This window comes from Pseudoflavonifractor sp. An44 (assembly GCF_002161675.1).
Lineage (GTDB): Bacteria > Bacillota > Clostridia > Oscillospirales > Oscillospiraceae > Enterenecus > Enterenecus faecium.
In genome coordinates, this window is record NZ_NFIH01000005.1 from 57672 (window position 1) to 115342 (window position 57671).

Consider the following 57671-nt stretch of genomic DNA (forward strand, 5'->3'; position numbering starts at 1 on the left):
CTGGTGCGCCAATGAGGACTATTGGACGGTGCACTATGATCTGATGGAGGCCATCAAGCCCGCCTTTGATGCCAACAACATTGAGATGACCTATCCACACCTGAACGTGCACATGATGAAAAACTGAAGGAAACAGCAAAATGGGTCTGTGGAACACCACAGGCCCATTTTCGTCTAGATGGTGGCGGAGGCAGCAGGAGAGGGGGCAGGGGAGGGAGCAGCAGAAGGCGCAGGGGACGGCGTGGCAGACGGGGCCGCCGATGCGGCGGGGAAGTCCAAGGTGCTGACAAAGCTGCCGTCAGCGGCCTGAATGTGTCCCCCAATCAAGGTCCCGTCACACACCAATAGCACTGCCTGCACATCCGACCGCCCGGTGGGATGGTTGGAAACCGGATAGACGTACCGCTGGACCCGCTGGCCGCAGTAGTTCTCCAGGTCAAAGCCCTGCTGACGCTGCAAGGTCTGATAGGAGTCATAACTCTCATCCAGGGTGTCCGGGATGAGCAGTTCTTGGGTGGAAACTGCCTGGTCTCCCACCGTCCAGCCCCGTTGCTGGAGATAGGTGACCCGGGCCGAGTTGTCCTCCATCCCCGACACAGAGGCTGAGGTGGGCACTGCTCCCCCATTGAGACTCAGAACCAGTGCCACCACCAGCACCAGACAGCAGCACAGAACACTGACGCCCCCCGCCATCAGTCGGCGCCGGGGAATGCGAGCCGTGACAATGAGCATGTTGATTCCTCCCGTCTTCATGGACTCATACACAGGATGGATATGTATTTTCCCGGGAAAATATGATACAATTTCTACAACCATACCACACAAGGAAAAGGAGAAGGGATATGGAGCGATTGGACAAGCGGCTGGCATCCACAGGACGGTGGAGCCGGAAGGAGGCAAGGGAGCTCATTCGGGCGGGCCGGGTGCAGGTGCAGGGCCAGGTGTGCCGCAGCATTGACCAGAAGGTGGAGGAGGACGCCCTGGTGGCGGTGGACGGCACTTCCATCGGAGCAGCGGGGCCGGTGTATCTGATGCTGCACAAACCTGCCGGGGTGGTGTCTGCCACGGAGGACCGGGAGGAGAAAACCGTTCTGGACTTGCTCCCAGACCCCTATCCCGCCATGGGGCTGTTTCCCGTGGGGCGGCTGGACAAGGACACGGAGGGGCTGCTGCTCATGACCAACGACGGACCGCTGGCCCATCGTCTGCTCGCTCCCAAGCGCCATGTGGACAAGGTATATTACGTGGAAGTGGACGGAATTCTGGACCAACAGGACGTGGAGGCGGTGTCCCAGGGCATTGTATTGCGGGATGGATACCAGTGCCTGCCGGGAAAACTGGAACTTCTAGAAGGGAATACTTCGGCTTATATCACTATCCGAGAGGGAAAATATCACCAAATTAAGCGGATGATGGCAGCCCGTGGGAAACCGATATCTTATCTAAAACGCATAAGGTTTGGGCCCCTCCAGCTGGACCCGCAACTGGATAAAGGTGGTTGGAGAGCACTAACCCAGGAGGAATTGCAAGAGCTTTTCCGTCAATGAGACGAAAGTTATGGCAATATCACCAAAAAAATTAAAAAAAACTATTGAAGTCGGCGGGACAAACCGATATAATATCATTTGTGAAAATAAACAAGGCAGTGGGAAGAGTCAAACTGCCAGGAAAGGGGATTGCGCAATGTCCAGCCGCATTTTCCAGAGCATCGTTCTCCAGATGAAGGATTGCTCCGACCGAGCCATCGGAGTCATCGACGAGCAGGGCACCGTACTGGCATGTAACGAATTGGCTTACATTGGTGAGAAGTGGGGGAATGTACCCGCACTGTTGGCTGCCGAAGGGGACAACATGGTGGTGAGCAATGGCTTCACCTTTAAGGCCATGTCCGGTTGGAATGGTCAGTTTGACTATGCCGCCTTTGTCCGGGGCGAAGATGAGCAGGCTGCCACCATGTGCGCCATGGCCACCATCGCGCTCAACGGTGCCAAGACCTATTATGAGGAGAAGCACGACAAGGCTACCTTTGTCAAGAACATCCTGTCCGACAACATCCTCCTGGGCGACATCTATGTCCGGGCCAAGGAGCTGCACTTCGTCTCCGAGGTGCCCCGGGTGGTCCTGCTGGTGCGCCAGCTGGGTGTGCCCGACGTGTCCGCCGTGGATGTGATGACCAACCTGTACCCCGACCGTCAGACCGACTTCGTCCTCTCCCTCAGCGAGACCGACGTGGCCCTGGTCAAGCAGCTCAGCGAGCACACCGATGCCCGGGACGTGTACAAGATCGCCCAGAACATCCAGGAGACCCTGCTGCGGGAGCTGGGAATCAAGACCGTTGTGGGTATGGGCACCGTGGTGGGCCATGTCCGGGATCTGGCCCGGTCCTATAAGGAGGCCCAGGTGGCCATCGAGGTGGGCAAGGTGTTTGACACCGAGCGCTCCATCATCAACTATGAGAACCTGGGTATTGGCCGTCTGATCTATCAGCTGCCCACCACTCTGTGTGAGATGTTCCTGCAAGAGGTCTTTAAGAAGAACCCCATTGATGCCCTGGACCAGGAGACCCTGTTCACCATCAACAAGTTCTTCGAGAACAACCTCAACGTCTCCGAGACCGCCCGTAAGCTGTTTGTCCACCGCAACACCTTGGTCTATCGACTGGAAAAGATCAAAAAGCTCACCGGCCTGGACCTGAGAGAGTTTGACGACGCCATCACCTTCAAGGTGGCCCTGATGGTCAAAAAGTATCTGGTTTCCCGGGGAATTGAGTCCTAATTTGTCACCCGTTCAAAGAGCACCTGGTTCCAGGTGCTCTTTTCCTATTTACATATATGGGCATAAATTGTTGACACAGGTCAAAGGGCAGTATATAATGAGAAAAGATATGTGTAACAAATGGTTACAAATAGTTACTACGGAGAGGTCAATTCCATGATACGAATGGTGGACGTTTATAAAGAATATGACAACGGCACAAAAGCCATAAAAGGACTGAATTTACGGATAGATGACGGAGAATTCGCTTTTCTGGTGGGGCCTTCCGGCTCAGGTAAATCCACCATCATCAAGCTTTTGACGGCGGAAGAATTTGCCACCAAGGGACGCGTGATGGTAAATGGTTACAACCTCAGCACCATCAAGCGCCGCCAGATTCCCAAGATGCGCCGCACCCTGGGTGTCATCTTCCAGGACTTCCGACTCATCGACAAAAAGACGGTGTGGGGCAACCTGGAATTTACCATGCGCATCATCGGCGCCACCAACCGGGAGATGAGAAAGCGCATTCCTTACGTACTGGACCTGGTGGGCTTGAGCGACAAGGCAAAAGCCTACCCCAACGAGATGAGCGGCGGCGAGCAGCAGCGTGTGGCCATTGCCCGAGCACTGGTGAACAATCCCCAGATGATCATCGCCGACGAGCCCACCGGCAACCTGGACCCCCAGCGCTCCCTGGAAATCATGACTCTGCTGGAGCGCATCAACTCCATGGGCACCACCATGCTGGTGGTCACCCACGAGCGAGGCCTTGTCAATCATTTCTCCAAGCGTGTGGTGGCCATCCAAAACGGAGAACTCATCAGCGATGAAGAGGGAGGCTACTACAAACTATGAGAAAACGGCGAACCAACCTTGGATATTTTATCAGCGAGGGATTTCACAGCATCTTCTCCCACGGGCTGATGTCCTTTGCCGCTGTGTGCATGATTGTGGCTTGCCTCATTATCATGGGCTCCTTTAGTTTGCTGGCTCTGAACGCCGACCAGGTGATGAGCCAGTTGGAGAGTGAAAACGTCTTTTACGCCTACATCGACGAGAACTATACCGACGAACAGATTACCGAGCTGGAGGCCAAGGTCAAACAGATTGACAACGTGGCCTCGGTGGAGTTTGTCAGCCGGGAACAGGCCAAGGAGGAATACCTGGGAGGCCGCACCGAGGAGATGTTTGTGAACATGCCCGACGAGGTGTTCCGGGACCGCTTGGTCATCCACGTCTATGATCTGGAGAAGTTCTCCCAGACGGTGGATGAGGTGTCCGCCCTGGAAGGGGTGGCAGATCACCGGGCGGAGCAGGACTTGACCGATGCATTTATCACCGTTCGAAATGTGGCCACCGCTGTGGCAGGCATTCTGATCGGCATTTTGGCGGCCATCTCCCTGTTTATCATTGCCAATACGGTACGCCTGGCGGCCTTCGCCCGCCGGGAGGAGATCGCCATCATGAAGATGTGCGGTGCCAGCGACAGCTTCATCCGCTGGCCCTTCGTCATTGAAGGTATGCTGTTGGGCCTGTTTGGAGCCCTGTTGGCCTTCTTTGCCCAGTGGGGCATTTACGCCGGGGTGTACAAAGCGGTGATGACCAGCAGTGCCGCTACCATCGTCATTCCGGTGACCTTCGGGGCGGTTTGGTATTGGGTGCTGGGGGTCTTTGCCCTGGCAGGTGTCCTCATTGGTGTGTGCGGCTCTGGCTTGGCCATCCGCCGCTTCCTGCGTGTGTAAAAGGAGTGTCATGATGAAAAAAACAGGAATCCGAGTCATGGTGTTGCTTCTGGCTGTGGTCATGCTGTTGTCCGTACTTATGCCCGCCATGACCACGTTGGCTGGCGCAGCTGTGACACAGCAAGACATTGACAACTACAAGAGCAGCCTCCAAGATGTCCAGGGTCAGCGGTCTGAGCTGCAAAAGAAGCTGGATGCCCTTCAGGACGACAAGGAGGCCACGCAAGAGAAGCTGGCTCTGCTCCAGGAGCAAATCCTCCTCACCGAGCAGCAGATCGGCGAGAGCCAGAAGCTGCTGGACAGCTATGACCAGCAGATCGAGGACAAAAAGGCCGAGATCACCGAGCTGGAGGAGCAGGAGGACCAGCAGTACGACGAGTTCTACACCCAGACCCGCTGGATGGAAGAGAACGGCGGCGCCTCCTTTATCTCTATCATTTTCCAGGCCTCCAGCTTTTCGGAGTTGCTGGACTACATGATGCTGGTCACCGACATCATGAACTACAACGATAAGATCATCACCCAGCTGGAGCAGACCCAGGCAGATCTGGCCCAGGCCCGGGATGATCTGCAGAGCGCCCGGGATGAGCAGGCAGCTGCCCAGAGCCAGCTGGAGACCGCCAAGGCTGATTTGAACAGCCAGAAGAAAGAGGCGGACGAGTACTATCAGCAGCTGCTGGAGGATGAGAAGAGCTACGACAGCGAGGAAGCTCAACTGGAGGCTGAACAGAAGCAGATCGAGGCAGATTTGGCTGAGGCTGAGGAGAAGTATAAGAAGCAGCTGGAAGAGGCCAAGAAGCCCAAGCCCACCCCCACGCCCGCTCCTCCCAGCAATGGTGGCAACACTGGTGGCGGTAGCAGTACTGGTGGTGGAGGTAACTCCGGTGGCGGCAGCAGCAACCCCGTGGTGGACCCCTCCGGTAACTGGTATTGGCCTTTGCCTGGCTACTATTACATCTCCTCTGTGTTCGGCGGTCGTTATCATCCCATCACTGGTGTGTGGGAGACCCACACCGGCACTGATGTTCCCGCTCCCGGCGGTACCCCCATCCAGTGTGCCAAGGACGGTGTGGTGACCACTGTGGTGCCTGAGAGTGCCGGCAGCAGTTACGGTAACTACTGCATTGTGTACCATGGAGATGGCTATGCCACTCTGTACGCTCATATGCAGAGCACACCCAGCGTCAGTGTGGGTGAGTCTGTGTCCGCCGGTCAGGTGATTGGTTACGTGGGCACCACTGGCAGCTCCACCGGTAACCACCTGCACTTTGAGCTGCGTATCAACGGCCAGCGCGCCAGCGCCCTGGATCTCTATCCCAACCTGAGCTTCAGTGGGCTGTAAAGTATGATTTCTCTGAGGGGGTGCAGACTGGTTCTGCACCCCCTGGTTCTTTTTTGAAATGTGGGTGTATGGTCCCGCATAAGCATAGGCCAAGGAGGTTATCACATGGAGGAACAACAAAAAAAGCGCCGCCGGTTTCCCGGCTGGGCGAAGATCGTCATAGCGGTGGTACTGACTCTGGTGCTGACACTGGGAGCCGTGGCAGGCGCCGCTGTGGTGGTGTTTGGTAAGGATGGCATCGCCCTGATGCAGGGATATCTGCTGGCCAAGTTCTCCTTTGTGGAGACGGATGCAGACCTGTCCAAGGCGGTGGACAGTGCTCTGGACGGCATGGTGGAAGGGCTGGGAGACCGTTGGTCCTACTACCTGGACCCGGAGAGCTACCAGAACACCTTGCAGAGCCGGGCCAACAACTATGTGGGCATCGGCGTCACTGTCAGCTATGACCGGGAGGATGGCCTGTTGGTGCAGGAGGTCACCGAAGAGGGCCCCGCCCAGCAGGCTGGGGTCAAGGCTGGGGATGTCATCACCCATGTGGACGGCACCTCGGTGGCCGGGGACGCCCGCTATGAGGCCACGGATATGATTGCGGGGGAAGAGGGCACCCAGGTGGAGCTGACCCTGTTGGGAGAGGACGGGACCACCCGCACGGTGACCTGTACCCGCCAGACCCTGAAAAGCGACTCGGTGAGCAGCAAGCTGCTGGATAACGGCGTGGGTTATGTGCGCCTGGATAACTTCTACTCCGGGGCGGCCTCTTCCCTGAGCCGAGAGGTGCAGAGCCTCATGGACCAGGGAGCCACCAGCCTGGTGCTGGATGTACGCAGCAATCCCGGTGGCTATGTGGCCGAGCTCATTGCCGCTCTGGACTACCTGCTTCCGGAAGGCCCTGTCTTTACTGAGCGCCCCCGGTGGGGCAAGGAGACGGTGTATGAGTCCGACGCCTCCTGTGTGGACCTGCCCATGGTGGTGATGGTGGATGCCAACAGCTACTCTGCCGCCGAGCTGTTCGCCGCCCAGCTGCGGGAGAGCGTCCAGGCCCCCATTGTGGGCGAGGTGACCTCCGGTAAGGGCTACGCCCAGCTCACCTTCCCCCTGGTCAACGGGGGCGGCTTGGGCCTGTCTGTGTCCGCCTACTGTACCGGCGGCGGTCACTCCCTCATCGGGGAGGGCATCCAGCCGGATGTGGAGCTGGCTCTGGACGACAGCGGCACCGACAACCAGTTGCAAGCTGCCATTGACTTGTTGCTGAAATAAAAAAGGACCATCCACGGAGTTGTCCGTGGATGGTCCTTTTTTATGCTTATTCGTTGCGCAGGAAGATGATGCCCAGGGTGTTGGGGCCACAGTGGCTGGAGATGGTGCATCCGGCGGTGGCCTCGTAGATGTCCTGGAAGCCGTAGCCCACCAGGGCGGCCCGGACCGACTCCACCACCCCCTGGTCACACCGGGTATGTACCAGGAAGATGCGGTCCCGATTGATGCCCGTGGGGTCGGACACCCGTTCTTTCACGTAGTCCAGCAGCACCTTGTCCCAGTTGCCCCGGTACTTCTTGGCCACGCCCATTTTGCCGTCCGAGACCTGGATGCAGGGCTTGAGCTTGAGCAAGTTGGCGCCCAGCGCCGCCACGGCGGAGCAGCGGCCACCCTTGGCCAGGTAGTCCAGCTTGTCCACCACGAAGGTGGTGTCCACCCGAGCGGTGAGGCGCTCCAGATAGGGCAGAATGTCCTCCACCTTTTCTCCCCGGGCGGCGGCCAGAGCGGCCTCCAGTACCACAAAGCCGTGGCCACAGGAGAGGTTGCGGGAGTCCACCACAAACACGTTGTCAAACTCCCCAGCGGCCAGAACCGCATTCTGGTGGCAGGAGGAGAAGTCCTGGCTGATGTTGATGTGGATGACCGCGTCATACTGGGCGGACAGAGGGGCGAAGATCTCGGTGTAATCGGCGATGTTGATGGCGGCTGTGGTGGGCAGGTTGCCTCCGGCGGCCACGTGGTCGAAAATCTGCTCGGGGACGATGTCCACGCCGTCCCGATGCACCACCCCGTCCAGATTCACATAGAGGGGCACGATGGTGATCTGGTATTTCTCCAACAGGGCCTGAGGCAGATCGCAGGTGCTGTCAGCGGTGATTTTGATAGACATAGAGAGTCCTCCATCGTCATAAGTATGGTTCTTGGAATACCCCTGTATTCTATCATCAATCCGGGGTGAAATCAATGGTGCAGTTCCGGGTTTTGGAAGTAGGTGGCGGATGTGGCAGCGGTGGGTCGGCTGATCTGGAGGGAAGAGAAGGGGCGGGGGAGTAGTGACCTGCACTATTATGGGACGCTGCCTGTGCTGACCGTGACGGTGTGCGCCCCACCTTCCATAGGGATGTGGCGGAAGAGGCGGCGGATGCGGCGGGCAGTGCGTGCCCTGTACCAGACGGGGGTGCGCCAGGTGATCTGGCCTCAGAACTGTCCCTGGAGCCTCCAGGAGGCGGGCTTTTCCGGAATTGAGGTGGAGGCCCTGTACCAGGCCCAAGCGGACCAGTTGGCCCTGGGGGCTCTGGCTGAGCTGGGCATTCCCCCAGGAGAGGGGCGGGTGGCCCTGGTGGCCCAGCGCCTCACCATCCCCTTGCAGCGCACCGCGCAGCGGCTGTGCCCACAGGTCAAGGGGCTGCTCATCCAGGTGCCAGGGGAAGGGGAGAACTACGCCCGGTGGCTCCACGGCCAGTACGGCCTCCCGGTGGCCCCAGCTGCGGCGGGGGCGGAGGTGACAGTGGCCTTTTCCCCCGGCGGTCCCCGGTGGGGGCGGTGCCTGGAGGTGTACGGGGATTGCCGCCTGGACTGCCTGCGTCTCACCGCCCCGGGGCTCAACCTGCCGGAGGACATCCAGGAGCCGCTGCTGGCGGTGCTGTGGGAGCGTGGGGAAATCCGGGGGGAGGATTTGGCGGTTACGAGCCTTGACACCCCAGAGGGGCCGTGGTAATATACTGAGGTAAGTAAATATCGCTGGGAACGCATTTGAGTAGCGTGTGTGAAATCCGTCAGAGAGGTCCTGTCAGCGGCTGAAAGCAGGGCTCGGGGGAAGCGTGCGTGAAGTGCAAGCGGGAGCGAGGGGGATGCAGATGCCCTCCGGCTGGGCCACGTCACGGCCTTTGAGTGACAAACGAGAGTGGAACCGCGAGACCATCGCCTCTCATACCCTGGTGGTATGAGAGGCGTTTTTGCTGTATGGCAACGGCATGAGAGGAGGAATCGTCTTGACCCGATTGGGAGAAACGTTACGTGCGTACCAAGCCAGAGACCCGGCGGCCCGCAGCCGCCTGGAGATTTTTTTGCTGTACCCCGGTGTCCATGCGGTGCTCTATCACCGCCTGGCCCATTTCCTCTATGTGCACCACCTGAAATTCCTGGCCCGGTTGGTGTCCCAGTGGAGCCGGTTCTGGACGGGCATTGAGATCCACCCCGGGGCCAAGCTGGGCCGCCGCCTGGTCATCGACCACGGCATGGGCATCGTCATCGGCGAGACCGCCGAGGTGGGAGACGACTGCCTGATCTACCACGGGGTCACTCTGGGCGGTACCGGCAAGGACTGCGGCAAACGCCACCCCACCATTGGCAACAATGTGATGATCTCCTGCGGGGCCAAGGTGTTGGGCCCCTTCCGCGTGGGAGACGGCTCCCGCATTGCCGCCAATGCAGTGGTCCTCACCGAGATTCCCGACCACGCCACCGCCGTGGGTGTCCCTGCCCAGGTGGTGCGGGTCCGCGGGGAAAAGGTCAACTATACCGATACGGTGGACCAGACCAGCGTGAAAAACCCCACTTTGGAAAAGTTGGGAACCCTGGCGGCTCGGGTTGAGCTGCTGGAAAAACAGGTAAACCAGATGAAAAAGGAGAAGTAAACCATGTATCTATACAATTCCGCCACCCGTAAGAAGGACGAATTTCAGACCCATACCCCTGGCCGTGTGGAGATGTATACCTGCGGCCCCACCGTGTACCACTTTGCCCACATCGGCAACCTGCGCTCCTACATCATGGAGGACGTGCTGGAGAAGTACCTGCGCTGGGAGGGGTACGACGTGAACCGGGTGATGAACATCACCGACGTGGGACACCTGGCCTCCGATGCGGACACCGGCGAGGACAAGATGCTCAAGGGCGCCAAGCGGGAGCACAAGACCGTCATGGAGATCGCCCAGTTCTACACCGACGCCTTCTTTGACGACTGCCGCAAGCTGAACATCAAGACCCCCGATGTGGTGCAGCCCGCCACCGGCCTCATTGACGAGTTCATCCACATGGTGGAGACCCTCATGGAGAAGGGGTACGCCTACTTTGCCGGCGGCAACGTATACTTCGACACCTCCAAGCTGGACCACTACTATGTGTTCAACGACCACGACGAGGAGGACCTGGCCGTGGGCGTCCGCGAGGGCGTGGAAGAGGACGTGAACAAGCGCAACAAAAACGACTTTGTGCTCTGGTTTACCAAGTCCAAGTTTGAGGATCAGGCCCTGAAGTGGGACTCCCCCTGGGGCGTGGGCTATCCCGGCTGGCACATTGAGTGCTCTGGCATCTCCGCCAAGTTCAACGGCGAGTACCTGGACCTGCACTGCGGCGGCGTGGACAACGCCTTCCCCCACCACACCAATGAGATTGCCCAGTCCGAGGCCTACTTCGGCCACCCCTGGTGCAAGCAGTGGTTCCACGTGGCCCACCTGAACACCAACTCCGGCAAGATGTCCAAGAGCAAGGGCGAGTTCCTTACCGTCTCCCTGCTGGAGGAGAAGGGCTATGACCCCCTGGCCTACCGCTTCTTCTGCCTCCAGAGCCACTACCGCAAGGGCCTGGTGTTCACCTGGGAGAACCTGGACAACGCCGCCACCGCCTATCAGAAGCTGGTGAAGAAGATTGCCGCCCTCAAGCCCGAGGACGGCGAGGTGGACCAGGCTGTGGTGGAGGAGTACCGCACCAAGTTTAAGACTCAGGTGGGCAACGACCTGAACACCTCCATGGCCGTCACCTGCCTCTACGATGCCTTGAAGGCCAAGACCAATGACGCCACCCGTCTGGCTATTTTGAATGACTTTGACCAGGTGCTCTCCCTCTCCCTGCTGGACAAGGCCGCTGAGCTGCGCAAGAGCCAGCAGGCCCAGGCCCAGAAGGCCGCCTCTGGGGAGTTTACCATCCACGGCGAGGGAGACCCCGCCATTGACGCGCTGGTGAAGGCCCGTGCCGAGGCCAAGAAGGCCAAGAACTTTGCCGAGGCCGACCGCATCCGGGACGAGCTGAAGGCCCAGGGCATTGAGGTCACCGACATGCCCAACGGGGCCAGCTGGAGACGAATTTGAAGCAAGAGGAGGGGCGGGGCGTGAGCCAGACCCAACAAGAATCTCACAACCACCTGGAGGGCACCGTCACCGCCATCCTCTTCCGCAACGAGGAGAACGGCTACACGGTGCTGCGCCTGGACACCCCAAACCGGGGTGAGGTGACGGTGGTGGGCTGTATGCCCGGCGTGGCTCCGGGGGAGACCCTGGAGCTGGAAGGCAGCTGGGGCCGCCATGCCAGCTACGGGGAACAGTTCAAGGCTGAGGCCATCTATCGGCGCATGCCGGTGGGGGAGAAGGCCATCTATGAATACCTGGCTTCCGGGGCGGTGAAGGGCATCCGCATGGGGCTGGCCCGTCAGATTGTGGATAAGTTCGGGGCCCAGGCCCTGGAGATCATTGAGAATGCCCCGGAGGAGTTGGCCCAAATCCGAGGGGTGAGCCTCAAGCGGGCCCGCACCATCAGCGAGGGCTTCCGGGCCCAGATGGGCATGCGGAATCTGGCGGAGTTTCTCACCCAGCACCAGCTGCCCCTGGCCGCCGCCATGCCCCTCTACCAGCGGTTCGGGGACCTGGCGGTGGAGATGGTGCAGAATAACCCTTACCTTCTGGCCGACCGTGGCTTGGATATCCCTTTCTCCAAGGTGGACCAGCTGGCCATTGAGCTGGGCGTGGCGGGGGACGACCCCCAGCGGGTGGAGACCGCCCTCCTCTTTGAGCTGGAGCACAACGCCGACAACGGCCACGTGTTCCTCCCCCAGGACAAGCTGCTGGCTGCCACAGGGGCCCTCATCGGCGTGGAGGGGGAGTGCCTGGACACCGGGCTGGAAGCCCTCATCCAGCGGGGCGAGGTGGTGCGGGAGGGCATCGCCGGGGTCACCGCCTGCTACCTGGCGGGGCTGTACGGGGCGGAGTGCTATGTGGCCATGCGCCTGAGCGAGATGTGTACCATGGAACTCACCCCGCCTCACAACCTGGACCAGCTGCTGGAGGACATTCAGCGCCGCCAGGGCATCACCTACGCCCAGCAGCAGCGGGACGCCGTAGAGCTGGCGGCAAGCCGCCAGGTGATGCTCCTCACCGGCGGTCCGGGTACTGGCAAGACCACTTCTCTGCGGGGGGTGCTGGCCCTCTTTGATCACCTGGGCCTGGAGACTGCCCTGGCCGCTCCGACGGGACGAGCCGCCAAGCGCATGAGCGAGACCTGCGGCCAGGAGGCCTACACCATCCACCGGCTATTGGAGACCAAGATGGACCCCTACACCGGACAGCTGGCCTTTACCAAGAACCAGGACGACCCCCTGGGGGTGGACGCCGTCATTGTGGACGAGACTTCCATGGTGGACATGTCCCTGATGTCCGCCCTGCTGGCCGCCATGCGGGGGGACTGCCGCCTGGTGCTGGTGGGCGACCCGGACCAGCTGCCCTCCGTGGGGCCGGGCAACGTGCTGGACCACCTGCTGCGCAGCCATGTGGTGCCGGGGGTGGCCCTTACCGAGATTTTCCGCCAGGCTCAGGAGAGCGCCATTGTCATGAACGCCCACGGGGTCAACCAGGGGATCATGCCAGACCTGACCAACCACAGCAAGGACTTCTTCTGCATGAAGCGGGGGGACGCGGTACGCACGGTGGACACCATTGTGGAGCTGTGCCAGCGGCGGCTGCCCCAGAACATGGGCATTCCCCCCAGCCAGATTCAGGTGCTGTCCCCCACGAGACGACGGGAGGCGGGTACGGCCGCCCTCAACCGTGCCCTCCAACAGGCCCTCAACCCCGCCCAGGAAGGGAAGGGGGAGCGGGCCTTCGGTCCCTATATTTTCCGAGAGGGGGACCGGGTGATGCAGGTGAAGAACAACTACGACCTGTTCTGGGAGAACCCGGAGACAGGGGAGAAGGACCTGGGAGTATTCAACGGGGACATCGGGGAGATCTTGCAGGTGGACGCCGGGGGCGTCACCGTCTCCTTTGATGGCCGCCTGGTGGCCTATCCCCCAGAGCTGCTGGGCGAGTTGGAGCCCGCCTATGCGGTGACGGTACATAAGTCCCAGGGCAGTGAGTACCGGGCAGTGATTCTGGCCCTCCAGGACGTGCCGTCCACGTTGCTGGCTCGTGGCGTGCTGTACACCGCCATCACCCGGGCCAAGGAGCTGTTCATTCTGGTGGGCAGCCCGGAGCTCTTGGAGAAGATGGTAAAAAACGACCGCCAGACCCGGCGGTATTCCGCTCTGCGTACCCGCCTCATTCAGGGAACACAAGAATAACACAAGGCCCCACGGCGCACGCCGTGGGGCCTTCATTTGTTATTGGATAGTGCAGGTGATGTCTCCGCTAATGGTGCTGATGTTGCACGAACCGCCGGAACTGTCCGAGGGGACCTCTACGTCTCCGCTGACGGTCTGGGTGGAGAAGGTCTTTCCGCTTCGCAGGGAGGCTTCCACGTCGCCACTGGTGGTGTCAATGGTCAACTCCGGAGCATCGCAATCCTTCAGTTCCACATCTCCACTGATGCTGTCAATGGTACATGGGCCAGCGGTTACGACCTGAGAGAGGTGGATATCTCCGCTGGTGGTGTGAATCTTGAGAGCCTGAGGTGTGACGTCGTTCACGGAAATGTTGCCGCTCACGGACTCCAAAGAGAGGGCCTCGGAATTGTGGGCTGTGAACTGGATTTCCCCACTGGTGGTGTGGACATCGGACTGGGTGAAGGAGAAGCTTTCGGGTACTGTCATAGTTCCACTGACGGTTTCCAGTTCCAGATGTTCGTACTGCGTCTGGGGCAGATATAGATTGATCTCCATAGGCTGGAAGGACGCACTTATAAAGTTCGTCCAAATACGGTTATCCTCAAACACGATTTGCAGGGTATCGTCATGTACGGACACCGAACAGGTCATCTCTGGATGGGTGGGATATTCCACCTGGCAGATATCCTCCTGGGATGGGATGAGGTGTACGTCGCAATTTTCGCTATCCACGGAGATGTTGGTAAAAGACTCTGCCACGGTCTGGGTGACGATTCCAATAGAATTATCGTTCTCGCCGTTGGAGGTTACGTCAGCGCTGGGGACGGACTCTCCCATGGGTGAAGTTACGTGGGGAGATGCCAGGGGGTCTATACGGGAAAGGTCAAACTTTGCGGCAGCCAGAGCACCCAAGGATAAAAGAAAGCCTGTGGCAGTGACACCTAAAGCGACCTGAACCACCAATTTTCGAGTGAATTTCATAGAGTAGCCTCCTTTTGCACAAAACGGAACTTGACTGCAAGTAACGCTTTTTTACTCAGGCGGAGCAGCCATGTAGTTACCTTGCCAGAGACCAAAAATAACAGTACAGCAATGCCCGCGCTCATCAGTCCTGTACCGCCGAAAAAGATTTGGGACAGAACATGATTGGGGGGAAAGTAGAACAGAGCGGAGATGATCAGTGCAACCCCACCCAGCGCAGCAGTGAGGTCCACGGCGTACAGAGTGATGATACAGGCCCAGAGGACCGCATAGCAGGCCAAAACCACAAGTGCTCCCGCAAAGAGAAGCGGAACCCAAAGCGGAGAGCCCAGGACCAACAACACAATTTCCCATGCTTTGAGTGGCCGCTTGGGCTTTACTTTGGCATGGACCAACTTAGGAAGCGGTGTCTCAGAGAGAATTTGAGTTACGATATCATGTACACAACCCACATCCGCCACCGCCTCAGACTCTGTCATGCCCTCTTCCATCCGGTCATCGATGATTTCCGAGTAAAAGTCCAGCCAATGCTGCACGTCTGCCTCGGGCAATCCAGCTAAACCCGCACGAAGGGCGGCGAGAAATTCCTTCTTATTCATGCGCATCTCCCTCTCTTGCAATAAATTTGTAGATGGATACGATCTCATCCCACTCGGCTTTGAAATCCTCCAGACGCTGGAGCCCCTGGGGCGTAATGTGGTAGTACTTGCGCAGTCTGCCGTTGTGCTCGGCCTTTCGTACCGTCAGCAGCTGAGCCCCTTCTAAACGTCGTAAAATGGGGTACAGGGTGGACTCGGAGATCTCCACATAGGGCTTCATGTCTTTGATGATCTGATAGCCGTAGGAATCCTCGTTTTTGATGGCCGCCAGCACACACACGTCCAGCAGCCCTCGCTTTAACTGAATATCCATGGAATACCTCCCTTCACGTAATACTATGCCACGTATAGTATTGTGTGTCAAGGGGTATTTAGAAATTGTGCACTATACCGGGAATGATACTTGAATATTAAAAATGATTGTGCTAAACTTACAAGAGAAGACAGGCAGAACATGACTCTCTCATCCTCGCAGCCCCCACAGAAGATGACCCAGCCATGGGCTGGTTGCCGTAGAAAACAGGTCAAAATTTCAACACGAGGAGGATCGGTATGTCAAACAATCACTACACCCTTGGTTCCGACCAGCATCAGGCGTGGATGCGTGAGTATTGGTATGCGCCCAGAGGCATTGGGTTTACAGAACCGGGGATTGTCAGCACAGACAGCGCAGAGTTTAGTGCCTACAACGTGGCCAAGTCCTTCTATCAGAACTATCCCGAGGTGTTCAATTTAAAGTACATTTCGGACAAAGTTGGAATTCCGGCTGCGGAAGTGGGGGAGAGAATCAAGCGGATGTATGACCAGCACGCCATCATGTTCGTGTACAATCCGGCGGTGGCGGTGTATGGCTGGGGCCTGTACTACTGGGTGGTGAAGCTCAAGGACGGCACCGACCCGGCGGTGAAGGCCAAGCTGTCCGAGTGGTTCCAGAACAAGGACGACATCTGCACCGGATACGAGACCAACGGCGACTTCGACTACTTCAACGGAAACCACATGCGGGTGCTGGATAACCTGCTCAGCGACGTCATTGGACCCTGGCGGGACATGCCGGAGGTGGAGTACGTCCACCTGTGTCCCATCCGCCGGGACGTGCGGGAGTCCAACGTGAACATGTGGGACGCCCATGGGGACGGCTACCGCAAGTTCATCTGGGGCCAGGAGCAGGTGGACAAGCTGCTGGAGGTCCAGGACGTCCTGGATAAGACGGACTTTGCCATTATCGACGCCATCAACAACACCGCTTCCGTGGGGGACATGTTCGACTATGACGTGCTGGAGCGGCTCAGCGGCCTGGACGGGGCCCAGATGAAGGCGGACTTTGTGGAGATCTGCGACAAGCGCCGTATCGCTGTGCCCATGATCTACATCAACCACATGCGCTTGGGCCTGTCCATGAAGATGTACCTGGTGCGCATGTTCCAGAATGTGCCCAGCTACCGGAAAGCCCAGCTGGTGGACGAGCTCAGCGACATGCCCGAGTTCAACAACATCTGGGAGTTCTCCGACTCCTTCTATGACGTGATGCTCAGCTCCTTCAACCAGCTTACCGACCCCGAGGCCCTGCGGGCCAAGCTGGAGAGCTATGGAGAAATTGAGGAGGTGAAGGTGGCGGACTCGCCCCGGCAGTTCCGCCGCTGGGTGGCCCGCTTGGACGACCAGAACGGCTATTGGGAGGAGTGCGTCTTCACCGACGACTTTCTCCAGGACCGCACCGCTCAAAGCTGCGTCAAGTGCCAGTTTTCCAATCATGAGGAGGTGAAATGACATGAAGGTAGAGCGCGCCAGAGAATATGTCATTGAGAACCTGCAATATGCCCTGAATCCCCGGTCCATCGCCGTAGTGGGCGCCAGCCGGTACCCCACCAAGGTGGGCTATAAGGTCATTGAGGAGCTGCGCCGCTGGGGCTACAAAGGAGAACTGTACCCCGTCAACCCCAGAAGCAACGTGGTGCATGGCCTGCCTGCCTACCCCACTGTCAAAGACATTCCCTATGATGTGGATTTGGTGTTCGTGGCCGTACCCGCCCACATTGTCAAATCCGTGTTGGAGGACTGCGTGGCCAAAAAGGTGAAGATCGTGGTCATCGCCACCAGCGCCTTTAAGGAGATTGGCCGGGGCGAGCTGCAAAATCAGCTCACCCAGTACTGCCGGGACAACCAGCTGCCCCTCATCGGCCCCAATCTGGTGGGCATGGGCAGCCCCTACCTGAACTTCAACTGCGGCTTCATCCCCTATTTGCCCATCAAGGGCCCTGTGGCTATGATCTCCCAGTCGGGGGCCAATCTGCTGGCCGCCCTGGGCACCTCTCAGAAGGACCACTTCGGCATGAGCTTCTTTGTGGGCCTGGGCAACAAGGCAGACGTGGACTTCTGCGAGTTCGTGGCCTATGCCGGACGGGACCCCAACACCAAGTGTCTGGCCATCTACATCGAGGGCCTGGACAGCCCCGAGGCCTTTGTGGACGCCTGCCAACATGTGGATAAGCCCATTGTCACCATCAAGGTGGGCGGCTCCAAGATCGGCGAGAAGGCGGCTTTTGCCCACACCGCCAGCGAGAACGCCGGGACCACCGATGCCTTCTATGACGAGATCTTTGAGCGGGCGGGGGCCATCCGGGCTACCACCTGGCAGGAGTTCCTGGACGTGTCCCTGGCTCTGGGCATGCAGCCCACCCCCAAGGGAGACCATCTGGTGATGATCACCAACGGCGGCGGCTCCGGCCTGCTCAGCTGTGACCACTTCGAGCGCTGCGGCCTGCCCCTCCATGAGCTGTCTGAGATCTCCCCGGGTCTGGCCGGACGCATCCGGGCCTATATGCCCATGTTTGGCTCGCCCCTGAACCCCGTGGACATCTCGGGCACTGCCTCCCCCATCCAGTACAAGGGCGCCTTTACCCAGGCCATCCGGGACCCCAACGTGCACGGCATTCTGGGCTCCATCTGTCCCACTGCCGTCACCGATGTGCCTGCGGTCACCGATGTGGTCATCCAGATCCACGAGACCTACAAGCACCTGGGCAAGCCCTTCATCATGGAGTGTCAGGGCGGCGAGGAGTGCCAAGAGGCCATCATGAAGCTGCGGGACCACGGCATCCCCGCCTATCCCACGGCAGAGCAGGCAGTCAACGCCATGATTGCGCTGTATAAATACGGCCAAATCAAGAAAAACAAGGCATAATCCCAAGGGTGTGGGGCGGGAAGATTCCCGCCCCACACCGGCAGACTGTCGAAAAACTTCCAAAACATCCCCGCATCTGGTAAAATGGTATCAGATGTGGGGGTGTGCTTTATGGAGCAATGGAGAAAAGATTCACGAAAAGAGGCCGTGGTGACAGATTTGGAAGCATTGGTGCCCCAAGATCACTTGCTTCGGAAAGTGGAAAAGGTCATGGACTATGAGTGGTTGTATGAGAAACTGGATCCATACTATTGCCATGACAACGGGAGACCAGGTATAGACCCCGTCGTGTTAATTAAAATGGCTCTGATTCAGCATTTGTTTGGAATTGCATCGTTGCGCCAGACATACCGGGACATTACCGTAAATCTGGCCTATCGCTGGTTTCTGGGGTATGGACTACTGGAGGAAATTCCCCACTTTTCAACAGTGAGTTATGCCTTTTGCCATAGATTTCCTGAAGACTTAACCATGGAGATTTTTGAGCACATCCTGAATAAAGCTCTTAACAACCGCATGGTAGACCCACGAACTGTGTTTATTGATGGGACTCACATAAAAGCCAGTGCAAATAAGAAGAAATACCAAAAAGAGCAAGTATCCAAGGCTGCCAAGGTATATGCTGAGCAGCTTCGGGAGGAAGTAAATGCCGAACGTGAGAAGTTGGGGAAAAAGCCTATCAACGACGATGACGATCACGATGATGAGGGCACCTCTGGTGGAGGGATGGTTGAAAAGACAGTTTCCACAACCGACCCCGATGCGGGAATGTTCATCAAAGGAGAGCATGAACGGCAGTTTGCATACGAAGCACACACAGCTTGTGATAGGCGAGGGTTTATTCTTGGAGTAGAAGTAACCGCAGGAAATATTCATGACAGCGTAGCTTGGGATGCACTTTACGATGAAATAACAGCTAAATTTGAACATGCGAAGTATGTGGCAATGGACGCAGCATATAAAACCCCTTGGATTGCAAAGAAGATTCTGGAGGATGGGAGAATCCCCATCATGCCCTATACCAGGTATAAAGGAGATAAAGAACGGTACAAGCCTTGGGAGTATGAGTATGATCCTGTAACTGACAGTTTCATTTGCCCTCAAGGTGGTGTGCTGCGACACACCACCACGGACAAGGAAGGAAAACGTACTTACCGTACGACTCCGTCCAAGTGCAAATCTTGCCCATGTAAATTTAAATGCGGAGCCAATGAAAAGGGGCAAAAGGCAATGACCACACATATCTGGCAGGAGTATCTGGATATTGTGGAGGCCATCCGCAAAACCGAAAAGGGCAAGAAAATCTATGCCCAACGAAAAGAAACCATTGAGCGTGTGTTTGCTGATGCAAAGGAGAAGCACGCTATGCGTTATACGCACCACAGAGGTCTAGCCGCCGTTACCAGGTGGGTTAGGCTTAAATATGCTGCCATGAATTTGAAAAAGCTAGCAAAATGGAGTTGGGAGAACTCCATTTTGCGCATCATATTTGCTCTTGTTCCCCAAAATACGACTAGAACCCCTGTTTTCGCTTCATGAAAACAGGGGTTCTTCGACAGTCTGGGGTGTGGGGCGGGAATCTTCCCGCCCCACACCGGGCGGATGGAAATTATTTTGTATTGCCATTTTCCCTCCAATCTGCTATGATACAAAGTCGAGACAGAAGGGAGGGAATGGACATGCTGGTACAGATGAAGGCGAATGAGTGTTTGGTGTGGCCGTTCCATCGTCCTATATGAGACAATTACCTTTTTTGGGTGATTGTCTTTTTTTCTGTGAGAACATGAGAGAAAAGGAGAGAATAACGTGAACAACCATCAAGCGCCCATTCAGGACGCCCGTGTCCTGGGCTGGCCCAAGATGCTGATTTTGGGCTTGCAGCACATGTTCGCCATGTTCGGGGCCACCGTGCTGGTGCCCATGCTGGTGAGCAACTCCTACGGCCTGCCCCTGTCCATTCAGACCACCCTGTTTTTTGCCGGTATCGGCACCCTGTTTTTCCACCTATGTACCAAGCTGAAGGTGCCCGCCTTCCTGGGCTCCTCCTTCGCCTTCCTGGGCGGCTTCCAGGCCGTCAGTGAGCTGACCGCTGGCAAGTACGCCGACATGGCCGCCGCCGAAAAGCTCCAGTACGCCCTGGGCGGTATTGTGGTGGCCGGCCTGCTGTATGTGGTTCTGGCCGGTATCATCAAGCTGGTGGGTGTGCAGAAGGTCATGCGCTTCCTGCCCCCCGTGGTCACCGGCCCCATCATCATCCTCATTGGCCTGAACCTGGCCCCCTCTGCGGTGTCCAACGCCTCCACCTGCTGGTGGCTGGCCATTGTGGCCATGGCCATCATCGTGGTGGCCAACATCTGGGGCAAGGGCATGATTAAGATCATCCCCATCCTCCTGGGTGTGGTGGGCTCCTATATTGTGGCTGTGATCGCCAACTCCTTTGGCGCTACCGCCGTGGACGCCGCCGGCAACGTGGTGCCCCTCATCGACTACTCCGGTGTGGCCTCCTCCCAGCTGGTGGGTCTCCAGCCCTTTGTCATCGCCAAGTTTGATCTGACTTCCATCTTCGTCATGGCCCCCATCGCCATTGCCGCCATGATGGAGCACATCGGCGACATGTCCGCCATCTCTGCCACCGTGGGCAAGAACTTCCTGTCCGACCCCGGCCTGCACCGTACCCTCATCGGTGACGGTATCGCCACCTCTCTGTCCGGCCTGTTTGGCGGCCCCGCCAACACCACCTACGGTGAGAACACCGGCGTGCTGGTGCTCTCCCGGGTCCACGACCCCCGGGTGGTGCGTCTGGCTGCCATTTACGCCGTGGTGCTGTCCTTCAGCCCCGCCTTTGCCGCTGTGGTCAACTCCATCCCCACCGCCATCATCGGCGGCGTGTCCTTCATCCTCTACGGTATGATCTCCGCCATCGGCGTGCGTAACGTGGTGGAGAACCGAGTGGACTTCACCAACTCCCGCAACCTCATCATCGCCGCCGTCATTCTGGTGTGCGGTCTGGGCTTCACCAATGGCATCACCTTCGCCATCGGCGAGGTGCACATCACCCTCACCAACCTGGCGCTGGCCGCCGTTGCGGGCATCGCCCTCAACGCCATCCTCCCCGGCAAGGACTACACCTTCGGTGCCGACGTCACCGAGGGCCGCGCTGGCGACTTTGGCCGTTACTAAGCAGCGTTCCAATCAATTACCCGCGGCGTCCGGCTCACCTGGCCGGACGCCGCTGTATTTTGCAGCAAAAATTTTTCGGGGAAGTCTTGTAAGATTTCCCCCACTCCCCAGTCTTATGGGTGGAAGGAGGTGGTGGCGTGACCGAGTTTGAAGAGATCTACCGGACCTACTTTAATGACGTTTACCGGTATCTGCTGCGCCTGTCCGGGGACCAACATGTGGCGGAGGAGCTCACCAGCCAGACCTTTTTTAAGGCTATGCAGGGCATCCAAACCTTCCGGGGCGACTGCGAGGTGCGGGTGTGGCTGTGTCAGATCGGGAAAAACTGCTACCTGACCTATGTGAAAGGGCAAACCCGTACCCAACCGCTGGACGAGGCCCAGCTGTTGGAACTGCCGGAGGAGGGAGACTCCCCGGAACAGCTGTGTGAGCGGCGGGACCAGGCCATGCGTATCCGCAAGGTACTCCACCAGCTGCCGGAGCCCTACAAAGAGGTGTTTCTGTGGCGGGTGTTTGCCGAGTTGAGCTTCAAGGAGATTGGCCAGATGTTCGGAAAGACCCACAATTGGGCCTGTGTCACCTATCACCGGGCCAAAGCCATGGTCAGACAACGATTGGAGGAGAACGAGACATGAAACAGGAATGCAGCATTGTCCGAGACCTGCTTCCCCTGTATGTGGAGGATATGGTCAGCCCAGAGACGGCGGAGTTTGTGGGGGAGCATTTGAAAAGCTGCGAGACGTGCCAGGCGGAGGTCCAGAGCCTGCGCCAGCCCCCGGACGTAACCCCGCCCGCCCAGGAAGAGCACCCAGAGGCCCCGCTGCGGCGACTCCAACGGAAACTGCTGCTCAAGCGGATACAGTCTGCCCTGTTGGCGGGTGGATTTGTGCTGGTGGTACTCTTGTCCGCCTTTGCCATCCTCTCTGCGCCTCGCTATTTCCCCTACACGGCCCAGTTGTTGGAGGTGACAGAGCAGGCAGACGGCAGCCTCACCATCACCTTTGACCAGGCGGTGACCCAGTGTCAGGTGGAGAACCTGGGCACCCAGGAGCCGGACAACCAGAGCGAGAGCTATTCTGTTCAGGCGTGGACTTCTCCCTGGGACCAGTGGTTTTCCCGTTCCGGGAGCCGCACCCTTACCATTGCCCCCCACACCGACCGCCCGGTGTTGGTGTACTACGCCCAGAACAACGGCCAGGGGGATGTATTGGTGTATGGGGAACACCCGGCTGGAGGGATGGAGACCCTGCCCCGGCTGGTGCTGGGCTACTATCTGGTCCTGGCGGCGGGGGTGTTTGTGGTGCTCCTGGTGGTGTGGTGCGCAGCGAAGAAGAAGCCCAAGGTCCGGCAATGGGTGGGGCGGGCCCTGCTGTTGCCTCCCGCCTATGGGGTGGGACATCTCATTGTGCTGGGCTTTAGAACAGTGTCCTATTGCGCCACCCGGGACTTCATCCTCATTGTAGCCATCGGGGCGCTGGTGTACTGCCTGGTCCTGCTGGCGGCCAGCCTCTACCGCCTGTGGAGGGAGTTGAGACCAAATTGAGGGGAAGTGGGGAATTTCTCATGGTTGACAAAATTCTATCCTTTTAGTATGATAAAGCGTGATATATCTGCGGTCTCGTTCAAAGGGGAGCGTCAGCCGCATCAAAGGAGAGAAAACCATGAAGAAACCGTTCCTCACCCTGGCTCAGGCCAAGGAGATTCGTGAGACCTATCCCACCCCGTTCCACATCTACGACCAGGCGGGGATTGAAGACAATGCCAAGAAGCTGTACCAGGCTTTCTCCTGGAATCCCGGCTTTAAGGAATATTTCGCCGTGAAAGCCACCCCCACCCCCGGCATTTTGAAGCTGCTCCACGCCCAGGGCTGTGGCGTGGACTGCTCCTCCCTCACCGAGCTGATGATGGCAGAGCGCTGTGGATTTACCGGCCATGAGATCATGTTCTCCTCCAACGAGACCCCCGCCGAGGAGTTCCGCTACGCCCACAAGCTGGGGGCCATCATCAACCTGGACGACCTGACCCACGTGGACTTCCTCTATGACACCCTGGGCTGTGTCCCTGAGACCATCTCCTGCCGCTACAATCCCGGCGGCACCTTCACCTTGGGGGAGAGCAAGGAGGGCTTCCAGGTCATGGACAAGCCGGGGGACGCCAAGTACGGCATGACCAAGGAGCAGATGAAGCAGGCGTTCACCCGCCTGAAGGAGCTGGGAGCCAAGAACTTCGGCATCCACGCTTTCCTGGCCTCCAACACCCTGTCCAACGACTACTATCCCGCTCTGGCCCGGGTGCTCTTCGAGCTGGCCGTGGAGCTGCAGCGGGACACCGGGTGCCACATCACCTTCCTCAACCTGTCCGGCGGCGTAGGCGTGCCCTATCGCCCGGAGCAGCCCGCCAACGACATCGCCATCATCGGCGAGGGGGTACGGAAAGCCTACGAGGAGATCTTGGTGGCTGCTGGTATGGGGGATATCTCCCTTTGCACCGAGCTGGGCCGCTTCATGCTGGCCCCCTATGGACACCTGGTCACCACCGCCGTCCACGAAAAGCACATCTACAAGGAGTACATCGGGGTAGACGCCTGCGCTGCCAACCTGATGCGCCCTGCCATCTACGGTGCCTACCATCACATCACCGTGCTGGGCAAGGAGGACGCCCCCTGTGACCACGTCTACGACGTGGTGGGCTCCCTGTGTGAAAACAGCGATAAGTTTGCCATTGACCGCGCTCTGCCCCAGATCGACAAGGGTGACATTCTGGTCATCCACGACACCGGGGCCCACGGCTTTGCCATGGGCTACCAGTACAACGGCAAGCTGCGCTCGGCGGAGCTGCTTTTGAAGCGGGACGGCTCGGTGGAGCTGATGCGCCGGGCGGAGACCCCCGACGACTACTTTGCAACTCTCGTTTGGTAACAAGAAAACTTCCCGTCCGGCACCGCCGGGCGGGAAGTTTTTAGTCTTTGTTCATGCGCTGTAAAATGGCTTGTTCCACCTTGTCCCCGTATCGCATGGCCACGAGAAACACCGCCAGCCCCACCAGACCAATGAGGACCATGGCCCAGGGTGGAATGGAGAGGGCGGAGCCACCCACGCCGCAGGCCACCAGCAGGCCCCAGGGCCGGGCCACCAGGCAGAGGATGAGAAAGCGTTTCAGGCTCAGGTCGGTGAACCCCGCCAGAATGCACAGCAGGTCGTCGGGGAAGAAGGGAAAGAGGAAGGCCAGAAAGAGGAAGACATCTCGCTTGCGCTGGATGACATCCAAATACTTGTCCGACACCTTCTCACTGACAAACTGGTGGACAAACTTGTGGCCCAGCACCCGGGCCAGGAGAAAGACGATGACAGAGCCCAGCACCACCGCCCCCCAGGTGAGGAGAAAGGCGGGCCAGAATCCAAACATCACAGCCCCCACCAGGGCGGTGATGTTGCTGGGGATGGGGGCGACGATCACCGAAATGAGCTGAATGAGAAAGTACATCAGGTGGGACCAGGGAGAGAACTGGGCGATATAGGCCTCCATGGCCGACCTGGAGTGGAGGGTCTGGAAAAAGCCAGTGGCGTACAGGGCGTAGACGCAGCCGCCCAGCAAGGCTATGGTGACAAGCCACAACAGGGCCTGTTTGATACGTGGGTTCACAACTTCCCACCTCCTGGGAAAAGATAGGAATATTGTAGCAGATTGTGTCGGAAATAAAAAGGTGTCAAACCGTTAGGATTTTATCAAGAAAGAGTTAAGATAGGAGAAGAGCCGCCCACACAGGGGCGGCTCTTCTCGGTGTTGTGAGGTCAGTCGATGGCGGTGACCTGATATCCGGCCCCCTCCACGGCGGCCTTGAGGGTGTCAGCGGACACGTCTCCGGTGACGGTGGCGGTGCCGCTGGCCAGATCCACCTGGGCGGACACGCCGGGGATGGCGTTTAGAGCCTGGGTGACGTGGTTGACGCAGTGGGGGCACATCATGCCCTGGATGTGGATGGTTTGAGTCATGGTAGGTTCTTCTCCTTTCAATTCACAGCAGGTGTTCTTGCACACCGCTGGGGTATTCGATTTGGTGGGGCGGAAGCGGCGCAGCCGCAGGGCGTTGGTGACCACGCACACCGAGCTCAGGCTCATGGCGGCAGAGGCCAGCATGGGGGAGAGCTGGAGGTGGAACAGGGGATAGAATACCCCGGCGGCCACAGGGATGCAGATGGCGTTGTAGCAGAAGGCCCAGAACAGGTTTTCCTTGATGTTGCGCAGGGTGGCCCGGGACAGCCGCACGGCGGTGACGGCGTCCAGCAGGTCGCTCTTCATCAGTACCAGGTCGGCGGAGTCCAGGGCAATGTCTGAGCCTGCCCCAATGGCAATGCCCACCTCTGCCCGGGCCAGAGCGGGGGCGTCGTTGATGCCGTCTCCCACCATGGCTACCTGATGGCCATGGGCTTGCAGCTGGGCGATGTGGCCCTCTTTTTCTGTGGGCAGTACCTGGGCGATGACCTGAGACACGCCCACCTCCTGGGCGATGGCCTGAGCGGTGGCAGGGTGGTCTCCGGTGAGCATCACAACCTCCAGTCCCAGCTTGTGCAGTTCCGCCACGGCCTGGGCGCTGGTGGGCTTCACGGTGTCTGCCACCCCAATGACACCTACCAGGGTGGTGCCCTGGGCGAAGTACAGGGGAGTGTGGCCCTTTTCTGTGAGGGCCTGGGTGCGCTGGGCCACGGAAGACAGGTCTACCCCTGCCTCTTCCATCATGGCCTGGTTGCCTGCCAGGAAGGGGAGCCCCTGAAGGGTTCCGGTCACGCCCTTGCCGTGGACGGCCTGGAAGTCCGCCACCTCCTGGAGAGGCAGATTTTGAGCCTGGGTGTGGGCCACAATGGCCTGGCCCAGAGGGTGCTGGGAGGGGTGCTCCAGGCTGGCGGCGATGGTGAGCAACTGCTGTTGGGACAGTTGGCCCACCGGGTACACATCCGTCACCTGGGGCTTGCCCTGGGTGATGGTGCCCGTCTTGTCCAGTACGATGCAGGACACCTTGCCCAGCTGCTCCAGGGCCTGGGCGGACTTGATGAGAATGCCGTTCTGAGCCCCCACTCCGGTGCCCACCATAATGGCCACAGGGGTGGCCAGCCCCAGGGCACAGGGACAGGAGATGACCAGCACCGCCACGGCAGAGGTGAGGGCCTGGGCTACGGTGTGGCCACTCACCAGCCAAACCAGGGCGGTGACCAGGGCAATGCCCATGACCACGGGGACGAAGATACCCGCCACCCGGTCGGCCAGCCGGGAGATGGGGGCCTTGGAGGAGGCGGCCTCCTCCACCAGGGCGATCATCTGGGACAGGGTGGTGTCCTGGCCCACCTGGGTGGCCCGGACGGTGAGCACGCCGGCGCCGTTGAGACAGCCTGACATGACCCGGTCTCCCTCTCCTTTGTCTACTGGGATGGACTCTCCGGTGAGGGGGGACTCGTCTACGCTGGACACCCCAGACACCACCACCCCGTCCACGGGGAGGGAGGAGCCGGGGCGGATGAGGAGCAGGTCCCCCACCTGTACCTCCTGGGTGGGGATGGTCACCTCTTGGCCGTCCCGCAGTACGGTGGCGGTCTTGGGGCTCAAGTCCATGAGTCGGGCGATGGCCTGGCCCGTCTTGCCCTTGGAGCGGGCCTCCAGGAACTTGCCCAGGGTGATGAGGGTGACAATCATGGCCGCCGACTCAAAGTACAAGTCCATGGCGTACCGCTCCACCAGGGCGGTGTCCCCGTGGCCCAGCCCCCAGCCGATGGCGTACAGGGCCACAATGCCGTAGAGCATAGCGGCGGAAGAGCCCACGGCGATGAGGGAGTCCATATTGGGGGCCCGATGCCAGAGGGAGCGGAAGCCATTTATAAAATAGGCCCGGTTGATGATCAGCGGGGGCAGGGTGAGCAAGAAGAGGGTGAGGGCGTATACCATGGCGTTTTGGGTGCCGTGGAAGAAGTGGGGAATGGGCCAGCCCATCATGTGGCCCATGGACAGGTAGAACAGGGGGAGGAGGAAGACCAGGGAGGAGACAAAGCGCACCTTCAAGGACTTCTGGGCATCGGACACGGGAGCGGGAGTGGGGGCGGCTGTTTCCCCCATCACCGTGGCCCCGTACCCGGCCTTGGCCACCGCCTCGCAAATCTGCTGGGAGGTCAGGGGCTCATTGTAAGTTACCGACATGGAGTTGCCCAGCAGGTTCACCTGCACCTCCTGGACGCCTGCCAGACCCTTCACTGCCTTTTCTACATGGGCGGAACAGGCGGCGCAGGTCATGCCGGTGACGAAAAACTTCTGTTTCATGGCGGGGCCTCCTTTACAGCAGCTTGCCCAGGGCGGCCACCAGCTCGTCCACCTTTTGGGCTCGCTCCTGGGGGGTGTCCGCCTGCTCCACACAGTGTTTCAGGTGGGCGGTGAGCACCTCCTTGTTGGCCCGGCGCACCAGGGCATCCACCGCCAACAGCTGTTGGGAGATGTCCATGCAGTAGCGGTCCTCTTCAATCATGGTTAAAATTCCGTCCAATTGTCCTCGGGCGGTTTTCAATAGGCGAGTCACGGTTTTGGCATCGGCCATCATGACGCATCCCTCCTTGTGTTGGAATAACACCCCCCTGGGGGGTAGAGTTATCCTAGCACAAAAGTAGGAGAAAGTCAAGAAAAAACGGCGCCGCATAAGGGGGGACCTTTGCGGCGCCGCGTGGGGTTAGCCTTCCAACTTGCTCTGGGTCTTGGCCATAAACTTCTCTGCGTGGATGATGAAGCGCTCGTGGACGCCGGAGCCGATCTCGCCCCGCTCATCGTAGGCGTGGACCTCGAAGGTGACCTTGCGGCCCTCCACAGCGGTGACCACGCTCTCCGCCCACACCTTCATACCCACGGGGGTGGCGGAGGAGTGGGCGATGTTCAGGTGGGTGCCCACGGAGCTCTCACCGGGAGCCAGGCAGGGGATGAGGGAGTCCGAGGCGGCGTTTTCCATCATGGCCACCATATAGGGGGTGGCAAAGACGGGCACCAGACCGGAGCCCACCGCAGTGGCGGTTTTCTCCGGGGTGACCACGGACTCAAAACGGCCCTTGAGGCCGACTTCAATGGACATGGGGATTCCTCCTTTGTGTTGTCTGGACACAGTGTACCCGAAATTTACTCTCTTGACAAGAGAAAAGAGCGGCGCCAACGGACGCCGCCCAAATCAAGAGCACTTTGCTTGGCTCGGGGCCTCGCAGAGTTCCGTCACCCGCAGGTGACGGAAAAATCTAAATTGCGTCATTTCCACGGACATGTGCCGGGGAAATGACACTTCTCATGTGGGGTGGAATGACTTTTTCGTCAGACATCGAGTTCCACCCCACATGCAAGCCTCCTCCCATAGAAGTCCATGGACTTCTATGGGAAGCTTAAAGGCCCAGCTGAATCCAAAGATCGTTGTACAGATCGCGGGTCTCCTGGGGGAGCACCACGTAGTTCTCGCACTTTTTCAGCACGTCGGCAGAGGGGGCCATGATCTCGTAGAGCTCCGGGTCCAGCTCCTCACCGTAGGTCTCTTTGTAGTACTTGGGGTACTTCTCCAGTGCCTCGGTGTTGGGAGAGGCGTACCAGATATAGTCCATGTTGGACAGAGAGGCGTTGGTGGAGGCCATAAAGTTGATCCACTCCTCCGCTTCAGACACATGCTGAGCATTTTTCAGAATGCACCAGGCGTCCACAAACCAGTTGGCCCCCTCCTCGGGGATGACGTAGGCCAGGTCGGAGTTGTTCTCATACATGGACAGGTAGTCGCCGGCGTAGTAGGTGGCGATGGCGGCGTTGCCCTGCTCCATCTTGTTGAACACCTCGTCCATCACCTTGCCCTGGAAGACGCCCCGGCGGGTGGCATCGGCGATGAGGTCGTACGCCTGACGAATCTCGTCCTCGTTGGTGGTGTTCACCGAGTAGCCCAGGTAGATGAGGGCGTTGCCAAAGGCGTCCCGGGAGTTGTTGATGAGAAGCACGTTGCCACGATTGGCGTCATCGTACAGGGAGGACCAGCTGGTGATCTCGCCGTCCACCATGGTCTTGTTGTAGATGATGCCCAGGGTGCCCCAGGTGTAGGGGACGGTGTACTCGTTGTTGGGGTCAAAGGCCAGGTTCTTGAACTGGTCCCCAATATAGGAATAGTTGGGGATGTTGTCGTAGTTCAGGGGCTGGAGCATGTCCTCCTCAATGAGCTGGGAGATCATATAGTCGGAGGGGCAGATGACGTCGTAGTTGGCGCCGCCGTTTTTCAGCAGGGAATATAGGGACTCGTTGCTCTCAGCGGTCTGGTAGTTGACGGTGATCCCCGTCTCCTCCTGGAACTGGGCGATGAGGTCCTCGTCGATATATTCGCCCCAGTTGCACACGTTGAGCACCCGCTTGCCGGTGTTGGTGGCGGCGGTGTTGTTGTCGGCCTCGGGGTCAATGCGCTCAATGGTACAGGCGGAGAAGCAGAAGCCGCCCACCAGCACACAGGCCAGAGCCGCAATGGCTAGCTTTTTCAAAGGTTCATTCCTCCTCGATGAAAATCAATAGACCCGCTTGGCGGCGGCCTTCTCCGCTCGAATTTCCCGGACGTTGACGATGATCAGCAGCACCAGCACCACCCCGAAGAGAATGGTGGACACGGCGTTGATCTCCGGGGTAACGCCCTTTTTGGTCATGGAGTAGATCTGCATGGCCAGGGTGGAGGTGGAGGAGCCGGCGGTGAAGTAGGAGATGACGAAGTCGTCCACACTCATGGTGAAGGCGATGAGGGCGCCGGAGACAATACCCGGCATGATCTCCGGCAAAATCACCTTAAAGAAGGCCTGGGGCCAGGTGCAGCCCAGGTCCTGGGCGGCATCCACCAGGTTTTTGTCCATCTGCCGCAGCTTGGGGGCCACGGAGAGAATGACATAGGGGATGTTAAAGGTGATATGGGCGATGAGCAGGGTACCAAAGCCCAGGGATAGCTGGTGGAAGGTGACCCGGTACTGAGTGCCGAAGAGGTCGATGATGAGTCGATAGTGGGAGGCCAGGTAGTTCCAGCCGCTGAGGGCGGCCACAAAGAACAGGCACATGGCCACGCCGGTGACGATGTCGGCGTTCATCATGGGGATGTTGTTGATGGTGAGCAGGGGCTCCCGGAACTTCCGGCGCATGGAGTACAGGCCAATGGCGCTGAGGGTGCCCACCACCGTGGCAATGAGGGTGGCCAGCACCGACACCAGCAGGGTGTTGTACACGCTCTTGATAATCAGCTGATTTTGGAACAGCTTGGCATACCACCGCAGGGAGAAGCCCTTCCAGACCACGCTGGAGTCTGCGGCGTTGAAGGAGTAGAAAATGAGCAGCAAAATGGGGGCATAGAGGAAGAAGAATACCACACCGATGAGGATGCGGTTGCCCAGGCTGTTTTTTTTGTTCAGACTCATAGCATCACCGCCTGTTCTTCGCCCTCACCGAAGCGATTCATTATCCACATGCAGGCCACCACAATGACCATCATCACCAGGGCGATGGCCGAGCCCAGGTGTGGGTTGTAGGCGCCGCCCAAGAACTGCTGTTCGATGAGGTCGCCCAGCAGCATCTGAATGCCGCCGCCCAACAGCCGGGAGATGGCGAAGGTGGACACAGAGGGGACAAACACCATGGTCACGCCGGAGAGAATGCCGGGCAGGGACAGGGGCAGGATGACCTTGCGGAACACCGTGGCGGTGTCGGCCCCCAGGTCCTGGGCGGCCTCCAGCAGGGTGTTGTCCATTTTGATGAGGGTGGAATAGATGGGCAGCACCATAAAGGGCAGATAGTTGTACACCATACCCACCACCACAGCGCCCTGGGTGCCAATCATCTTAAAATAGTGAATGTCTGTGCCAAAGAGGTTGTTGATGAGATCAAACAGGCCAATGGCAGCAAAAAACTGGTTGATGAGACCGTTGTTTTCCATGATGGACATCATGGAGTAGGTGCGCAGCAGGAAGTTGACCCACATGGGCAGCATGATGAGGAGCATGGCCACCCGCTGGAAGCTCTTGCCCTCTTTGGCCATGGCATAGGACAGGGGATAGCCAATGAGCAGACACACCAAGGTGGCGATGATGGCCAGCTTGAAGGAGCGGGTGAAAATCACCGTAAAGGTGCCCATGCGGGTGAAGTTCTCCCCGGTAAAGGAGAAGTCGGCGGTGGTGAAGGCGTAAATCACCACCATGATGATGGGGGCCACCACAAAGAAGGCCATCCATCCCACATAGGGGATGGCCAGGAGGGAACGCTTATTCTTCATGCCCGTTCTCCTCCTCCTCGGGCTCATAGTCCGCATCGCCGATCTCTTCGTATTCCTCGGAATAGGAGGAGTAGTCTCCGAACATGCCGGAGTACTCGCTCTTTTTCATCACGTGGATGCAGTCGGGGTCCAGGTGGATGCCGATGACAGAGCCCACGGGGTGGTATTCAGTGGTCTGAATGAGCCACTTAAAGCCATAGAAGTCCACGATGGTGTCGTAGTGGACGCCCTTAAAGGTCACAGAGGTGACGGTGCCTTTGAGCTGGCCCTGGTTCTCCGCCACAATGTCCACGTCCTCGGGGCGGATGACCACGTCCACCGGCTCGTCCTTGTCAAAGCCCTTGTCCAGGCAGCGGAACTTCCGGTTGAAGATCTCCACCACCTCGTCGGCCCGCATGATGCCGTCGATGATGTTGGACTCCCCGATGAAGTCGGCCACAAAGGCGTTTTTGGGCTCGTTGTAGATGTCCTCGGGGGTGCCGATCTGCTGGATGCGGCCGCCGTCCATGACCACCACGGTGTCGCTCATGGCCAGAGCTTCCTCCTGGTCGTGGGTGACGTAGATGAAGGTGATGCCCATCTCCTGCTGGATACGCTTGAGCTCGTTTTGCATGTCCTTGCGCAGGCGCATGTCCAAAGCGCCCAGAGGCTCGTCCAACAGCAGCACCTTGGGCTGGTTGACCAGGGCTCGGGCGATGGCTACCCGCTGCTGCTGACCGCCGGAGAGGGCGGAGATGGAGCGCTTTTCAAAGCCCTTGAGGTTGACGATTTCCAGCATTTCCATCACCCGCTGGTGAATCTCCTTTTCGGGAATCTTCACCTTCTTGGCGGTGGACTTGCCGTTTACCACATTGGTGACGGTTTTGCCCAAGCGCAGGCCAAAGGCCACGTTTTCATACACATTCAGGTGGGGGAACAGGGCGTATTTCTGGAATACGGTATTCACCTCCCGCTTGTGGGGCGGGACATGATTAATCCTCACGCCGTCAAATAAAACATCCCCAGAGGTAGGCGTAAGAAACCCGCCGATGATACGAAGCGTGGTTGTCTTGCCGCACCCACTGGGACCCAGCAGCGTGAGGAACTCTTTATCATTGATATACAGGTTGATGTGGTCCAATACCACGCCATCGTCGTAGGCCATGACGCAGTCTTTCAGGCGGATCAGCTCCTTGGACATGTGTCCTCCCTCATTTCTATGGTTGTTTCTAAAATGTCAGCTCCCTCGATATTTGTCCCGGCCAGTGCCCTCCAGCGGACAGCCCAATTTGGGCCCGGGGTTTCACGGATAGCGAGTTACACTATATTATGTCGATGGAGAAATGTCAATCATGTTTTTGAAAAAAACAGCCCCATTTCCGGTCAAAAAACAGGCCGCCCAAGGGGCGGCCTGTGGGGGTGAATGGCGGAATGTGGAAACTCAATCCTGGGACGACCACTGGGCGGCAAATTTGGGAAAATACTGGGGGACAAAGTCAATGTCCCGCACTGTCCACTCCATGCCGTTGAGATGGGAAAGGCATCCTCCGTCAGTGGTAAACTCAAAGCGCAGCTTGTAGGAGTACAGGGCCTGATAGCTGCGGCCAAACTGGCGGTTGTCCCGCTCCCGGCCATACTTGCCGTCCCCCAGCAGGGGATGACCGGCGGCGGCGAACTGGGCGCGAATCTGGTGGGTGCGCCCGGTGATGAGATCGCATTCCACCAGGGACAGCCCGCCTTCGGTTGCCAGGGTATTATATAAGGTAAGGGCGGTCTTGCCCCCGGGGACCGGGTGGTCGTACACCTTCACCTGGGCCTTGTTCTCATCTTTGAGGATAAAGCCCTTCAGTTCCCCCTTCCGGGGGCGCATCTCTCCCCGGATGACACACAGGTACAGTTTGGTGAGCTCCCGGTCCTTGATCTTCTGGTTCATGATGCGCAGCGCCTCGGCGGTCTTGGCGGCAATGACGATGCCCCCGGTGTTGCGGTCAATGCGGTTGCACAGGGCCGGAGCAAAGGAGTTCTCCCAGTAGGGGGACCACTCCTTCTTCTGATAGAGGTAGGCCTGGATGTGGGTCAGCAGGGTATTCACCCGCTCCTGGTCGTCGGGGTGCACCACCATACCCGGGCGCTTGTTTAAAAGGAGAATGTGCTCGTCCTCATAGACAATGTCCAACTGGGGCTTGAACACGGAGAGGAACGCATTTTCCCGATTTGGGGTTTGAAAAAACTCGTCGTTGATGTATAATTGTAATACGTCCCCCACTTCCAGGCGCACATCCCGCTTGGAGCCCTTGCCGTTGCGCTTGACCCGCTTGAGGCGGATGTACTTCTGGGCCAACGGGGCGGGGAGGAGGGGCACGGTCTTGGCCAGCCAGCGGTCCAACCGCTGCCCGGCGTCATTTTTTCCAATGGTAAATTCCTTCAATCACCATCACTCCTGGACTGTCAAGATACTGCCACCAGTGTACCATGATTTTTGGTGAAAAAAAAGAGAGAAAAAATCAAGAAACCATTTGACAAGTGGGAGACTCTTGAGTATAATACCATTTGTGTCGTTATGCGAGGTGTGCCGATGAAACTGGATTTGAAGCAAATTGCCCGTCAGCCGGGCGCCACCCTTCCGTTTTCCTTCCAGATGGACCTAACTCAGCTGGAGTGGAACGGAGACCACCCTGTATCCCAACCTGTCACTGTGGAAGGCAGAGTGCGGAATATGGCGGGGGTGCTGTTGCTCCAGGCCAGCATGGCAACCACCCTGTCCCTCATTTGCGACCGCTGCGCCCAACCCTTTTCCAAGGAGAAGACGGTGGACTTTGAGTCCATGCTGGCTACCGAATTGGAAGACGAGGAAAATGATGATATCATTTTGCTGGATGGGGAGATGCAGCTGGATCTGGAGGAGTTGCTGGGTGACGTGTTCCTCCTGAATATGGACACGAAGAATCTCTGCTCTCCAGACTGCAAGGGGCTGTGTCCGGGCTGCGGTGCAGACCTGAACCATGAGCCTTGCCGTTGCAAGAAGGAGATTGATCCTCGTCTGTCCAAGCTGGCCCAGCTGTTGGGTCAGGACGGATGATTTGTAATGTTATGTCTGCGGACATTGACCGATAAGGAGGTGTCAAAATGGCCGTCCCTAAGAGTAAAGTATCCAAGCAGCGCAGAAACAAGCGTCGCAGCTCCGTGTGGAAGCTGGAGACTCCCGGTGTCAACACCTGCCCCAAGTGCGGTGCTGTCCGCCTGCCTCACCGCGTCTGCAAGAACTGCATGACCTACAATGGTCGTGAGGTTACTGTGAGCGAGTGATCGCCTGTGATGAAAAAGAGGCTGTTGCAAAGTGCGCTTTGCGACAGCCTCTTTTACGTACTTTTCTGGTGAAAGGGCTGAAAAGCCTGGTTTTGTCAAAATTTGCTTTTCATAGTCTGTAAAGTTTGATATACTGACTGTTAACAATATAAAATAATCTGATCTTTTCGAGTAAGGAGGGATTTTCATGGCGAGACCATTGGTGGCCATTGTGGGCCGCCCCAACGTGGGTAAGTCCATGCTGTTTAATAAGCTGACGGGAAAGCGCCTGTCCATCGTGGAAGACACTCCCGGCGTCACCCGCGACCGCCTCTACGCCCAGGCCGAGTGGCTGGGCCGCACCTTCGATCTGGTGGATACCGGCGGCATTGAGCCCGGCACCGACAACGAGATTCTGTCCTTTATGCGTCTCCAGGCGGAGATTGCCATTGAGTCGGCCACGGTGATCATCTTTGTCTGCGACATCCGCACCGGCATGACCGCCGCCGACCAGGAGGTGGCTGGTATGCTCCAGCGCTCCAAGAAGCCGGTAATTCTGGCGGTGAACAAGATGGACTCCACCGGACCTACCAACCCGGACATCTACGAGTTCTATAACTTAGGGCTAGGTGACCCCTATCCCATTTCCGCCGTCCACGGCCATGGCACCGGCGACCTGCTGGATGCCTGCCTGTCCTACTTCCCCCCCGAGGAGGACGAAGAGGAGGACGACGATGTGGTGAAGGTGGCCATCATCGGCAAGCCCAACGTGGGCAAGTCCTCCCTCACCAACCGGATTCTGGGCCAGGAGCGGGTCATCGTCTCCAACGTGGCGGGCACCACCCGGGATGCCGTGGACAGCTACTTTGAAAATGAGACGGGCAAGTACCTCATCATCGACACCGCCGGTATGCGCAAGAAGTCCAAGGTGGACGACCGCATCGAGAAGTTCTCGGTGCTCCGGGCCACCATGGCCATTGAGCGCAGCGATGTGTGCCTCATTATGATCGACGCCCAGGAGGGTGTCACCGAGCAGGACACCAAGGTGGCAGGCCTGGCTCACGAGGCGGGCAAGGCCTGTATCATCGTGGTCAACAAGTGGGACGCCATCGAGAAGGACGACAAGACCATGAAGCGCATGGAGGAAGAAGTGCGCCGGGATCTGTCCTATATGACCTACGCTCCCATCCTGTTTATCTCCGCCATGACGGGCCAGCGGGTGGACCGCCTGTTCCAGGTCATCCAGAACGTGGTCAACCAGGCCACCATGCGCATCCCCACCGGTGTGCTCAACTCGGTGCTGGCCGATGCCCAGACCCGGGTGCAGCCCCCCACGGACAAGGGCCGCCGCCTGAAGATCTACTATATGACCCAGGTGGGCGTCAAGCCTCCCCACTTCGTCATTTTCTGCAACGATGCCAAGCTGTTCCACTTTTCCTATCAGCGTTATATCGAGAACCAAATTCGTGCCACCTTCGGACTGGTGGGCACTCCGGTGCGCATCACCATCCGGCAAAAGGGTGATAAGGAGGAGTAAGTCGTGCTGAACTATGTGTTGGACTCTGCCCATGTGTCCGGGGGCTGGCTGGCCCTGGCGGCGGTGGGCATTGCAGTGCTGGCCTACTTTTTGGGCTGCTTCAACGGGGCCGTGGTGGTGTCCCGGTACATCCTCCGGGACGACGTGCGCAACCACGGCAGCGGAAACGCAGGTCTGACCAACTTCTACCGCACCTTCGGCGGCCCCTTGACCCTGGTGGTCATCCTCTCGGACGCCGTGAAGGCCGTGGTGGCGGTGCTGTTTGCCATGTGGATTGCGGGCTCCATCTCCCCCGAGCTCATCACCCTGAGCAAGTACTGGGCGGGCCTCTTTTGCCTGCTGGGCCACATGTTCCCGGTGACCTTCCAGTTCCGGGGCGGTAAGGGCATTCTGTCCGGCGGTACCATCGCCCTGATGATGGACTGGCGGGTGGCCCTGGTGGTGTGGGGCGGCTTCCTCATCCTGGCCATTGCCACCCGATACGTGTCCCTGGGCTCCTGCTGGGCCGGACTGTCTTTCCCCTTTGTCACCTGGTTTGTCTACCAGGATGAGCTCATCGCCGTGCTGGCGGTCATCATCGGCGGCCTGATTTTGTGGAAACACCGGGGCAATATGGTGCGCATCGTCCAGGGCACCGAGTCCAAGTTCGCCCTGCACAAGAAAAAGGAAGCGGAGGCGGAAGCGCCTGACCCCTCGGAAGAGATAGGGGAGACGGTGGAGGAGCAGGATGAGCCTGAGACTTCCGCCGATCAGGAGCCTGCCGAGGAAGAACATGCCGACCAGGTGGAAGAGGAGAACTCCGAGCAGGAGGAGGAATCTTCCACACAGGAGGAATCGGCTGAGGAAGTGTCCGACGACCAAGAAGAAAAGAAGCTTCAGGAGGGTGAGGCATGAACATCACCGTGGTAGGCAGCGGCGGCTGGGGAACGGCCCTGGCTCTGGTGCTGCTGGAAAATGGACACCAGGTGTCCATGTGGTGCCGCCGAGCGGAGAAATGCCAAGAGATGCAGGAGAGCCGGGAGAATCCCGTGCTCCCTGGGGTGAAGTTGCCCCAGGAGCTGGAGCTGACCTGTGACCTGAACGTCCTGACCCAAAGCCAGGTGGTGGTCCTGGCCACCCCCTCCTTTGCCGTGCGGGCCACTTCCAAGCAGATTGCCCCCTATCTCCAGGCGGGCACCGTGCTGGTGAGCGTGGCCAAGGGCATTGAAAAAGACAGCTGTCTGCTGCTCCACCAGGTCATTGAGGAGGAAATCCCCAACTGCCCTGTGGTGGTGCTCTCCGGTCCCTCCCATGCCGAAGAGGTGGCCCGTGGGCTGCCCACCGGTGTGGTGGTGGCCTCGGAGAACAAGGAGGCAGCGCTTCTGGCCCAGGACATCTTCATGAACCGCAACATGCGCCTGTACACCTCCCCGGACATTCTGGGGGTGGAGATCGGGGCGGCCCTGAAAAACGTGGTGGCCCTGTGCACCGGCTGCTGTGTGGGCATGGGCTACGGAGACAACACCAAGGCTCTCATCATGACCCGGGCCCTCACCGAGATGGCTCGCCTGGGTGTGGCCATGGGGGCCAACAAGGAGACCTTCGCCGGGCTGTCCGGCCTGGGCGACCTCATTGTCACCTGTACCTCCATGCACTCCCGCAACTGCCGGGCGGGCATTGCCATCGGCAAGGGGACTCCCGTGGCCGAGGCCGTGGGTGGCAAAGACGGCACGGTGGTGGAGGGCTATTATGCCGCCGCCTCCGCCCGCCAACTGGCCCATAAGATGGGCGTGGAAATGCCCATCGCCGAGGGCGCCTATCAGGTGCTCTATGAGGGAAAGGACCCCCATGTAATTCTGGGCCAGCTCATGGTGCGGGAGCGCCGCTCCGAACTGGAGCTGGAAGAGATCTGGCTGTAACGTTTTTGATGCGAGAATGAAACAGAGCCCGGAGAGATGAAACCATCTCTCCGGGCTCTGTTTTGTATCCTCAAAACTTCCTGGATGTGCAGGAGAGGGCAGCTGGGTGGACTTTATGTCCCCGGTGTTTTGCTATGATCACATCGAGAATGTCCCGGTGGTATATACGGGAGACTGGGAGTCTGGCGTGACCTACACCCAGGGCCGGGACAACGAATTCTTTGGAACCTCTCCCGAAGTCGTGGAAGCCTGGGAGCAGCTCAAAGCGGAGATGCTCCAGAGATATCCCCGCTGACAAACTCCCCATACAACGACGAAAGCCCTGTACCATGCGGTACAGGGCTTTGAGTCATGAGTGTATGGAATTACACAGCACGGGTGACCTTGCCGGAACGGAGGCAGCGGGTGCACACATAGACGTGCTTGGGGGTGCCGTCCACCACAGCCTTGACGCGCTTGACGTTGGGCTTCCAGGGACGGTTGGAGCGGCGGTGGGAGTGAGAAACCTGGATGCCGAAGTTCACGCCCTTACCACAAAACTCACATTTGGCCATATCTACAAACCTCCTCGCTGGTTGGAATTACATTCATACGATAACTACGATATCTTACCAGAAACTTAAGAGAAAATCAAGGGGCATTTTTCAAAAAGAAGTATTTTTTTCGTTGGGGCTTTGTGGTAAAATAAAGGAACAAAACGCGAGGAAAGGGCGTGAAATCATGGGAAAAGGGCCTACCATTCGTTTGGGCACCATCATTGACCAGTTTCATCTTGAGGTGCTGTACGGCCCGGAGGGCTACCGGGACCGCCAAATCTCCATCCAGGACGTGAACCGTCCCGGCCTCCAGATGACGGGTTATTTCGACTACTTTGACCGGGAGCGTATGCAGCTGCTGGGCCTGGTGGAGTGGTCTTACTTGCAGGAGCGCACGGCAGAGGAGCGCATGGAGCGCTTTGACCAGCTGTTTTCCTATCACACCCCGGCGGTGATTATCGCCCGGGGCCTGGAGCCGTACCCGGAGTGCATGGGGTCGGCCAAGAAGTACGACCAGGTTCTGCTGCGCACCAAGGAGAATACGGCGGATTTCATGAGCACCCTCATCGCCTACCTGCGGGTGGCGCTGTCTCCCACCATCACCCGCCACGGCGTGCTGGTGGAGGTGTACGGCGAGGGCGTGCTGCTCATGGGCGAGTCCGGCGTGGGCAAGAGCGAGACCGCCATTGAGCTCATCAAGCGGGGCCACCGCCTCATTGCCGACGATGCGGTGGAAATTCGCCGGGGCTTCAACAACCGCCTGGTGGGCACCGCCCCCGAGCTCATTCGCCACTATATGGAGCTGCGAGGCATTGGCGTGGTGGATGTCCGCCGCCTGTTCGGTATGTCCGCCGTCAAGTTCGAGACCAACATCGACATGCTGGTGAAGCTGGAGAACTGGCAGGACGGGGCCATGTATGACCGCCTGGGTGCCGACGAGTTTTTCACAGAGCTGATGGGCGTGCAGCTGCCCACCCTCACCATTCCTGTTAAGCCGGGACGGAATCTGGCGGTCATCTTGGAGGTGGCGGCCATGAATAACCGTAACAAGAAGATGGGCCACAATGCGGCGCTGGAGTTTACCCAGCGCATTGATGCCCACATTGATGGTCAGCTCTCTTCGGACCGATGAGGACACCTGGACACAACGCCTTTCCGGGCGTTGTGTCTGCTTTTCAGGAATTTATATAAGGAGGAAGCGATATGTGTGGAATTGTAGGATATGTGGGGAGGGAGCAGGCGGCGCCCATTTTGTTGGACGGCCTGTCCCGCCTGGAATACCGAGGGTATGACTCCGCCGGAGTGGCGGTATACCATGACGGACAGGTGCGGGTGGCCAAGTCCAAGGGACGTTTGCAGGTACTCTCGGACATGATCCAGGGCGGACGTGCCATTCCGGGCACCATCGGCATCGGTCACACCCGTTGGGCCACCCACGGGGCGCCCTCGGACACCAACTCCCACCCCCATGTCAGCCACAGCGGCAAGATTGCGGTGGTGCACAACGGCATCATCGAAAACTATGCCCAGCTCAAAAGCTTCCTCCAGGCCAAGGGGGTGCCCTTTGTCTCCGAGACGGACAGCGAGGTGGTGGCCCAGCTGGTGGAATACTTCTATGAGGGGGATCTGCTGGCGGCGGTGGGCCGGGTGCTCCACCGCATTGAGGGCGCCTATGCCCTGGGCATCCTGTGCTGCGACCAGCCCGACCAGCTCATCGCCGTGCGCAAGGACAGCCCCCTGATTTTGGGGCTGGGGGAGGAGTCCAACTTCCTGGCCTCTGACGTCACCGCCATTCTCCGCCACACCCGGGACGTCATCTATATGGAGGACGGGGAGGTGGCGGTGCTCACCGCCCAGGGCATCCAGTGCTACAACAGCCTGCTCCAGCCCATCACCAAGGAGGTCGCCCGGGTGGACTGGGAGGTGGACGCCGCCGAAAAGGGCGGCTACGAGCACTTCATGGCCAAGGAGATCATGGAGCAGCCCGAGGCGCTGCGCCGCACCATCTTCCCCCGCATTCAGGACGGGGAGGTGTACCTGGAGGACTTCGCCCTCACCGATGAGGAGATCCGAGACCTCCAAAAGCTGTACATTGTGGCCTGCGGCTCCTCCTACCATGTGGGCATGGTGGGCAAGTACCACCTGGAGCGGCTGCTGCGCAAGCCCGTGGAGGTGGCCCTGGCCTCCGAGTTCCGATACATGGAGCCCATTGTGGATGAGCACACCCTGGTGGTGGTCATCAGCCAGTCCGGCGAGACCCTGGACACCATGGCCGCTCTGCGGGAGGCCAAACGTCTGGGGGCCAAGGTGCTGGCCATCGTCAATGTGGTGGGCTCCTCCATCGCCCGGGAGTCTGATGTGGTGCTGTACACCTGGGCCGGGCCGGAGATCGCCGTGGCCACCACCAAGGCGTATAGTACCCAGCTGGCGGTGCTCAACCTGTTGGGGCTGTACTTTGCCCGGCGACTGGGCACCATTGAGACGGAGGAGTACCGGGACATTTTGGGCCAGATGCTCCTGCTCCCCGCCCAGATGGAGGAGGTGCTGGCCCAGAAAAGCCAGATCCAGTATCTGGCCTCCCAGTACTTCAACCACGAGTCCATCTTCTTCATGGGGCGCAACGTGGACTATGCCCTGGGCCTGGAGGGGTCGCTGAAGCTCAAGGAGATCTCCTACATCCACTCCGAGGCCTACGCCGCCGGAGAGCTGAAGCACGGCACCATCTCCCTGATTGAGGACGGCACCCTGGTGGTGGCGGTGGGCACCTACGGGGCCCTCTTTGACAAAGCGTTGAGCAATGTGGTGGAGGTGAAGAGCCGTGGAGCGGACGTGCTGGCCCTCACCACCGCCAGCCATGCCCAGCGGATGGAGGAAGTGGCCAACGGCATGATGCTCATCCCCGACACCCACCCCATGCTGCTGCCCTCCCTGGGCGTGGTGCCCCTCCAGCTGTTTGCCTACTATGTGGCCCTGCATCGGGGCTGTGATATCGACAAACCCAGAAATCTGGCCAAGTCGGTTACCGTGGAATAAAACTCCGTTCACCCTCGGCCTTATGGCCGGGGGTGAAAATTTGTCTTGCAATTTTCGGGGCAGAGGAGTACACTGACAGACAAACAGGCAGAGTAGGTGCGCACGTGTTATGCTTCCCTTGATGGGGGAGACAGTGCCGGCGGGACGGGGAGTTGTCCGCCGGACGAATAGCACGAGGGGAGATCCCCCCAGGCTTGCAGTGTGCCCACCGCATCCCGCTGCCGCATAGCGGAGCCATTGTCCCTCCTTTGTGCGGCGTTCCCGTTTCCGGGCTGCCCGTGCAAAGGAGGTATTTTTATGGACAAACACCCGCCCCTGACCACAGGGGCACAGGCAGTGGAGTATATCCACTCCTTTTCCTGGCTGGGCAGCCGCCCCGGCCTTTCTCGCACCCGGCAGCTGCTGGCTGCCATGGGCAACCCGGAGCAGAAGCTCCAGTTCATTCACGTTGTGGGCACCAACGGCAAGGGCTCCACGGCGGCCATGCTGGCCTCGGTGCTCACCGCCGCTGGCTATACCACGGGCCTGTACACTTCCCCCTACATCCACCACTTTGAAGAGCGGATGACGGTGAACGGGGAGGAGATCACCGGAGACGAGCTGGCCGCCATCACGTCCTGGGTGGGAGGGCTGGCCGACCAGATGGAGGAGCACCCCACGGAGTTTGAGCTGGTGACCTGTGTGGCCCTGGAGTTCTTCCGCCGTCGGGGCTGTGACATCGTGGTGCTGGAGGCTGGCATGGGTGGCCGCCTGGACTCCACCAACGCCATCCCCGCTCCCCAGGCGGTGGTCATCACCAACATCGGCCTGGACCACACCGCCCAGCTGGGCAATACCGTGGAGGCCATTGCCACTGAGAAGGCGGCAGTCATCAAAGACGGCTGTCCTGTCGTCCTCTATGAGCAGAAAGAGAGCGTTACCCAGGTGGTGCGTGAGACCTGTCAGGCCCATGGGGCCTCCCTCACCATTGCCCGCGCCCAGGATGTGGTCCTGAACCGGGAGAGCCCGGAGGGGCAGTGGTGGAGCTGGAAGGGGCAGTCCCTCTTTGTCCCTCTGCTGGGGGACAACCAGCGCCACAACGGCGCTGTGGTGCTCGCCACCCTGGAGGCCATTTCCGCCAAGTATCCCGTCTCGGCCCAGGCTTTGGCCCAGGGGCTGGAGCGGGTGCGCTGGCCCGGCCGATTTGAAGTCCTGTCCCGTAACCCCTGGTTTGTGGTGGATGGGGGGCACAACCCCCAGTGCGCCGCCACCGTGGCGGACAACCTCACCCGCTATTTCCCGGGAAAAGCCCCGGTGCTCCTCATGGGAGTGCTGGAGGACAAGGACCGGGCGAGGCTGTGCGAGCTGGTGGCCCCGTTGGCCCAGGCCTTTGTCACCATCACGCCCCCCAGCCCTCGGGCGCTGGACGCTGAAACTCTGGCCCACGAACTGACGGCCTACGGAAAGCCGGCCTATGCTGCCGCCTCCATCTCCCAGGGGGTGGAGCAAGCCATGGAGCTGGCGGTCGCGGACGGGCTGGTGTGCGCCCTGGGCTCTCTGTACTCTGTGGGAGAGATTCGCACCTGTGTATTGTCGAAAAAGGGAGATTTGTCATGAATAAAAAGTTTTCGGTTCTGATCTTGGCCCAAGTGGCCGTTTTGCTGGCCATGGAGGTGGTGCTGTCCCGCTTCTTCTCCATCGCCACCCCCATCACCAAGTTTAGCTTTGCCTTTGTGCCCCTGGCGGTTTGCGGCGCCCTGTTTGGTCCGGTCTGGGGCGGCGTCATGGGAGCCTTGGCGGACCTGCTGGGCGCCATCCTCTTTCCCATCGGCCCCTATTTCCCCGGCTACACCTTAAACAATGCCCTCCACGGGGTGGCTCTGGGCATGGCCCTGAAAGAGGGGCGGAGAAAGTGGTGGCAGCTGGCCCTGGCGCTGGTGTTCAACCACGTGGTCATTGGAATCTTCCTGGCGGCCCTGTGGGGACACATGCTCACGGATAACCCCTATTGGGCCGTGGCGGGCGCCCGTGTGGTGCAGGCTGCGGTGATGGCTCCGGTACAGTTTATCATCATCCGGCTCATGCAGCGCCCGGTGGAGCGGTACGCCGACCTGTCCCACAGACGTGGCGTGGCGTAACCTCAAATTTCATAATGGATACCATGTCCGCATACCTTCTTGGATAGGAGGTGTGTGGACATGGCTTTTTTATCCCAAATCAGCGGCGTGCTCTGGGGCGGTCCGCTGTTGGTGGGCTTTCTGGCGGTGGGGCTGTACTACTCCCTGCGCACAGGGTTCTTCCAGATCTTCGGTCTGCCAGTGTGGTGGAAGCACACGGTGGTGGCACTGTTTCAACGGCAAAAGGCGGAGCAGGGGGGCGTCACCCAGCTGCAAGCTCTGTCCACGGCCTTGGCGGCCACCATCGGCACCGGCTCGGTGGCGGGGGTGGCGGCGGCCATCTTCTTCGGCGGTCCGGGGACAGTGTTCTGGATGTGGATGTCCGCCCTGCTGGGGATGATGACCGGGTGCGCAGAGAAAATCCTGGCCATTCAATACCGGGAAAAGGACGAGAAGGGCCAGTGGCGGGGTGGACCCATGACTTACATCCAACTGGGACTGAAACTGCGGTGGCTGGGCTGTGTGTACGCTCTGCTGTGCGTGGCGGAGACTCTGGTGGGGGGCAACCTGGCCCAGGCCAATTCCATCGCCACCGCGCTGGAGCGGTCCGTGGGGCTTTCCCCGAAAGTGGTGGGAGTGGTGCTGGCAGTGGTGGTGTCGGTGGTGCTCATGGGGGGCATCCGCCGGGTGTCCCGGCTCAGCCAGCTACTGGTGCCGGTGATGGCGGTGATCTTCATCGGCGGCGGGGTAGGGGTGATTGCCGTCAACGCCCAGAAGCTCCCCCAGGTGATGGAGCAGATTGTCACCTATGCCTTTGCCCCCAAGGCAGTGGTGGGGGGCTACTCCATAGGCCTTGCCCTGCGCTACGGATTGGCCCGGGGGGTGTTCAGCAACGAGGCGGGGGTGGGCATGTCCGCCATGGCCCACGCCTGCGCCCAGGTGGAGCACCCAGGCAAGCAGGGGATGTGGGGCATCTTCGAGGTGTTCTTTGCCACCCTGGTCATTTGCACGGTGACATCCCTGGTCATCCTTACGTCTGGGGTGTATGACCCGCTGGCGGCCCAGGAGATGATAGCCGCCGGGGAGATTCCCCGGGAAATGCTGGGCAGCAACCTGGCCGCCTCCGCCTTTGCCTCTCTGTGGGGAAAGGCAGGGGAGTGGATGGTGACGGTGAGCCTGACCCTCTTTGCCTTTACCTCCCTGGTGGGGGCGGGCTACTACGGGCATCGGGGGGTGGAGACCCTCACCAAGTCGCCCCTGGTGTTGGGGGTGTACCATGTGGTGTTTCCCCTGTGCGTGGTGGCGGGGGCTGTGGGAGACTTGGCGGCGGTGTGGGAGTTGGTGGACCTGTGTAACGGCCTGTTGGCCATACCCAATCTGGCCACCCTGTTGCTGCTGTCTCCAGTGGTGCTGCGCACCCTAAACGAGTGGCTGAAGAAAAAATAAAAAGAATTTGAAAAAAGGTGTTGACATTGGCGGAGAATCTGGTATAATGACCTTCGTTGACCCGACAGAGGCCACACGGAGTGGTATCGAAGAGGTCATAACGAGCACGATTGGAAATCGTGTGACGGCCAAAAACCGTCCGAGGGTTCGAATCCCTCCCACTCCGCCAAAACCCCGAACGTTTTGCGTTCGGGGTTTTCCTTTTTTCCGACACGGACTACCTCAAAGGTCACTGGGATGGAACGGAACGATGCCCCTGGTGGAAGCAGTCTTTTCTTGGCTGCTTCCACCGTTTCTTTTTGTGGCTCAGAGACCAGCCTGGAGCGGGTCCTGACCCGGAAAATCGTTCTCTATATTTTTGTGTGCAAAACGCACAAAAACGGGAAAATATGGTCAAAATTTAGATGATATGTGTGTATGTTGCCTGAAATGGGCGAGATGTTTAGTCAAAATGACGGAGCAAAAGGGTTGCAAAGCGGTTTAAAATGGGTTACAATACGGTTACAATTTGACAACAAATTGAAACAAGGAGCGATTGAATGAATGTGAAGGTGACCAGCGCAATGCTGGCGACACTCATGGCATGCACATTGATCCAGCCCAGTAAAGCAGTTCAGCCTCAGGTTTCTGAGCCCGCTGTCGTCGAGCAGTTGGGCAGCGCAGATGAACTGATGGCCGTGGTTTCTGCCGAGGCGATCGTGGCCCGGCAGGCCGCAGAGAACATCCAGCACCCCCAGGGCATTGGCCTGTATCTTGACTCCGTCGCACTGTTGAACGTGGGGCGTGAGATGATCGGGGGAGAGTGTTACGTAACCGTGAAATCTTTCCTGGCCGCCGCCCAGCCCCAGGCTGTGGTGGAGCAGGTGGACGGCGGTGTGTCCGTGTCCGCCACCGACCCGGCGACCCAGGAGACTCTGCAGATGTCGGTGTACGACGGCGCCTGTTACGTGGTGGCCAACGACCGCTATCTCTATCTGGACCAGGGTGTGGTGAACCTGAACGGGGATCTGGCGATTCCCGTGGATACCCTGGCTGAGATTCTGAACCTGAAGCTGGTTCGGGACGATGCCACCGGGTACATCCGCCTGTACACCCAGGAGGGCCAGGGCTATATCACCCCTGGCAGTTCCTATTACAACAGCAATGATCTCTATTGGCTCTCCCACATCATCTATTCGGAGAGCGGCAATCAACCTATGGCGGGGAAGATCGCAGTGGGCAACGTGGTGATGAACCGCGTGGCCAGCTACAAGTTCCCCAACACGGTGGAGGGCGTGATTTTCCAGAAGAATCAGTTTAGCCCTGCCTCCAGCGGCTCCATTCACCGCGATCCCAACTGGGAGAGCGTGGTGGCAGCCAAGCTGGTGCTGGACGGAGCGGTGGTGCTGGATAACGCTCTGTTCTTCAACCGGGCAGGCCTGGACTGCTACGCCTCCCGGAACCGTGCCTATGTGGCCACCATTGGCGGCCACTCCTTCTATGCCTAACGAGTGTCCTGTGCCCCCCAATTTGGGGGGCACAAAATTTTTTCAAAAAATCGAAAAAAGGGGGTTGACATTTTTCGTATACGTGCTATACTAAGCAAGGCTCAAGCGAGCGGCGCAAAACAAAGCGCAAGACAAACGAACAAACATAGCGGATTAGTGTAATGGTAGCACACCAGACTCTGACTCTGTTCGTGAGGGTTCGAATCCTTCATCCGCTGCCAAACGGACATGACCTTGGTCATGTCCGTTTTTCTTTTTCTCAGAAAAACCCACCTCTTGCCTGAAACGGGGCAAAGTGATATAATAATTTGCTAATGTGGGTATCCCCGGGATAAACGAGGCCTGGGAGTCATACCTATGAAGAGAAGAGTGAATGCTTTGTAGGGACCGAATGTTCCATGGAGTGATTCCACCGATAAAGGAGAATGGTCATGAAGATTGTGGTATTGGCGGGCGGACTGAGCCCGGAGCGGAATGTCTCGCTGTCCAGCGGCTGCAAGGTGTGCACCGCCCTGCGCCAGCGGGGGCACCAGGTGGCCTTTGTGGATATGTTCCTGGGCACCCACGCCCCGGTGGAGACCCTGTTTGACGCACCTCTGGACGAGGAGCTGACCCGGGTGGGCCGGGTGGCCCCCGACCTGGAGCAGGTGAAGGCCTCTCGCACTGACGGGGGCGCCAGCCAGTTCGGCCCCGGAGTGCTGGAGCTGTGTGCTCAGGCGGACGTGGTGTTCCTGGCCCTCCACGGAGCCTGCGGCGAGGACGGCCGGGTGCAGGCCGCCCTGGACCTCATGGGCATCCCCTACACCGGGGCCAACTACCTGGGCTCCGCCATCGCCATGGATAAGGACCTGACCAAGCGCATCGTAGCCCCTCTGGGGGTGCAGACCCCCAGCTGGGAGCTGGTGGACTACACCGCAGCGGACATCCCCGGCCTGGTGGAGCGTCTGGAAGTGCCCTGCGTGGTCAAGCCCGTGGACTACGGCTCTTCCATCGGCGTGTCCATCCCCCGCACCAAGGAGGAGCTGCAGGCAGCTCTGGAAGAGGGCCTGGAGCTGGGCGGCCGCTGTGTGGTAGAGCAGTATGTGTCCGGCCGGGAAATCCAGGTGGGCATCCTGGAGGGAAAGGCGCTGCCCTCCATTGAGATCATCCCCAAAGAGGGATTCTATGACTATGAGAACAAGTACCAGCCTGGGGCGGCGGACGAGATTTGTCCTGCCCAGATTCCCCAGCTGTGGGAGCAGCGGCTGGCTGAGGCCGCTTTGAAGGTGTTCCACGGGGTGGGCCTGGCGGTGTACTCCCGGGCGGACTTCATTGTCACCGAGGACGGCACCCCCTGGTTCTTGGAGATCAACACCCTGCCCGGCATGACTCCCACCAGTCTGCTGCCCCAGGAGGCGGCGGTGGTGGGCATCGACTACGGCACCTTGTGCGAGCGCATCATTGAGGCATCCTTGCAGGCCCGCAAGGCGGGACACTGAGGAGCAGTAAAGGAGAAGAAAAGATGGAAGCTTTGACATTGGCGCAGCTACTCCAGGCAGTGGGCGGCACCCTCATCGGAGGGGAGGCCGACCTGAATCAGACGGTCACCGAGGTGTGCACCGACAGCCGCAGTGTCCCCCAGGGCTGCCTGTTCCTTCCCCTGGAGGGGGAGCGGTTTGACGGCCACTCCTTCATCAACAGCGCCCTGGAGCAGGGGGCGGTGGGCTGCATCACCGCCCGGGAGCGGGAGAGCTACCTGCCGGGGAAGTTCTACATCAAGGTGCGATCCACCCAGCGGGCCCTGCGGGACCTGGCCCGGTACTATAAGGAGATGTTCCACATCCCCTTTGTGGCGGTGACCGGCTCGGTGGGCAAGACCACCACCAAGGACATGGTGGCGGCGGTGCTGGGGGCCAAGTACAAGGTGCTGAAAACCGAGGGCAACTTCAACAATGACATCGGACTGCCCCTCACCCTGCTGCGCCTGGATCACACCCACCAGATCTGTGTGCTGGAGATGGGCATGGACCACGCCGGGGAGATCGACTACCTCAGTGAGCTGGTGGAGCCAGATGTGGCCCTCATCACCAATGTAGGGGACTCCCACATTGAGAACCTGGGCAGCCGGGAGGCCATCTTTGCCGCCAAGTGTGAAATCTTCAACCATCTCAAGGCGGATGGCACCGCCATTCTCAACGGGGACGATCCCATGCTTTCCACCCTCAAGGGCAAGCTGCCCCAGACCACCTACATGGTGGGTAGCGGGGAGGGGCTGGACTACACCGCTTTTGACATTGACAGCGACGGGGCCAGCCACATCTCCTGCCAGGTGAAGACCCCCCACAGCAAGTTCCAGGCGGATATCCCCGCCCTGGGCACACACATGATCTACCCCACCCTCATGGCCACCGCGGTGGGCGAGCTGTTCGGCATGGAGGCCGACGAGATCACCCGGGGCATCCGGGCGTTCCTCCCCACCAAGATGCGGATGAATGTGGTCAACTGCCCTGGGGACGTGGTGATTTTGAACGACGCCTACAACGCCAATCCCCAGTCCATGCGGGCAGCTGCCGCCGTGCTGGGCGACGCCAAGGACCGCCGCCGTGTGGCCGTGGTGGGGGACATGAAGGAGCTGGGCGCCAATAGCGCCATGTTCCACCAGGCGGTGGGCGGCTACTTCGCCCAGGCCGGAGTGGAGCGACTCATCGCCATTGGTGATCTGGCCAAGCACATGGCCCAGGGAGCCGTCCAGGCGGGCATGAGCCAGGAGCAGGTCTCCTATTTCCATGACCTGGAGGAGGCCAAGGAGGCGCTGAGCCGGGAAATCCGGGCGGGGGTGACCATCTTGGTCAAGGCCTCCCGGTCCATGGCTTTTGAGAAGATTGTAGACTATCTGACGGCCCAGACCCAGAAATAACAACCGGGTTAGAGGCCGGTGGACGAGGAGAACGGAATGATTGATATACAGTTGACCGGCCTGGTCAAAGAATTTGAAGTGGGCAGAAAAATCCTGGACGGGTTCTCCCTCCAGGTGGATACCGGGGAGCGGGTGGGCCTGCTGGGCCGCAACGGCGCCGGCAAGACCACCATCTTCCGCATCATCACCGGCGAGGTGGAGGCGGACGAGGGCACCGTCACCATCGCCCCCGGTAAGCGGGTGGGCCTCATCTCCCAGATTCCCGTCTACCCCGAGGGGTACACGGTGGAGGACGTGCTGGACACCGCCTTTGAACGCCTGCACAACATCGAGCGGGAGCTGGCCGAGCTGGGGATGAAGATGGGGGACCACCCCACCCAGAGCGTCATGGAGCGCTACGACAAGCTCACCGCCGCCTTTGAGGCGGGGGGAGGCTACCACACCAAGACCCAGCTCAACAAGGTGTGCAACGGCCTGGCCATTGACCAGGATATGAGAGGACGGCTTTTTTCCGCCCTGTCCGGTGGCGAGAAGACCCGCATCAATTTGGCCCGTCTCATCTTGGAGGATACGGATATCCTCCTGTTGGACGAGCCCACCAACCACTTGGACCTCAACGCCACCGAGTGGCTGGAGGAGTATCTGGAGCATTTCCCCGGCACCGTCCTGGCCATCTCCCACGACCGATGGTTCCTGGACAAGGTGGTGCGCCGGGTGGTGGAGCTTCAGGACGGCAAAGCGGAGTTGTACTCCGGCAACTACACCTTCTACGTGGAGGAGAAGGAGCGGCGGTACCAGGAGCGGCTGCGCCAGTATGAGAAGGAGCAGGCCAAGATCGCCCAGTTGGAGCAGGCCGCACAGCAGATGCGCCTGTGGGCCTTCCAGGGCAACGACAAGCAGTACAAGCGGGCCATCAACATGGAGCGGCGCATTGAGCGCATGAACACCACCGCCAAGCCCACCCGGGAGAAGAAGATGACCACCCGGTTTGGGGAGCGGGAGTTCCACGGAGACGAGGCCATGGTGGTCACCGGGCTGTCCAAGCACTTCGGAGATCGCACCCTCTTCTCAGATTTGAATCTGGAAGTGGCGGGGGGCGAGCGCATTGCCCTGTTGGGAGACAACGGCACCGGAAAGTCCACCTTCCTGAAAATTCTCATGGAGGAGGAGGCCCCGGACCAGGGCAGTATCTACCTGGGCCCCTCCATCCGGGTGGGGTATCTGCCCCAGATCATCCACTTCGATCACCCGGAGCGCAACCTGGTGGACACCATGCTCTACGCCCAGAACTGCACCACCCAGGAGGCCCGGGACCGTCTGGCCTCCTTCCGGTTCCGGGGGGATGACGTGTTTAAGTCCGTGTCCACCCTGTCCGGCGGCGAGCAGTCCCGGCTGCGGCTGTGCATGCTCATGGACAGCAAAATCAACCTCCTGGTGCTGGACGAGCCCACCAACCACCTGGATATCGACTCCCGGGAGTGGATGGAGGAGGCGGTGGCGGAGTACGGGGGCAACCTGCTCTTTGTCTCCCACGACCGCTATTTTATCGAGAAGTTTGCCACCCGTGTGTGGATGCTGGAAGACGGCAAAATTCAGGACTTCCGGGGCACCTACGGGGAGTTCCGGGCCTGGCGGGAGCGGCAGGCCCAGCTGAAAAATGCCGCCAAGGCCCAAGTACAGCCGGAAAAGCCCAAGGCGGAGGAGAAGCCCCGCCGTTCCGGCGGCACCAAGGAGCTGGAAAAGCAGGTGCGGGCTGCCGAGCGGGCAGTGGAAAAGGCGGAAATCCGCCTGGACGAGCTCACGGGCGAGCTGGAGGCCGCCGCCAGCGACTACCTCAAGGCCCAGGAGCTCTATGAGGAGCGCAGCCGCCTGGAGGATGAGCTAGCCCACCTGTATACCCAGTGGGAGAACCTGGCTGCCCAGCTGGAAGAGGCCAAGGGGTGAGAACATGACGGACAAACTCAGAGGCATTGAGCAGCGGTACGGGGAGATTGAGGCCCGTCTGGCTGCCAACGAGACCTATGAAGACCCGGACCTGGTGTCCCGGCTCAACAAGGAGCAGCGGGAGCTGGAGCCCCTGGTCACCGCCTACCGCAGCTGGTGCAAGGCAGGGGAGGACCTGGCGGGAGCGGAGGAACTGCTCTCCGACCCGGACTTTAAGGACCTGGCCCAGGAGGAAATGGCAAAGGCCCGTGAGGAACTGGAGCGCCTGGAGCAGCTCATCCGAGAACTGTTGTTGCCCCGGGACCCCAACGACGACAAAAATGTCATTGTGGAGATTCGTGCCGGAGTGGGCGGGGAAGAGTCCGCCCTCTTTGCCCACTCTCTTACCCGCATGTACACCATGTACGCGGAAAAGCGGGGCTGGAAGGTGGAGGTCAACAGCGTCAGCGAGACCGAGCTGGGTGGCGTGAAAGATATCTCCCTGACCATCTCCGGGGACGGGGCCTACTCCCGGCTGAAATTTGAGAGTGGGGTGCACCGGGTGCAGCGGGTGCCGGAGACGGAATCCGGCGGCCGAGTGCACACCTCCACCGCCACCGTGGCGGTGCTGCCGGAAATGGAGCAGGTGGACGTGCAGCTCAATCCCGCCGATGTGGAAATGCAGGTCTACCGGGCCTCTGGTGCCGGTGGCCAGCACGTGAACAAGACCTCTTCGGCGGTGCGCCTCATCCACAAGCCCACGGGCACGGTGGTGGAGTGCCAGCAGGAGCGCAGCCAGTTCCAGAACCGGGAGAAGGCCATGCGCATTTTGGCCTCCATGCTCTACGACCAGGAGCAGCAGCGCATTTCGGAGGAATACGGAGACCAGCGGCGCAGCCAGGTGGGCTCGGGTATGCGCAATGAGCGCATCCGCACCTACAACTTCCCCCAGGGGCGGCTCACCGAGCACCGCATCGGGCTGACCATATACAAATTGGACGCTGTCATGGACGGAGATCTGGACGAGATCATCGACGGGCTCATCACCGCCGACCGGGCCCAGCGGCTGAAACAAGGAGAGGGCTAGAGAAATGTATACCCATGTGATTTTTGACTTAGACGGAACCCTCCTCAACACCATTGACGACCTGGCCAACGCCGGAAACTGGGTGTGCACCCAGCGGGGCTGGCCCACCCACACGGTGGAGGCCTACAAGACTAAGGTGGGCAACGGCATCCCCAAGCTGGTGGAGCGGTTTGCCCCCCAAGGCACGTCCCAGCAGGAGCTGGAGGAGGCTCTGGCCCAGTTTATGGACTACTACGGGGCCCACAAAGAGGACCTCACTGCCCCCTACTGGGGGATGGCCCAGGTGCTGGACGCCTTAAAGCAGGCGGGGGTGGGCATCGGCGTGCTCACCAACAAAGCTCACTCTCTGGCTGGAGCGGTGATGGAGCGGTACTACCCCGGGGTGTTCACCCACATCCAGGGGGCACTGCCCGACCAGCCCACCAAGCCCGACCCCACCTTGCTCTATGCCCTCATGGAGCAGATGGGAGCTAAGCCGGACACCACCCTCTTTGTGGGGGACAGCAATGTGGACATCCAGACCGGGAAAAACGGCTCGCTGGACACCTGTGGGGTGCTGTGGGGCTTCCGCAGCCGCTCCGAGCTGGAGCAGGAGGGGGCCCACCACTTGGTGGAGCGGCCCGGACAGCTCCTCTCCCTGGTGCTGGGCCGTCCTGAGACCCAGACCCTGGCCCCCCATGAGGTGGAGGCGGCGGCAAAGCTGCTCGCCCAGGGCCAACTGGTGGCGGTGCCCACCGAGACGGTGTACGGACTGGCCTCGGACGCCTACATCGAGGAATCGGTGCGGGCCAACTACGAGGCCAAGGGCCGCCCGGAGGAGAAGCCCCTGAACGTGCTGGTGGACGGCATGGACATGGTGGAAGGGGTGTGCCGGGACATTCCCACTGAGGCCTATATCTTGGCCAAAGCTTTCTGGCCGGGTCCTCTGACCATGATTTTGTGGGGCAAGGGCACCCTGCCCTCCATCGTTCCCGCCGGAGGTGCAACCCAGGGGGTGCGCTGCCCCGACCACCCGGACACCCTGGGGGTTATCCGGGCTCTGGGCCATCCTCTGGCCTGTCCTTCCGCCAACATCTCCGGCCACCCCAGCCCCAAGAACGCTCAGCAGGTGCTGGAGCAGCTGGACGGCCGCATTGGGGCGGTGCTGGACGGTGGCCCCTGCTCGGTGGGGGTGGAGTCCACCATTGTGAACCTGACCGTAAAACCCTTCCGCATCCTCCGCCAGGGCGGCCTGAGCCGCGAGGCCATTGAGCAGGCCCTGGGATGTGAGGTGGAGGGATGAGCTTCACCATCATTGGCCTCACCGGGCCCACAGGAGCGGGAAAGACCACCGTGCTCCACGTGCTGGAGGGCATGGGGGCGGCGGTGCTGGACGCCGACGCCATCTACCATGACCTCACCGTGTCCAGTCAGCTCATGCGCCAGGAATTGCAAGAGCGGTTCGGCCCGGACATCTACGATGACCAGGGGGTGCTGCTGCGCAAGCAGTTGGGGGCCAGGGTGTTTGGAAATTCCCAGGCTCTGGAAGATTTGAATGCCATCACCCACCGGTATATCCAACTGGAAATCCAGCGCCGTTTGGACCAGGCCCAGGCGGAGGGAAAGCAGGTGGCGGTGGTGGACGCCATAGCCCTCATTGAGAGCGGAGTGGCGGACATCTGCCACATCACCGTGGCGGTGGTGGCCAAGGCGGAGACCCGCATTGGGCGCATCATGGCCCGGGACGGCATCGACGAGGCCTATGCCCGCAAGCGGGTGGAGGCTCAGAAGCCAGCGGAGTTTTTTGAGACCCACTGTCAATACACCTTACACAACGACGGAGACGACCCGGGGCAGCTGGAACAGCAGGCCACGGCGTTGTTTGCCCATATATTGCACAGATAAACATATAGGAGGTTATACCCATGGAAGAGAACAACAAGGGAAAGCTGCTCCGGGAGCAGCTGCTCAACCAGAAGAAGAACGGCTGGGACAAGGTGGACGAGGCCACCGAGCACGCCATTTTTGATTACTGCGAGGGCTACAAGGTCTACCTGGATAAGGGCAAGACCGAGCGCACCTGTGTGGACTACACCGTGGAGCTCATTGAAGCTGCCGGTTTTGTGCCCCTGGAGCGGGGCATGGAGCTGGTTCCCGGCATGAAGGTCTACCGGGTCAACCGGGGCCGCGGCATCAACCTGGCTGTCATCGGCTCTGCCCCCCTGGACCAGGGCGTGTCCATCGTGGCTGCCCACATCGACGCCCCTCGTCTGGACCTGAAGCCCACCCCCCTCTATGAGGACAGCGAGATCGCCTTCCTCAAGACCCACTACTATGGCGGCATCCGCAAGTACCAGTGGGTGACCATTCCCCTGGAGTTGCGGGGCGTGGTGGTGCTCAAGGACGGCTCTGTGGTGAATGTGTCCGTGGGCGGCAATCCCGGCGATCCCCAGTTCACCATCAACGATCTGCTGCCCCACCTGGGCGCGGACCAGTCCAAGAAGCCCCTGGGCGAGGCCATTCCCGCCGAGAGCCTGAACCTGGTGGTGGGCAGCCGCCCCCTGAAGGACGACGAGGGCGACGGCCGGGTGAAGCTGGCGGTGATGCAGATTCTCAACGAGAAGTACGGCATCACCGAGGCCGACTTCATCTCCGCCGAGATCGAGGCGGTCCCCGCCTTCAATGCCACCGACATCGGCTTTGACCGCACCCTGCTGGGCGCTTACGGCCACGACGACCGGGTGTGCGCCTACGCTGGCCTGAAGGCCATGCTGGACCTGGAGGGCACTCCCTGCCGTACCGCCGTGTGCGTGCTGGCTGACAAGGAGGAGATCGGCTCCGAGGGCGTGTCCGGCATGCAGTCCGCCTTCTTCGACACCTTCATGGAGGACCTGTGCGACAGCCAGAACGTGCCTCTGCGGGCCTGCTATGAGAAGTCCTTCTGCCTGTCCTCCGACGTCACCGCCGCCTTCGACCCCAACTTTGCTGAGGTCTATGAGCGCAACAACTCCGCCTTCGTCAACTATGGCGTGGGCCTGAGCAAGTACACCGGTGCCCGCGGCAAGGGCGGCTGCTCCGATGCTGGTGCCGAGGCTGTGGGCTATATCCGCCGTCTGCTGGACGACCGCGGGGTTCTGTGGCAGATGGCCGAGCTGGGCAAGACCGACCAGGGCGGCGGCGGCACCGTGGCCTGCTATATGGCCAACCGCAACATCGACACCCTGGACGCCGGTGTGCCCGTGCTGTCCATGCACTCTCCCTTTGAGACCGTGTCCAAGCTGGACTGCTACATGACCTACGCAGCCTGCCGGGCTCTGTACGAGGGCTAAGAGTTCCGTTCAAAGGGAAAACGGATTCTGATGTTTCGCATCTGCGGGTGCGAACGCTGCGAGGCTTTTTGCCGTTTGCAGGATAAAGCGCCCCATTCCTGGAAATACTATCCGGGAAGGGGGTGCTTTTGCATGAAAAAAGAGGATAACAGCGGGGGAACACAGCCTGCGGAGGAGCAACAGCAGCAACTCACCGAGCTGGGGGCCTCCACGGTGAAGACCGGGTGCGGGACCATTCAGACCCTCACCATCATCGGCCAGATCGAGGGCCATCAAGAGGCCCCGGAAGGGGCCAAGACCACCAAGTATGAGCACGTGCTGCCCCTGCTCACGGCGGTGGAGGAGAGCGACGAGGTGGACGGACTGCTGATCCTGCTCAACACCATGGGGGGTGACATCGAGGCGGGGCTGGCCATAGCCGAGATGATTGCCGGGATGTCTAAGCCCACGGTGTCTCTGGTGCTGGGGGGCGGCCACTCCATCGGGGTGCCTTTGGCGGTGTCCGCCAAGGAGTCCTTCATTGTGCCCTCCGGGGCCATGACCATCCACCCGGTGCGGCTCAACGGTATGGTCATCGGAGTCAGCCAGACCTTCCACTACTTCCAGCGGGTGCAGGAGCGGATTTTGGACTTTGTCACCCACAACAGCTCCATCACCCGGGAGCGACTGGAGAAGTTGATGCTCAACACCCAGGAGATGGCCGCCGACATGGGCAGCATCGTCTACGGCCAGCAGGCGGTGGAGCTGGGGCTCATTGACCACCTGGGCGGGCTGTCCGATGCTATGGCCTGCCTGCGCAAGCGCATGAAGAAATATCGTAAGAAGTGAACATCCCGCTCTGGTTATCCAGAGCGGGATGTTCATTTAGCGCAGGGGAAGACGGCGAACGGGGCCGCCCTGCTTTTTCTTTTGGTAGAGAGAGGGGCCGTAGAGGAAGATCACTGCCAACACGGCGGATATGCTGGCCTGAATGATAAAGGCCATGTCCACGGCCAGATTGGCCGTGGAGGCATCGGGACTGTCGGGATTGTATTTGATGGTCAGGGAGTCCCCGGCCTTGAGATCGTCGCTGGAGCGCTGAGCGGTGCCGGTGTAGGTGGTGTCTCCTGCCTCATATTGGTACTCCACCTCATACACCGTGGTACCATTCACCTGGGAGTCGGTGACCTCCACCACCTGGGCAGTGGCAACCGTCCACTCGGTCTGGTCCCACTGGGTCTGGAAGTTGGAATAGCCGGAGATGAAGATGCCAACGGCGCTGACGGCAAATACGAAGCCCAGAAACAGGATGAAGTTGAAGAGAAAGCCTGAAGACTTCGCCTGCGGCTGGTTGTGTGTTTTCTTTTGTTTCATGTTGATTCACCCCAAAAAGTATCAGGGACAGGGGAGACGCACCGTCCCATGTCCTTTCCTGTAATGATACCCGACCTGGGGGCCTGTGTCAATGAAATCCGAAGTTGTATGTATGTGGATGAAAAATCCACCGCAAAATGACAGAGAACGAAAAGAAAACCTTGCGTTTATTGTAAA

55 protein-coding genes, 2 tRNA genes and 1 riboswitch (1 of these 58 only partly in view) are annotated in these 57671 nt (G+C 59.6%); of the genes, 41 read left to right on the plus strand and 16 right to left on the minus strand.

What is annotated here, in order from left to right:
- Positions 1-127 carry the 3' portion of a mechanosensitive ion channel family protein gene (locus tag B5F98_RS03605; RefSeq protein ID WP_087369647.1) on the plus strand. The gene continues 686 nt to the left of window position 1, outside the view, so the window shows 127 of its 813 coding nt (coding positions 687-813); the start codon falls outside the window, past its left edge; it ends in the stop codon at positions 125-127.
- 47 nt (positions 128-174) lie between these two features.
- Here B5F98_RS03605 and B5F98_RS03610 read toward each other — a convergent pair whose 3' ends face one another.
- Positions 175-732 carry a DUF4830 domain-containing protein gene (locus tag B5F98_RS03610; protein ID WP_158099769.1) on the minus strand — a complete coding sequence of 186 codons (558 nt, stop codon included), beginning with the start codon at positions 730-732 and terminating at the stop codon, positions 175-177.
- Positions 733-842: 110 nt separating this feature from the next.
- Here B5F98_RS03610 and B5F98_RS03615 point away from each other — a divergent pair, with 110 nt between their 5' ends.
- The 6 genes from B5F98_RS03615 to B5F98_RS03640 all read left to right on the plus strand — a co-directional run bounded on the left by B5F98_RS03615 (position 843) and on the right by B5F98_RS03640 (position 7098).
- Entirely contained in the window at positions 843-1547 is a 705-nt protein-coding gene (locus tag B5F98_RS03615; RefSeq protein WP_087369649.1) for a 16S rRNA pseudouridine(516) synthase, read from the plus strand.
- Positions 1548-1683: 136 nt separating this feature from the next.
- On the plus strand, positions 1684-2775 hold the full coding sequence (locus B5F98_RS03620; protein ID WP_087229054.1) for a helix-turn-helix domain-containing protein: 1092 nt from the start codon (positions 1684-1686) through the stop codon (positions 2773-2775).
- A gap of 156 nt (positions 2776-2931) precedes the next feature.
- Complete coding sequence (ftsE, locus tag B5F98_RS03625) at positions 2932-3612, plus strand: cell division ATP-binding protein FtsE (protein WP_087229050.1); 681 nt, start codon at positions 2932-2934, stop codon at positions 3610-3612.
- Positions 3609-4499: a permease-like cell division protein FtsX gene (gene ftsX, locus B5F98_RS03630; protein ID WP_087229047.1), complete on the plus strand. Its 891-nt coding sequence runs from the start codon at positions 3609-3611 to the stop codon at positions 4497-4499. Before ftsE ends, ftsX begins: the two co-directional genes overlap by 4 nt.
- Before the next feature lie 13 nt (positions 4500-4512).
- Positions 4513-5841: a M23 family metallopeptidase gene (locus B5F98_RS03635; RefSeq protein WP_143482729.1), complete on the plus strand. Its 1329-nt coding sequence runs from the start codon at positions 4513-4515 to the stop codon at positions 5839-5841.
- A gap of 105 nt (positions 5842-5946) precedes the next feature.
- Positions 5947-7098, plus strand: a complete 1152-nt coding sequence (locus tag B5F98_RS03640; RefSeq protein WP_087369651.1) for a S41 family peptidase — start codon at positions 5947-5949, stop codon at positions 7096-7098.
- Between the two features lie 46 nt (positions 7099-7144).
- On the opposite strand, the gene B5F98_RS03645 is transcribed toward B5F98_RS03640, so the two are convergent.
- Positions 7145-7987: a DegV family protein gene (locus B5F98_RS03645; RefSeq protein ID WP_087369652.1), complete on the minus strand. Its 843-nt coding sequence runs from the start codon at positions 7985-7987 to the stop codon at positions 7145-7147.
- 111 nt (positions 7988-8098) lie between these two features.
- Here B5F98_RS03645 and B5F98_RS03650 point away from each other — a divergent pair, with 111 nt between their 5' ends.
- From B5F98_RS03650 to B5F98_RS03665, 5 genes are all read left to right on the plus strand, one after another.
- Complete coding sequence (locus tag B5F98_RS03650; RefSeq protein WP_143482730.1) at positions 8099-8815, plus strand: hypothetical protein; 717 nt, start codon at positions 8099-8101, stop codon at positions 8813-8815.
- A gap of 103 nt (positions 8816-8918) precedes the next feature.
- Positions 8919-9044 carry a hypothetical protein gene (locus tag B5F98_RS13435; RefSeq protein ID WP_275532880.1) on the plus strand — a complete coding sequence of 42 codons (126 nt, stop codon included), beginning with the start codon at positions 8919-8921 and terminating at the stop codon, positions 9042-9044.
- A gap of 27 nt (positions 9045-9071) precedes the next feature.
- On the plus strand, positions 9072-9734 hold the full coding sequence (gene epsC, locus B5F98_RS03655; RefSeq protein ID WP_087229210.1) for a serine O-acetyltransferase EpsC: 663 nt from the start codon (positions 9072-9074) through the stop codon (positions 9732-9734).
- Positions 9735-9737: 3 nt separating this feature from the next.
- A complete protein-coding gene (gene cysS / locus B5F98_RS03660; protein WP_087229032.1) occupies positions 9738-11186 on the plus strand; it encodes a cysteine--tRNA ligase in 1449 nt (482 codons plus the stop codon).
- A gap of 20 nt (positions 11187-11206) precedes the next feature.
- Positions 11207-13426, plus strand: coding sequence for an ATP-dependent RecD-like DNA helicase (locus B5F98_RS03665; protein WP_087369654.1), 2220 nt, complete (start codon positions 11207-11209; stop codon positions 13424-13426).
- Between the two features lie 39 nt (positions 13427-13465).
- Here B5F98_RS03665 and B5F98_RS03670 read toward each other — a convergent pair whose 3' ends face one another.
- Genes B5F98_RS03670 through B5F98_RS03680 form a run of 3 tightly spaced genes read right to left on the minus strand, consistent with a single transcriptional unit; the run spans position 13466 to position 15301 of the window.
- Positions 13466-14389, minus strand: coding sequence for a DUF4097 family beta strand repeat-containing protein (locus B5F98_RS03670; protein ID WP_087369655.1), 924 nt, complete (start codon positions 14387-14389; stop codon positions 13466-13468).
- Positions 14386-14988: a DUF1700 domain-containing protein gene (locus B5F98_RS03675; RefSeq protein WP_158099770.1), complete on the minus strand. Its 603-nt coding sequence runs from the start codon at positions 14986-14988 to the stop codon at positions 14386-14388. Before B5F98_RS03675 ends, B5F98_RS03670 begins: the two co-directional genes overlap by 4 nt.
- Positions 14981-15301, minus strand: coding sequence for a PadR family transcriptional regulator (locus B5F98_RS03680; protein WP_087369657.1), 321 nt, complete (start codon positions 15299-15301; stop codon positions 14981-14983). The genes B5F98_RS03675 and B5F98_RS03680 overlap by 8 nt, the downstream gene beginning before the upstream one ends.
- 239 nt (positions 15302-15540) lie before the next feature.
- Between B5F98_RS03680 and B5F98_RS03685 the strand changes: the two genes are divergently transcribed.
- The 7 genes from B5F98_RS03685 (at position 15541) to B5F98_RS03715 (ending at position 24270) form a co-directional block, all read left to right on the plus strand.
- A complete protein-coding gene (locus B5F98_RS03685) occupies positions 15541-16758 on the plus strand; it encodes an AsnC family transcriptional regulator (protein ID WP_087229018.1) in 1218 nt (405 codons plus the stop codon).
- A 1-nt stretch (position 16759) separates the two neighbouring features.
- Entirely contained in the window at positions 16760-18172 is a 1413-nt protein-coding gene (locus B5F98_RS03690) for a CoA-binding protein (RefSeq protein WP_087369658.1), read from the plus strand.
- A 111-nt stretch (positions 18173-18283) separates the two neighbouring features.
- Positions 18284-19711 (plus strand): IS1182 family transposase, encoded by a 1428-nt coding sequence (locus tag B5F98_RS03695; RefSeq protein ID WP_242961587.1) that lies wholly within the window; start codon positions 18284-18286, stop codon positions 19709-19711.
- A 321-nt stretch (positions 19712-20032) separates the two neighbouring features.
- The gene (locus B5F98_RS03700) at positions 20033-21352 is read left to right on the plus strand and encodes a uracil-xanthine permease family protein (protein WP_087369725.1); all 1320 of its coding nucleotides are present in this window, start codon (positions 20033-20035) and stop codon (positions 21350-21352) included.
- A gap of 137 nt (positions 21353-21489) precedes the next feature.
- Complete coding sequence (locus tag B5F98_RS03705) at positions 21490-21987, plus strand: sigma-70 family RNA polymerase sigma factor (RefSeq protein WP_087369659.1); 498 nt, start codon at positions 21490-21492, stop codon at positions 21985-21987.
- Positions 21984-22895, plus strand: coding sequence for a zf-HC2 domain-containing protein (locus B5F98_RS03710; RefSeq protein ID WP_087369660.1), 912 nt, complete (start codon positions 21984-21986; stop codon positions 22893-22895). Before B5F98_RS03705 ends, B5F98_RS03710 begins: the two co-directional genes overlap by 4 nt.
- Positions 22896-23013: 118 nt before the next feature.
- Positions 23014-24270 (plus strand): diaminopimelate decarboxylase, encoded by a 1257-nt coding sequence (locus B5F98_RS03715; RefSeq protein WP_087369662.1) that lies wholly within the window; start codon positions 23014-23016, stop codon positions 24268-24270.
- A gap of 40 nt (positions 24271-24310) precedes the next feature.
- Here the strand turns inward: B5F98_RS03715 and B5F98_RS03720 are convergent, their stop codons facing one another.
- The 9 genes from B5F98_RS03720 to B5F98_RS03760 all read right to left on the minus strand — a co-directional run bounded on the left by B5F98_RS03720 (position 24311) and on the right by B5F98_RS03760 (position 34037).
- Positions 24311-24994 (minus strand): VTT domain-containing protein, encoded by a 684-nt coding sequence (locus B5F98_RS03720; protein ID WP_242961589.1) that lies wholly within the window; start codon positions 24992-24994, stop codon positions 24311-24313.
- A gap of 149 nt (positions 24995-25143) precedes the next feature.
- Entirely contained in the window at positions 25144-27654 is a 2511-nt protein-coding gene (locus B5F98_RS03725; RefSeq protein ID WP_087369664.1) for a heavy metal translocating P-type ATPase, read from the minus strand.
- A gap of 13 nt (positions 27655-27667) precedes the next feature.
- Entirely contained in the window at positions 27668-27928 is a 261-nt protein-coding gene (locus B5F98_RS03730; RefSeq protein ID WP_087229000.1) for a metal-sensing transcriptional repressor, read from the minus strand.
- 126 nt (positions 27929-28054) lie between these two features.
- Positions 28055-28447 carry a thioesterase family protein gene (locus B5F98_RS03735; protein ID WP_087369666.1) on the minus strand — a complete coding sequence of 131 codons (393 nt, stop codon included), beginning with the start codon at positions 28445-28447 and terminating at the stop codon, positions 28055-28057.
- Positions 28448-28745: 298 nt separating this feature from the next.
- Entirely contained in the window at positions 28746-29867 is a 1122-nt protein-coding gene (locus tag B5F98_RS03740) for an ABC transporter substrate-binding protein (RefSeq protein WP_087369668.1), read from the minus strand.
- 24 nt (positions 29868-29891) lie between these two features.
- On the minus strand, positions 29892-30779 hold the full coding sequence (locus B5F98_RS03745) for an ABC transporter permease (protein ID WP_087228990.1): 888 nt from the start codon (positions 30777-30779) through the stop codon (positions 29892-29894).
- Entirely contained in the window at positions 30776-31630 is an 855-nt protein-coding gene (locus tag B5F98_RS03750; protein WP_087228986.1) for an ABC transporter permease, read from the minus strand. Before B5F98_RS03750 ends, B5F98_RS03745 begins: the two co-directional genes overlap by 4 nt.
- Entirely contained in the window at positions 31620-32810 is a 1191-nt protein-coding gene (locus tag B5F98_RS03755; RefSeq protein WP_087369670.1) for an ABC transporter ATP-binding protein, read from the minus strand. Before B5F98_RS03755 ends, B5F98_RS03750 begins: the two co-directional genes overlap by 11 nt.
- Before the next feature lie 240 nt (positions 32811-33050).
- The gene (locus B5F98_RS03760; protein WP_087369673.1) at positions 33051-34037 is read right to left on the minus strand and encodes an RluA family pseudouridine synthase; all 987 of its coding nucleotides are present in this window, start codon (positions 34035-34037) and stop codon (positions 33051-33053) included.
- A 147-nt stretch (positions 34038-34184) separates the two neighbouring features.
- On the opposite strand from B5F98_RS03760, the gene B5F98_RS03765 reads away from it, so the two are divergent.
- The 6 genes from B5F98_RS03765 to B5F98_RS03790 all read left to right on the plus strand — a co-directional run bounded on the left by B5F98_RS03765 (position 34185) and on the right by B5F98_RS03790 (position 38624).
- On the plus strand, positions 34185-34688 hold the full coding sequence (locus tag B5F98_RS03765; protein ID WP_087228977.1) for a DUF177 domain-containing protein: 504 nt from the start codon (positions 34185-34187) through the stop codon (positions 34686-34688).
- A gap of 47 nt (positions 34689-34735) precedes the next feature.
- Positions 34736-34915: a 50S ribosomal protein L32 gene (gene rpmF / locus B5F98_RS03770; protein WP_087228973.1), complete on the plus strand. Its 180-nt coding sequence runs from the start codon at positions 34736-34738 to the stop codon at positions 34913-34915.
- Between the two features lie 187 nt (positions 34916-35102).
- The gene (der, locus tag B5F98_RS03775; RefSeq protein WP_087228970.1) at positions 35103-36431 is read left to right on the plus strand and encodes a ribosome biogenesis GTPase Der; all 1329 of its coding nucleotides are present in this window, start codon (positions 35103-35105) and stop codon (positions 36429-36431) included.
- A gap of 3 nt (positions 36432-36434) precedes the next feature.
- Positions 36435-37325 (plus strand): glycerol-3-phosphate acyltransferase, encoded by an 891-nt coding sequence (locus B5F98_RS03780; protein ID WP_087369675.1) that lies wholly within the window; start codon positions 36435-36437, stop codon positions 37323-37325.
- Positions 37322-38329, plus strand: coding sequence for an NAD(P)H-dependent glycerol-3-phosphate dehydrogenase (locus tag B5F98_RS03785; RefSeq protein WP_087369677.1), 1008 nt, complete (start codon positions 37322-37324; stop codon positions 38327-38329). Before B5F98_RS03780 ends, B5F98_RS03785 begins: the two co-directional genes overlap by 4 nt.
- A gap of 106 nt (positions 38330-38435) precedes the next feature.
- Positions 38436-38624 (plus strand): hypothetical protein, encoded by a 189-nt coding sequence (locus B5F98_RS03790; RefSeq protein ID WP_087369679.1) that lies wholly within the window; start codon positions 38436-38438, stop codon positions 38622-38624.
- A gap of 70 nt (positions 38625-38694) precedes the next feature.
- On the opposite strand, the gene rpmB is transcribed toward B5F98_RS03790, so the two are convergent.
- The gene (rpmB, locus tag B5F98_RS03795; RefSeq protein WP_087228945.1) at positions 38695-38883 is read right to left on the minus strand and encodes a 50S ribosomal protein L28; all 189 of its coding nucleotides are present in this window, start codon (positions 38881-38883) and stop codon (positions 38695-38697) included.
- 166 nt (positions 38884-39049) lie between these two features.
- Between rpmB and hprK the strand changes: the two genes are divergently transcribed.
- The 16 genes from hprK (at position 39050) to B5F98_RS03875 (ending at position 56969) form a co-directional block, all read left to right on the plus strand.
- A complete protein-coding gene (gene hprK / locus B5F98_RS03800; RefSeq protein WP_087369681.1) occupies positions 39050-39997 on the plus strand; it encodes an HPr(Ser) kinase/phosphatase in 948 nt (315 codons plus the stop codon).
- A 71-nt stretch (positions 39998-40068) separates the two neighbouring features.
- Positions 40069-41898: a glutamine--fructose-6-phosphate transaminase (isomerizing) gene (gene glmS, locus B5F98_RS03805; protein WP_087228939.1), complete on the plus strand. Its 1830-nt coding sequence runs from the start codon at positions 40069-40071 to the stop codon at positions 41896-41898.
- Positions 41899-41984: 86 nt separating this feature from the next.
- Positions 41985-42121: riboswitch (THF riboswitch) on the plus strand.
- 74 nt (positions 42122-42195) lie between these two features.
- Positions 42196-43494 carry a folylpolyglutamate synthase/dihydrofolate synthase family protein gene (locus B5F98_RS03810; RefSeq protein WP_087369683.1) on the plus strand — a complete coding sequence of 433 codons (1299 nt, stop codon included), beginning with the start codon at positions 42196-42198 and terminating at the stop codon, positions 43492-43494.
- Positions 43491-44015 (plus strand): folate family ECF transporter S component, encoded by a 525-nt coding sequence (locus tag B5F98_RS03815; protein WP_087369685.1) that lies wholly within the window; start codon positions 43491-43493, stop codon positions 44013-44015. Before B5F98_RS03810 ends, B5F98_RS03815 begins: the two co-directional genes overlap by 4 nt.
- Positions 44016-44075: 60 nt before the next feature.
- Positions 44076-45440, plus strand: coding sequence for a sodium:alanine symporter family protein (locus B5F98_RS03820; RefSeq protein ID WP_087369687.1), 1365 nt, complete (start codon positions 44076-44078; stop codon positions 45438-45440).
- A 77-nt stretch (positions 45441-45517) separates the two neighbouring features.
- A tRNA-Ser gene (locus tag B5F98_RS03825) sits at positions 45518-45609 on the plus strand.
- A gap of 409 nt (positions 45610-46018) precedes the next feature.
- Positions 46019-46927, plus strand: a complete 909-nt coding sequence (locus B5F98_RS03830) for a cell wall hydrolase (RefSeq protein ID WP_158099771.1) — start codon at positions 46019-46021, stop codon at positions 46925-46927.
- Between the two features lie 147 nt (positions 46928-47074).
- Positions 47075-47148 (plus strand) — tRNA-Gln (locus B5F98_RS03835).
- Between the two features lie 210 nt (positions 47149-47358).
- Positions 47359-48405 (plus strand): D-alanine--D-alanine ligase, encoded by a 1047-nt coding sequence (locus B5F98_RS03840; protein ID WP_087369691.1) that lies wholly within the window; start codon positions 47359-47361, stop codon positions 48403-48405.
- A gap of 23 nt (positions 48406-48428) precedes the next feature.
- The gene (gene murF, locus B5F98_RS03845; protein ID WP_087228918.1) at positions 48429-49823 is read left to right on the plus strand and encodes a UDP-N-acetylmuramoyl-tripeptide--D-alanyl-D-alanine ligase; all 1395 of its coding nucleotides are present in this window, start codon (positions 48429-48431) and stop codon (positions 49821-49823) included.
- Positions 49824-49859: 36 nt separating this feature from the next.
- On the plus strand, positions 49860-51767 hold the full coding sequence (gene abc-f, locus B5F98_RS03850) for a ribosomal protection-like ABC-F family protein (RefSeq protein ID WP_087369693.1): 1908 nt from the start codon (positions 49860-49862) through the stop codon (positions 51765-51767).
- A gap of 4 nt (positions 51768-51771) precedes the next feature.
- Positions 51772-52833, plus strand: a complete 1062-nt coding sequence (gene prfA, locus B5F98_RS03855) for a peptide chain release factor 1 (protein WP_087369695.1) — start codon at positions 51772-51774, stop codon at positions 52831-52833.
- Positions 52834-52837: 4 nt separating this feature from the next.
- A complete protein-coding gene (locus B5F98_RS12905) occupies positions 52838-54115 on the plus strand; it encodes an L-threonylcarbamoyladenylate synthase (RefSeq protein WP_158099772.1) in 1278 nt (425 codons plus the stop codon).
- Positions 54112-54717, plus strand: coding sequence for a dephospho-CoA kinase (coaE, locus tag B5F98_RS03865; protein WP_087369697.1), 606 nt, complete (start codon positions 54112-54114; stop codon positions 54715-54717). Before B5F98_RS12905 ends, coaE begins: the two co-directional genes overlap by 4 nt.
- A 20-nt stretch (positions 54718-54737) precedes the next feature.
- On the plus strand, positions 54738-56141 hold the full coding sequence (locus B5F98_RS03870) for an aminopeptidase (RefSeq protein WP_087228903.1): 1404 nt from the start codon (positions 54738-54740) through the stop codon (positions 56139-56141).
- Between the two features lie 132 nt (positions 56142-56273).
- Positions 56274-56969, plus strand: coding sequence for an ATP-dependent Clp protease proteolytic subunit (locus B5F98_RS03875; protein WP_087369699.1), 696 nt, complete (start codon positions 56274-56276; stop codon positions 56967-56969).
- A 36-nt stretch (positions 56970-57005) separates the two neighbouring features.
- Here the strand turns inward: B5F98_RS03875 and B5F98_RS03880 are convergent, their stop codons facing one another.
- Entirely contained in the window at positions 57006-57494 is a 489-nt protein-coding gene (locus B5F98_RS03880; RefSeq protein WP_087369701.1) for a DUF3592 domain-containing protein, read from the minus strand.
- Positions 57495-57671: the final 177 nt, after the last annotated feature.

Coding starts and splice junctions, on each gene's coding strand:
- B5F98_RS03610 (WP_158099769.1), bottom strand. CDS start 732: ATGCTCATTGTCACGGCTCGCATTCCCCGGCGCCGACTGATGGCGGGG.
- B5F98_RS03615 (WP_087369649.1), top strand. CDS start 843: ATGGAGCGATTGGACAAGCGGCTGGCATCCACAGGACGGTGGAGCCGG.
- B5F98_RS03620 (WP_087229054.1), top strand. CDS start 1,684: ATGTCCAGCCGCATTTTCCAGAGCATCGTTCTCCAGATGAAGGATTGC.
- ftsE (WP_087229050.1), top strand. CDS start 2,932: ATGATACGAATGGTGGACGTTTATAAAGAATATGACAACGGCACAAAA.
- ftsX (WP_087229047.1), top strand. CDS start 3,609: ATGAGAAAACGGCGAACCAACCTTGGATATTTTATCAGCGAGGGATTT.
- B5F98_RS03635 (WP_143482729.1), top strand. CDS start 4,513: ATGAAAAAAACAGGAATCCGAGTCATGGTGTTGCTTCTGGCTGTGGTC.
- B5F98_RS03640 (WP_087369651.1), top strand. CDS start 5,947: ATGGAGGAACAACAAAAAAAGCGCCGCCGGTTTCCCGGCTGGGCGAAG.
- B5F98_RS03645 (WP_087369652.1), bottom strand. CDS start 7,987: ATGTCTATCAAAATCACCGCTGACAGCACCTGCGATCTGCCTCAGGCC.
- epsC (WP_087229210.1), top strand. CDS start 9,072: ATGAGAGGAGGAATCGTCTTGACCCGATTGGGAGAAACGTTACGTGCG.
- cysS (WP_087229032.1), top strand. CDS start 9,738: ATGTATCTATACAATTCCGCCACCCGTAAGAAGGACGAATTTCAGACC.
- B5F98_RS03670 (WP_087369655.1), bottom strand. CDS start 14,389: ATGAAATTCACTCGAAAATTGGTGGTTCAGGTCGCTTTAGGTGTCACT.
- B5F98_RS03675 (WP_158099770.1), bottom strand. CDS start 14,988: ATGAATAAGAAGGAATTTCTCGCCGCCCTTCGTGCGGGTTTAGCTGGA.
- B5F98_RS03680 (WP_087369657.1), bottom strand. CDS start 15,301: ATGGATATTCAGTTAAAGCGAGGGCTGCTGGACGTGTGTGTGCTGGCG.
- B5F98_RS03685 (WP_087229018.1), top strand. CDS start 15,541: ATGTCAAACAATCACTACACCCTTGGTTCCGACCAGCATCAGGCGTGG.
- B5F98_RS03690 (WP_087369658.1), top strand. CDS start 16,760: ATGAAGGTAGAGCGCGCCAGAGAATATGTCATTGAGAACCTGCAATAT.
- B5F98_RS03695 (WP_242961587.1), top strand. CDS start 18,284: ATGGAGCAATGGAGAAAAGATTCACGAAAAGAGGCCGTGGTGACAGAT.
- B5F98_RS03700 (WP_087369725.1), top strand. CDS start 20,033: ATGCTGATTTTGGGCTTGCAGCACATGTTCGCCATGTTCGGGGCCACC.
- B5F98_RS03710 (WP_087369660.1), top strand. CDS start 21,984: ATGAAACAGGAATGCAGCATTGTCCGAGACCTGCTTCCCCTGTATGTG.
- B5F98_RS03715 (WP_087369662.1), top strand. CDS start 23,014: ATGAAGAAACCGTTCCTCACCCTGGCTCAGGCCAAGGAGATTCGTGAG.
- B5F98_RS03725 (WP_087369664.1), bottom strand. CDS start 27,654: ATGAAACAGAAGTTTTTCGTCACCGGCATGACCTGCGCCGCCTGTTCC.
- B5F98_RS03730 (WP_087229000.1), bottom strand. CDS start 27,928: ATGATGGCCGATGCCAAAACCGTGACTCGCCTATTGAAAACCGCCCGA.
- B5F98_RS03735 (WP_087369666.1), bottom strand. CDS start 28,447: ATGTCCATTGAAGTCGGCCTCAAGGGCCGTTTTGAGTCCGTGGTCACC.
- B5F98_RS03745 (WP_087228990.1), bottom strand. CDS start 30,779: ATGAGTCTGAACAAAAAAAACAGCCTGGGCAACCGCATCCTCATCGGT.
- B5F98_RS03750 (WP_087228986.1), bottom strand. CDS start 31,630: ATGAAGAATAAGCGTTCCCTCCTGGCCATCCCCTATGTGGGATGGATG.
- B5F98_RS03755 (WP_087369670.1), bottom strand. CDS start 32,810: ATGTCCAAGGAGCTGATCCGCCTGAAAGACTGCGTCATGGCCTACGAC.
- B5F98_RS03765 (WP_087228977.1), top strand. CDS start 34,185: ATGAAACTGGATTTGAAGCAAATTGCCCGTCAGCCGGGCGCCACCCTT.
- rpmF (WP_087228973.1), top strand. CDS start 34,736: ATGGCCGTCCCTAAGAGTAAAGTATCCAAGCAGCGCAGAAACAAGCGT.
- der (WP_087228970.1), top strand. CDS start 35,103: ATGGCGAGACCATTGGTGGCCATTGTGGGCCGCCCCAACGTGGGTAAG.
- B5F98_RS03785 (WP_087369677.1), top strand. CDS start 37,322: ATGAACATCACCGTGGTAGGCAGCGGCGGCTGGGGAACGGCCCTGGCT.
- rpmB (WP_087228945.1), bottom strand. CDS start 38,883: ATGGCCAAATGTGAGTTTTGTGGTAAGGGCGTGAACTTCGGCATCCAG.
- hprK (WP_087369681.1), top strand. CDS start 39,050: ATGGGAAAAGGGCCTACCATTCGTTTGGGCACCATCATTGACCAGTTT.
- glmS (WP_087228939.1), top strand. CDS start 40,069: ATGTGTGGAATTGTAGGATATGTGGGGAGGGAGCAGGCGGCGCCCATT.
- B5F98_RS03810 (WP_087369683.1), top strand. CDS start 42,196: ATGGACAAACACCCGCCCCTGACCACAGGGGCACAGGCAGTGGAGTAT.
- B5F98_RS03815 (WP_087369685.1), top strand. CDS start 43,491: ATGAATAAAAAGTTTTCGGTTCTGATCTTGGCCCAAGTGGCCGTTTTG.
- B5F98_RS03820 (WP_087369687.1), top strand. CDS start 44,076: ATGGCTTTTTTATCCCAAATCAGCGGCGTGCTCTGGGGCGGTCCGCTG.
- B5F98_RS03830 (WP_158099771.1), top strand. CDS start 46,019: ATGGCATGCACATTGATCCAGCCCAGTAAAGCAGTTCAGCCTCAGGTT.
- B5F98_RS03840 (WP_087369691.1), top strand. CDS start 47,359: ATGAAGATTGTGGTATTGGCGGGCGGACTGAGCCCGGAGCGGAATGTC.
- murF (WP_087228918.1), top strand. CDS start 48,429: ATGGAAGCTTTGACATTGGCGCAGCTACTCCAGGCAGTGGGCGGCACC.
- abc-f (WP_087369693.1), top strand. CDS start 49,860: ATGATTGATATACAGTTGACCGGCCTGGTCAAAGAATTTGAAGTGGGC.
- prfA (WP_087369695.1), top strand. CDS start 51,772: ATGACGGACAAACTCAGAGGCATTGAGCAGCGGTACGGGGAGATTGAG.
- B5F98_RS12905 (WP_158099772.1), top strand. CDS start 52,838: ATGTATACCCATGTGATTTTTGACTTAGACGGAACCCTCCTCAACACC.
- coaE (WP_087369697.1), top strand. CDS start 54,112: ATGAGCTTCACCATCATTGGCCTCACCGGGCCCACAGGAGCGGGAAAG.
- B5F98_RS03870 (WP_087228903.1), top strand. CDS start 54,738: ATGGAAGAGAACAACAAGGGAAAGCTGCTCCGGGAGCAGCTGCTCAAC.
- B5F98_RS03875 (WP_087369699.1), top strand. CDS start 56,274: ATGAAAAAAGAGGATAACAGCGGGGGAACACAGCCTGCGGAGGAGCAA.
- B5F98_RS03880 (WP_087369701.1), bottom strand. CDS start 57,494: ATGAAACAAAAGAAAACACACAACCAGCCGCAGGCGAAGTCTTCAGGC.